Raw genomic sequence first — 56,852 nt, 5'->3', positions numbered from 1 at the left:
CATGGTGCCATCGATGGTCAGATCGCCGCCGACATTGAACAGGCCAGTCTGCTCAGGGGCGCCGAGCGCCACCTGGGTGACGCTGCCGCTTGCCAGGGTGAGATTGCCGTCCACGGTGAGGATCTGGCCGGAGCGGCCCAACAGCACGCCGCCTGTTCCGACATTGAGATCCTGCTTGATGGTGCCTGCACCGCCGATGCGACCGCCATCAACCACATCATTGACGGTTCCACCCAGAATGCCATCGACGAGCAGGGTGCCATTCTCGATATTGGTGATGCCGGTAAAGCTGCTGCTGTCGCCCGACAGGCGCAGGGTTCCCGATCCGCGTTGTTCAATCAGGCCACTTCCCGAGAAGCTTCCGGTGAAGTCGACCTGGTCGGCGCGATCAAAGGCTGTGGTTCCGTCATTGGCGACATCGCCGATGATCCAGCCCTGGCGCCCGCCATTGCCAATCTGCAGCGTGGCACCGGCATGGGTTTCGGAGCCGGCCTTATAGCTGTTATCGGCCGTGAGGATCGTGCGCCCGGCCACCACATTGACATGGGTCTGGTTGAGAATGGTCGGGTCAAACGCATAATCATTCTGCGTGTGGTTGAACACCAGATCAATCCGACCGCCCGGACCACCATCGGTATAGGTGCGGACAGATCCAGAGTCGCCACTGGCCAATGTCGTGTTGATAGCTGCGACATCCAGCGTCCCGGCAGCCTGCGCTGCATCACCTGCCGCAGCCCCGATATTGATGGTGGCGCCTGAGTTCAAACCGCCGCGTGCGCTACTTGTGGTCACAAATTCGCGGGCCGTGATGGTTCCGCCATTCGAGACCGTAATCGTGTTGTTTCTTGATGCAGCATCCGGAGCATCAAAGACAATTGAACCGGTCTTTGCGCCGCTCGGGTTCCAGTTGCTGTTGCGGATGTCGAGGATGGATCCTGGACCATCGACAGTAATGGTTGCATTTCCGACCAGAGTAAAATTACCGGCACCGATGTTGGGAAGAGAAGATGAGACGAGAGCCGTTCCATCGAGGTTGAGTGCGCCCCCATTGCTGATCGTGATGATCTGCGAGGCGGTTGTGTTGACGTTGCCGAGCGCGGCATAGCTGGCATTGTAGCTTGAGCCCGCGCCATCAATCGTCAAGCTGCCACTGGCCGTGCTGCCACGCGTCTCGCTCATCCCAAGAACGGTATCGTCTACCGTCGCGCCGCCATCAATCAGCAAGGATCCGGCGGTTCCATCATCGCCGCCCATGATCTCGGTAAATGGTGCAAAGGCATCATCGCCTGCCCATCGCACCCGAGTCTGAGCGCCGGTGACATGGATGTCGCCGCCTTCAATGTGAAACAGACTGGTGGGACGAAGGAATGCCTCGGCACCTTTGGTCTCCACCTGCGCACCATCGGCAATGGTAATGCTGCTGCCGCGAAATACTGACAGCGCTCCGAGCGTGGCCGTGGTCTGCGCGCCGGTGATGAGCGCAGTCGATCCATAATCTGCGCTGAGACCGCCATTGCGGAGCTTGGCGCCGTTCCTACCCGCAAAGGCTGAGGTGATATTGCCGCCATCGGAAACAGTGAGATCGGCATTATTGAGAATGACGCCAGTAAACTGCACGGTCGTGTTGATCGTGCCATCGAAATCTGTCTGAATGCTAGAGCCTGCACCGGAGACATCAATGCTCATGCGGCCCTCAGCTTTCGTACCGAGAATGTAGCGCGACGATTCATCGCCGTGGCCGCCAACATCTGTGACCAGGATAAGTTTTGACCCGTTATGGACCTCAACCGAGCCGGTGCCCGCTCCGGTGCCGATCGCTTGCGGGATAGCTCGGTCTCCATCATCAAATGCAACACGCAGCGTACTGCCATTGTCCAGCTTGATCTGGCCACTTGAACCGGCATTCTTGCCGAGCGTAAAATCCGACAGAACCCTGATATCCACAGTCTGGCCGTCGGTGCGCTGATAAATGCCGGCACCGGTATTGCCAATGGTGACCGTATCATAGTCGTCATCCACTGCCGTAAACGGCGAATTGACGACCGCTGGATCCACCACCAGATCATCGGCCCAGACCGGGGCCAGATTGACCAGCAGCGCAACAATCGAGGCGCCGCTCAACAAGGCGAATTTGCGCAGCTGTCCCTGTTTGGCTGTGCCAGCGCAATTGTGGCGTGAAAGACGTGACGCGAGGCGCGGCTCGAACATGAAATATCCGTTCTCTGAAATGCTTGGGACGATAGGCAAAGATAATATTTGTGGGGCTAAAGAATTCCGGTCTTATAGGCAGGCAAGAGGATGGTATCGCTCACACAATGCTAAGTGATTTGCCCGAATTTACCATGATCACACGATAATAAAATATAAAAACGCTGATTACTCTATATATGACAAGTATCTAATTTATAAAAATATGAAACAAACAAATTTATACTTGTTTCGATATTTTACAAGGAAAAACAAAGCACTTCGGCAATCGACGCTATAGTTGTCGTCGCATCGGTTTGAATTCTATCAGCAACTTCAGGTCAAGACGGCAGAAATGGCGATCGTATGTTGCAAAGAAACAACGCCATGCTGGCCGTGATCGCAAGGAGGCCGGCCCTTTCCAGGCGCCAATCGCTTGAGGGTGCCTCGCGTTTGATCAACGCGCGTGGACAGACAACAAAAGGCTCGGGACGCGTTGGTTGTGGACCCGGTGCATCAGTCCGTGTTAAAACAGGTCTCCATGCCTACATGCCTGATGCTCCCCGCTCCGGTGAACGGGGCAGAGTTGTTGTCTCTTGAAGCTGCAACACAGGCAGTCGAGGCCGCTGATACCTTAGCCGGAATGCCAATTGCCACAGGCGTCACTTGTGGCAATCTGGGCAATGAGAATGCTGCAAGAGTGGGCAGTCAGACTGCAGATGAAGCGATATGACTGGCCTCAGACGATCGCGACAGGCGATTGATGATCTTTAAGCCAGTGGACGATTTATGCTCTCTTGGCGTTGCCGATAATCAAGTGAAGTTTTTTCTGTTCTCAAGGAGAAGGCAGCATGTTTCGATTGGGTAAAAGCTATCAGCACTTTAGCCGCGCGGGCGGCTGCGCCTGCTCAAGCCCTGTGCTGCATAAAATCTCCAGCCGGCTGGATCGACTGTCGCGAAGGCATTTCCTTGCAGGCGCTGCAGCAACGGCCGCTGCAATTCTCACCGCGGACCAAGCCCTGGCCCAACCAGAGAAAATTCTCCTCACTCATGTGCGTCTTTTCGATGGGAAGTCTGATAGCCTGCGGCCAGGCATCCAGGTTCTGATCGAGGGAAATCGGATCGCGTCGGTTGATGCCGCCAACAATCCGCCCCCCGAGGGAGCGCGGGTTATCGATTGCGGCGATCGTGTTCTCATGCCCGGCTTGATCGACGCCCATTGGCATGCGGTCTACGCCGCCGTGCCACTGCCGGTTTTGATGGAGGGGGATCCCGGCATGATCTTTGCCGCCTCCACCGCAGAGGCCGAACGCACGCTTCTGCGCGGCTTTACCACGATCCGCGATCTCGGCGGTCCGACATTTTCCTTCAAGCGCGCTATCGATAACGGTCTCATACCAGGCCCGCGGATATTTCCCTCCGGCGCAATGATCACGACCACCGGTGGACATGGGGATTTGCGTCTACCCACCGAAATTCCCCGCGACGGCGGTCGATTGAGCACCTCCGAATTAATGGGTGCTGCGGCGATCGTCGACGATACGGGCGACCTTAAATTGCGGGTGCGCGAACAATTGCTGCAGGGAGCCTCACAAATCAAGGTCGTTGCCGGCGGTGGCGTCTCATCGCCGCGCAGCCCATTGGATATGTCGACATTCAGTGAGGACGAAATACGTGCCGCCGTCGAGGTGGCCAAAGACTGGAACACCTATGTCACCGTGCACGCCTATGGGTCCAACACCGTGCAAAGATCTTTGAGAGCGGGCGTTTCCTGCGTCGAGCACGGCCACCTTATGGACGAGCAGACCGCACGCATGATCGCTGAAAAGGATGTCTGGCTCAGTACCCAGCCTTTCCTCACCACCGCGGATGCTGCCCCGCAAACCGGACCGAGTGCTGCGCGGATAGAGCAGCTTTTCGCCGGAACCCCCACCCTTTATCAGCTCGCCCGCAAATATGCGATCAAGACAGCCTGGGGCTCCGATGTCCTGTTTTCACCCGAGATGACGCCACGCCAGAACTTCATGCTCACCCATCTAAGCCAGTGGTATTCAAATGCGCAGGTGCTTCAGGCGGCCACATCGGTCAATGCCGATCTGCTCGCACTCTCCAATCTGCGCAACCCCTATCCCGGCAGGTTGGGGGTCATCGAACAAGGTGCGTTTGCTGATCTGCTGTTGCTCGGCGAAAATCCTCTCGATGATATCCATGTGCTCGAAAGACCGGCGCAAACGCTGCTGCTGGTGATCAAGGACGGACAGATCTTCAAGAATACGCTGCCAAGCTAACTGGATTCAGACGATCGCGGCATGGAGGTCAAATGGCCAAGCTGAGCAATGCAGCGCTCAATCTGATCGCGGCCAGCATGCTGATCGCACTGCTCTATTATGGCCGAGCGGTATTCGCACCGGTGGCCTTTGCATTGTTTATCATCATGCTGGTCTGGCCGGTTCAGCGCGCTCTTGCTTCCGCCCTTAACCCTGCACTGACCCTGTTGATCAGTTTTGTCCTGGTACTTGGCGTTCTGCTGGGCTTTGGATGGCTGATGGCCTGGACCGTCGGCCAGGTTGGACGCCGTATCGCCAGTGATGCAACCAGCTATCAATTCCTTTATCAGCAGTTGCGAGACTGGCTCGATGCGCATGGCATTGCTGCCTCGCTTCTGTGGTCGGACAATTTTAACATCACCACAACTTTGCGAATGCTGCAAACAGTCTCACTGCAACTGCGCAATATATTCAGCTTCTGGCTGATCGCTCTGGTCTATGTGCTCCTGGGTCTTGCTGAAATTGACGAGTTTCGCGCCCGGATCAATATGTTGAACAATCAACAGGCCGTCGCTTCTTTCCTGCGCGCCAGCAAAGCTGCAGCCACCAAAATTCGCTTCTATATGCTGCTGAGAACGGCAATGAGCCTTGCAACCGGAGTCTTCGTCTGGCTGCTTACCCGTCTGCTTGGCTTGCCTTTTGCCGAGACCTGGGGCTTTGTTGCCTTCATCCTCAACTTCATTCCGTTTCTCGGTCCTCTGATCGCCACACTCCTCATCACAGCCTTCGCCTTTACTCAATGGGGCGACTGGCGCTGGGGCCTTTTCATCTTCGTTGGCTTGAACGCCATCCAGTCCATCATCGGCAGTGTGATCGAACCGCGCTTGACCGGACGAACGCTTGCCTTGTCGCCGCTTGCTACGCTGTTCTCGGTGTTCGCCTGGGCCGCAATCTGGGGGGTGTTCGGTGCCTTCATCGGGGTTCCCGTGACCATTGTCCTTCTCACCTTCTGCGCTCACCATCCCAAAACAAGCCCAATCGCTGAACTCTTCGGCTTCCCGCGCGCAGCCAGTGATGAGGAAAAAACTAACTGACACTGCAAATCGTTGCTTCTAACCCCAACGTGTCGTCATCGGGACGAAGCTCGACGATCTCTTTAGCTCCCTTGCACTTCCAGGCTCGCTTTCCGCGCGCTCCGTGCTCGATTAACCAACTGTCTGCGTTGGGGCGCAAAGTCCGCTCATGCGATCAGCAATCCCTGTGAGCAAGTTCGCTCGCTTTGCGGCGTGGTCGAACCGGCTTCGCTGGGTTGCCCGCATAAACCATCCAGGGCTCGAGATCGCGGAAGCTCACCGCTCGCGCCCCCAGGACTGCGCCTTCCTCGACACTCACCCCCGGACCGACAAATGCTTCCGCTGCGATCCACGCGTATGGCCCAAGACTGATCGGTGCGGCGGTCAGGGAAAAATCGTGACGGTCAATATTGTGACCGGCCGTGCACAGATGTGCGCCTTGAGACACAATCGCGTAGGGGGAAAATGTAATCGGGGCGACATTGTAACAGATCGCACCTGGACCCAGAGAAGAATGCGCATCCATGATCAGGTTGCCGGGCCACCATATACGGGCGCTCGCACGCACAATGGCTGTTTTGTGCATACGGGCCCCGAAAGCGCGCAGGATCATGCCGCGCCAACGCCACAGAAAAGACGGCGTCCAGGCGGCGAGCAGCAACCATGTCATTTGCCAGACGAGGCGGAAAAGCCGGTGTTGCAATGTGAAAGTTGCCTCACCCTGCATGGGGCTGGACGAAGCCATCCTTCCGGCGATCACAGGCGACGGGGAGCGCGTTGCAGAAGACATTCAGTTCAACCCTTCCAGAATTTTCGTTGCAGGCGCATGGCGATGCAACGGTGTCGGCAAGCGCACCGAACTGTTGCGGATTCGACAAAGTGACAGGACTGGGATCAGAAAAATCGCCATGTGAATCCACACCGGAATAACCCAGTCCGTCTGATGCGAGATTGCATGCATCGCGGGCACGATCGACAGCATGTAGACCAGTTGACCCAACATCTCGCCGGCCATCGCTGTTTCCCAAAGACGGCGCATGACCCATGCGAGAAGTAGGAACTTCAAGGCACCAAAATACCAAAATGATGCGAAGGCATCGACAAGTCCTGTTTCGGTCGTGCCGGTGAGAGGGTTGTAATCGCGGCTTGGCTTGGGGGTGTCAAACTGCAGAGCATCTTTCAGCTTTGACCCCACCAATTGCGCAGGCACGAAGGTGAAGACGACGCGGTTCCAGTGAAACTTGCCATAATCAAACTCCAACCGGCGATCAATTTCGTCGATACGCTGAACGGCATTGCGCATTTCCAGTCCGCCACGCTCGAGTGTTTCATTGAAGTTTTCGGCGTAATCGATTTCCATGATGTCGTTGAGGACAAAACCCGAAGCGGCGCGGGTGATCTGGCGATAATCGCCCATGCTGGTCATCAGGAAGGTGCCTGCGAGAATGCCCAGCGCCATCAGGACGCGCGGCACAACCCATCGGCGGTAAAACCACAAGGAAAGCAGGATCATCAGAAAAAGCTGGATCGCCTCCGCACGCTTTCCAGTCACCAGAATGCGATCAAGATAAAACACCAGATCAAAGCCGATTATCGCAAGCGCGGTCCAGGAAGGCCGCCGGACAAAGCACAACAGCGCTATCGCCAGGCCGTAAGGCATGAGCTGGGCAAAGAACAGGTAGACGACAGGCATGCCCGTCATCTGCATCCCAATGGAAACTTCGCCGGGCAAGCGGCTCAAAAGATAATAGAAAGCCGCGCCGAATGCCGACAATGCTGCCGCTGCCCACACAAGCCGCCTTTCACTGAAGCTCATGCTCAGTAAGGCGATTGGCCGCTTCGCCAGCCGCCATCCAAAAGCCAGCATAGCAAGGGACAAAATCCCCATGATCATCGTCTTGTCATAGGCGCCCGAGGGCAGGAACTGGTCATGGACCAGGGCAGGAACCTGGGGAAGCAGAAAGCCAAACGTCATGACGCCAGCGAGAAAAGGGAACTGATACATGCGCTCGGCGCACAGCAACCCACCGGCAATCAGGCTCATCACAAGTCCGACGAACATCCATGTCAAAGACAGGGTCATCCCTTGCTCCCTTGCAGCGCGCAGACGCTCGCTATCCCTGTCGCCCGATCCTTTGTGACAAGATTGGAGGGCAGGATACGACCAGATGCCAGATACCAGCCGAGCTTGGCATATTCCTTTGCAACCAATTCCAGCTCGGCAGATGTCGCCGGGAAACCCATCGCATTGCTGTCGACGGCAATAGGCGATGAACTGAAATGCATTTGCGGGCAGACCGAACGAAAGCTGGCGATGGCGCGGCGCGAATGATACCAGTTAGTCACAATGACCGCGTTCCGCGCCCTTATCCTCCGCATCACGGCTGCCGAATAATACGCATTTTGCCATGTGCTACCGGATTGACACTCGACCAGTATGGCTGAAGGATCGACGCCATCGCGTATCATGATCTGCTTGTTGAACAGGCAGTCACCATCCCCGGTAATCAGAATAAGCGGGGAGCGTCCTTGTTTCCAAAGCTTGGCTGCCTGGGCAGCGCGTGGCGGTCCGTCGCCGCCCGGAACGACGATCACGTCGGCCCTGCTGCCGTCATCTGGCAATGTGAGCACAGCGTCGCTGTAGAAAACCGCAGCAAGGCTGATCAGCAAAGCGCAAGGCAGTAGCACCAGAGCCATCATACCATACGCCGCTCAGCTTGTTTGTCACGCAACCCGGGACGAATGACGTCTTCTGAAACTTGCAGCTTGGTTTGCCGCCGTTCTTCCATCTTGACGACGATCATGAACTCATAGGCGGCAAGCAACCGGCAATAAAGATAGCCTGGCTTTCCATCAAGGAAGCCGCCACGCAAAACATACATGTAAACAAAGCGCAAGGAAGGTCTGAACGGCATATGATAGGACAGCGATTTCAACGCCCGCCTTCTCGGCTCAGGCTTCATCGAGAAAAAGCCGCGCCAATCGATCTTACGTTCCAATTGGCGATTACAGGAGAGATCCGCTTCCGCTGTCGAATAGCGGTTGTGTTTCTCGTACCAGGCCTCAAGACCCTTGTTGAAGCTGTAATGAATGAAATGCGCCTTCAAGGCACCTTCCGCGCCGCCGCTGGCGCGCGAATGAACAGAGCGCTCAAACCGAACCCGGTCGGGACGTACCAGACGCGTGATCCAGGTCGGATAAAGACTGGCATGCTTGATCCATCGCCCCATGAACATATTCTTGTAACGCGCCTTAAAAAAAACTTCCGACCGCGTCGGATCGGCCGCGATGGCCAGCATTTCGTCCCGCAGATCATCGGGCGTGATTTCATCTGCATCCGGCGTATAGACCCACGCATGCTTGAATTTTATCTCTGTCAGACCATACATGCGCTGACGGTCTTCGCTGTCATAGGCGCGCTGATAAACCCGGGCCCCTCTCGCCCTGGCGATCTCAACAGTGCGATCGTCGCTGAATGAATCCAGCACCACAATGTCATCACACCAGTCAAGGCAGTCCAGGCAGGCGCCGAGGTTGACTTCTTCATTGCGTGTCATGATGAGAACGGAAAGCGTCATGAAGTTGCCCCTGGCATGGTGATGTTGGTTTTGGCCGCTGGAACCGCGTCGGCGATTGTGCCACTTGCTGGCAGGATCGGGCTGAGCCCTTTGCGTGTGCGGAAAACAAGCAGGACATGCGCGCTGAGCGGCAGCACCATCGCAAAAAGCATCGTCCATGCATCCGCTTCCAGCGCGATCGCCGCATAGGCGATCGCACCTGAAACAAGGTTCAAGCCCCCGATCGCCAAAGCTGCTTGTCCAGCCGACAGCCCATGATCGAGTAACAGATGGTGCAAGTGGTGCCGGTCAGGCGAGAACGGGCTTCTGCGTGCCCAAAGGCGGCGAATGATCAGGCTCAACGTATCAGTGACCGGCACGATCACCACCCAAAGAAGAATCGGGAAGGCTGATACGCCATGCCGGTTCGCCAGCAGAAGAATGGTGCCCGCAAGGGCTGCGCCGAGCACAGTGCTGCCGCCGTCTCCCAAAAAAAGACTGGCTTTACGCCGCCAGGGATGGCGCATGTTGAAGATCAGAAAGCCCACACAGGCAGATGCCAGCATCAGAGACTGAATGCCAAGACGGTCCTCAGACAGTCTGAAGCTAATGATGGCCAGCCAGAAAAATGCCGCTGCACTGGCAAATCCAGCCAGCCCATCAATGCCATCGCTCATATTGACCGCGTTGAGCAGACCGATGATGAAGGCGAGAGCGATAAAGACGAATATCGGCCCGGTCAGCACGTCACCGAAGATTTCGCCAGACGCGTTCAGCAGGTTTTCGCCCACGCCCTGACCAAGTCCCAGATGGATCTGGGTTATGCCTGAGACACCGATGATCAGAAAGGCCGCCAGCAACTGCAGCGCAAGCCGTGGCGCGACAGGCAGATCAAAGCGATCGTCGACCACTCCGGTCATCAGGATCAGGAAAAGGCCGGGAAGCAGCGCGATCGCATTGGCTGCACCCGCCATCACCGGCGTGAAGGCAGCTGTGATCAGGAAGGCAAGGAAAATAGCAATCCCGCCACAGAGCGGAACATTGCCGTCATGCCTTTTGCGCGCGTTGGGGATGTCGACGAGATACCATTCCCGTGCCAATCCCCGCAAGCCGAGGCAAAAGACAACAGTCATGCCAAATGCCAAGGGCGTGGTCCAGAAAAGACTTGTCATTTCTCCTCCCATGCGCGTTCAAAAGAAATCTCCCTTCGTTCTAGCGGGTCGAGTTCGCCGCTGCGACTTGGCTTTAGAGCGTGTCCCTTACGCCTTTCAGATAAGGGCTTAACCCAAGGTCCAGATTTCCCCGGCACCGCAAGTCTTTATCCTTCTTCCAGAATGGGAGCGAAGTGACCGCATCCCGAATGTCCGGGGGAGCGGAAACCTTGCAGAATCCAACACCAACACCGTCGACAACAACACTGTCCGGCATCCACGCAGGCGCAGGATCATGAGCGGCGCACGCAGAGGTTTCCTCATGGCAGCGCTCGAGCAATATGCCGGTCTGATCTTCAATTTTCTGACCGTCATCGCGGTGTCGCGGTTTCTCGGTCCGGCCGAGACCGGTGCCGGCGTTGTGGGCCTGAGCATTGCTGCGATCGTGTTTTCTTTGCGCGAGTTCGCCAGCCCGGAATTTCTCATCCGTCTCGAGACGATAGAGGACCGCGATATTCGGACCTCGATGACATTCCTGATGCTGGTGACCCTCCTTTTGTCGAGCGGGTTGTATCTGGCGCGCGATTATTTCGCGCTCACCTATCACGATGCCTCATTGCTGCTGTTTCTCGACATCACCATCATAGCGGCAATCGTCGAAAGCCTGTCGTTGCCGGTCGTCGCCCTGTTACGGCGTGAAATGGCGTTCGGAATGCTGGCGCGGATCCGAACCGCTGGTTCCGGCTTTGGCGCCCTGATCACCATCGCCATGGCGTGGCTCGGATTCGGGCATATGTGCTTTGCCTTCGGATTGCTGGCCAGCGCGCTTATGACCACAGGCTTGGCAATGACAATCTATCCGCTTGGACGCCTGCTCAAACCGTCGCTGCACAGCATCAACATTGCCATGCGCTTTGGAATCTACCTCGGCGGAAATGCTGGATTGAACAAGATTTGCGAGACGTTTCCCCAATTGATGCTCGGTCGCTTCATGCCGATCGCATCGGTGGGTATCTACAACCGTGCCAATACAGTGAGCGGTCTGCCGGATCGTATTTTCCTGTCTGCGGTCTTCACCGTTGCCTTCCCCATGCTCTCCGCGCATGCCCGGGCCGGTGGCGATATCAGCCGGGCCTATATTCGCGCGCTTTCCTATATTTCCGTGGTCTACTGGCCGGCGCAGGTCCTGCTCGCCCTTCTGGCCTATCCGGCGGTCGAGATCATTCTCGGACCAGGCTGGTCAGAGGCAGCGCTCATCGTGGCCATAACAAGTCTGGCAAGCCTGTTCTGGTTTCCAGTCATTCTGACCTATCCGCTCCTGATGGCGCTCGGTGCCAATCGGGATGCCTTCATCTCCAATCTCATCGCCCGGTCCGTTGCCACCGCCATTCTTTGCCTGGCCGCATTCCATGGCCTGCTGGCCGTCGCACTCAGTCAGTTCATCAGCCTGCCATTCCAGATGATCATAGCGATTGTCTATGTGCGCAAACATGTTGCCTTTTCCTACCGGGTGCTGGCAACCGAACTGCTGCGGAGCGCATGTGTCACCCTATTTGCTCTTGCAGGACCTTTTGCAATGGTTGCGGCAGATGGGTTGGGTGTTCAGATGGCTTTCCCAAAAGCGCTGTTGATCGGCCTGCTCGCAGTCGCTGGATGGCTCGTGGCATTGCTGGTTACCCGTCACCCGTTCAGCTATGAACTGCGAGCGGTATTTCGCCCGGTTGCGATGCGGCTAAAAACACGATTTAGCCGCGTGGCGCCCAAATGGTCGAAGCTCTCAGAACCCGCCGAATGAGGCCCGACATGGTGAAAACACCCCATCACCTCCCAACCGTCGATATTGCGATACCCAATTATAACTATGGACACTATCTGCTGGAATGCGCCAACAGCGTCCTGTCGCAAACAGGCGTGGCGGTAAGACTGTTGATCATCGACAACGCGTCGACCGACAATAGCGCAGCCTTGGCCCGCACACTCGCCGCCAATGACCTGCGCGTTGAGCTGCTGCTGAGACCAGAAAATCTCGGACCGCATGCTTCCTTCAACCAGGCGATCGACTGGGCGCGTTCGGAGTTTTTTCTCATTTTATGCGCCGATGACCTTCTGTCGCCCGGCGCCTTGGCGCGCAGCGCCCAACTGCTTCAACAGTGTCCGGATGTTCATCTTGCATTCGGGGTCGCTCAATCCATTTCAGAGCAAGAGAGGCCACCGCAAAAACGTGCCTTCGTCCATGGTGGCGATTGGGACATCGTTGAAGGTAAACGATTCATCGAATGCGCATGCCGACACGCTTTCAATCCAGTGGCCGGTCCCACCGCTCTGGTGCGCACAGAAATACAAAAGCGGGTCGGCTATTATCGACCACAGCTTCCCCATACCGATGACCTCGAAATGTGGCTGCGGTTCGCAATATGGGGCAATGTCGCCTCAACCCGTGATGTGCAGGCCTTTGCACGCGTCCATACCGCCAATCAATCGGCCCAAGTCGCGGGTATCATGAACTGGAACCGCGAATTTGAGGCCGCATTTCGCTCGTTCTTTGAACAGGAAGGGCGCGAGATTGCAGGGGCATCGGGTTACCTTGAGGCGGCGCGCAACTGCCTTACAAAACGCGCCTATTGGTCGGCCTTCTCCAGTTTCTTGCGGGGAGAAAAAGGCGCGGCAAGGTTGATGGCCTTTGCTCTGAAACGACGCCCGCTGCTGGCATTATTGCCACCTCTTGACTATTTGCTGGAAAGGCGCCACCGACACAATTAAGTCCGGCGCCGGGGTTTCAAAGCAAGAGGGTTCGTAAAACCTCTTCCTGTTGCTCAAGGCGACGACGATAGATGTTCACACCGCGCTCCACGACCATCACCAGTTCCGCCCGACACGCGAATAACTGATCAATCTGCTCAAGCAGATGTTGGGGATCGAAAGTCTCAATCTGATGACAATAGGCACCCAACCCCGTGTCATTGAGCAGGGCATCATTTTTTTTTGCATAACCGATCGATATCGCCGGCCTTGTCATCGCCAGAGCACAGACGATGTTATGATAGCGGCTCGCGACCACAATATCCGTCAGGGCTATCTGTTGCATCAGTTCCTGGAGCGATGCGGGCGGTTCGAAGACCACATTGCCTTGATCGCGATGGCGAAGGCGAGATTGGAGATCGTTCACCGCCGCCAAGTCGCCCTGATCACCGATGAGAAGACGCACCTGCCTTCCCTGGTCAAGCAAACCCTCCACCAGCCGAGCCATTTTGTTGAGATAGGTGTCATAGATTGCCGCACCGTCCTCTGCGTTCTTGCGCCAACCCCTGTAATTCATCACGCCAACACCGATCCGTTGATCGGCGCCGTTTGTAAGCACATCATCGGCGACTGGGAGCGCAAATGCGATATCGGCACTCACCCCATCATAGCGCGCACTGACACCCAGTGAGCGCATGAAGTCATAGGAAACCTGGTCCCGATAGGAACGATGGGAGGCGAGGAGAGCGGCGCTGCGGATGAACGCTCGACTGAGCGGATGCGTAACCGGACCCGCGCCAATGGAAATAAATGCAAAACGGGCGCCTGCAAGCCTGGCGGCAATCGACCAGCGCAAAATCGCAAAGGGCCAGCCAAAAGGGTTCTCGTTGAAGTCATCAAGAATGCCCGTCCCTGGAACGATAATCAGATCGAGCCCCTGGGCGAGGGTCAAGGCGGCAATGAAGCCGGTCAGCCTGCGGGGGAAGTTGAAGAGCAACTTGTTGAGCAAACGCAGATAGCCTTGAGCGGGAGCGGCTTGCCCCACCGACACCGCCTGGATGCGAAATTTCGGGGTGATGATCTCGGGACTTGAGCAAATGCAGACCAGCTGCGCATCGGGTGAAATCCGGTTCAAGACATGCAACATTGCCTCCAGCGAGCCGTCATTGCCGGTATTGCCAGAACCGAACTGACCGAAAAGACCTATTTTCATAGACGTGTCTCCAACACCCTCTCAGAAACTAAGCTGCGAATAAAAATTGTGAAAACTGGCAGAAGGGTGAAGACCCTCCTCTTATGTAGGAGGGGATCTACCTCTGATAGCCAGAATGCGTGCCGGCGCAATTTCGCTACACTGCAATGCGGTATATCAAACGCCCCCCGATATACTGGAGTAAGGCTTCGAGGGATTCGTCCCTCGAAGTCCTGGTTCCATCTCAACCACCGGGGCATTGGGTTGCGCTCATGAAATGTGCTTACTTTGTCCGTCCGCATATTGGCGGCACTTACTCGGTATTTACGCGATTGAGTTCGTCTCTCAAGGAAAATGGGGTTGAACTGCGCTGGCTGGCTGCGGGCGCCGCGGGTGAAACGATCTCCTTGCCGCCTGAAGGGCATGGCCTGCATGAAACGCTGCGCAAAGGCGATGCCATCGATCAGATGGGTGTGTTGGACGAACAAACCCGCGCCCGCCGTATGATCGGCTTCCTACGCGAGAATGATTTCAAGGCCGTGTTCGTCAATGTGCTTTCAAGCCGGTTTGAAACCAATCTCGTCCGCTACCTTCCCGAGGATATCCTGCGCGTCATGATTGTTCACAACATCACGCCGGGAACCTATGCGGCCGCTCGCGAGATCCGCGACCATGTCCATGCAACCGTCGGCGTTTCCCAACGCTGTCGCGATGATCTGGTCAAGAGTTACGGTTTTGATCCGCAAAGAACGCTGGTTATCCCCCATGGTTTGAACCGCGCCCCAAACCCTCGGCCCGCCGTGCAACAGGCCGGGCAGCACGCCCCGCTGCGTCTCCTTTATCTGGGCCGGATCGAAGATAATTCCAAAGGTGTCTTCTGGCTGCCGCAGATCCTGCGCGAGCTTCGCTCCCCCTGCCAACTGACGGTGGCCGGAGACGGGCCGGACCTTGCTGAATTGCGCAGCCGCCTCTCAGAATTCGACGACAAAGTAACCTTTACCGGCTGGATCGCACCTGCGGATATTCCATGGCTCGTCAGCCAGCATGAGCTGATGATCATGCCCTCCAGATTTGAGGGCTTCGGCCTCACATTGATTGAAGCAATGAGCCAGGGCTGTCCCGCCGTCGTTTCGAAAATTGCAGGCGTGACTGACCTGATTGTGACCCATGGCGAAGACGGGTTGCTGTTTGCGGTGGGCGACGTCAAGCAGGCGGCGCGCCATATTGACCTGCTTGCTCAGGATCCCGGTTTGAGGGCCAGGATGTCCGAAGCCGCCATCCTGAAAGTGGCAATTGCCTTCGACAACGAACGCGTCGGAAAGTCCTATGCGTCCCTGTTGGAAAACCTTGCCGCAAGCCCGCCCGACATCGCTCCCGCCTTGCCGATGGCGCAATGGACAATGCCAAAGGCGCTTCATTCCAGCCTGCGCAGCCGGTTGCCAAAACCGGTCAAGAACTGGTTGCGCGAAATGAGAGAACGCCTGAACGCCGCCTTTACGCCTGTCTGATGGAATAACCAGCGAAGGACAAGGACATGAACCTTTTCACCTCAAGGTTTCACAATTCTCAATTGCTCAGAAGCAAAGCGCATGCGCTCATTCCAGGTGGCTGCCATACCTATGCGAAAGGGGATGATCAATATCCCGTGCTTTCACCCGGGTTTATCCAACGCGGCTCCGGTTCGCATGTCTTTGATGTCGATGGCAACCAATATATCGAATATGGCATGGGCAATCGTGCGGTGGGACTTGGCCACGCGTATCCCCCCGTGCTCCAAGCTGTTCGCGACGCGTTGCAGGATGGCTGCAACTTCACCCGTCCAAGCGCGATCGAGATTGAGTGCGCCGAGAGTTTCCTGGAATTGATCGATGGCGCGGAAATGGTCAAATTCTGCAAGGACGGATCGGATGCGACCTCGGCGGCCGTTCGTCTGGCGCGCGCCTATACAGGGCGTGACATGATCGCCTGTTGCGCGGACCATCCGTTTTTCTCCACCGATGACTGGTTCATTGGCACAACCAAGATGAATGCCGGAATCCCTGCTTCGGTCTCCGCCTTGACCACGTCATTCCGCTATAATGATCTTGCCTCGGTGCAAGCCCTTTTTGAAAACTATCCCGGAAGAATTGCCGCGCTTATTCTCGAACCTGCGCGCATGGACGAGCCGCAAGCGGATTTTCTGCATCAAGCCAAACGGATCGCCCATAAGCACGGTGCCCTTTTTATTCTTGACGAGATGATCACCGGGTTTCGCTTTCACATGCGCGGCGCGCAACGGCTTTATGATATCGAGCCGGATCTTTCCTGCTTTGGTAAGGCATTGGGCAATGGCTTTGCGATTTCCGCCCTGGCTGGCAAAGCGGACTATATGCAATTGGGTGGTCTCACGCAGACAGACTACGCCCGCGTTTTCCTGCTTTCCACCACCCATGGCGCGGAAACCCACGCGATGGCAGCGGCGATCGCAACCATGAAAGTCTATCGCGACGAGCCGGTCATTGAACGCCTTTACCAACAGGGCCAACACCTCGCTCAAGGCGTTGAGGCCGCGATTGCCAATCATGGGCTGGGCCAGCATGTGCTTTTGATGGGCCGGCCCTGCTGTCTTGCCTACGCAACTTTGGATCGTAACGGCGAAGCGTCACAGGCGTTCCGCAGCCTTTTCTTACAGGAAACCATCCGGCGCGGCATTCTCATGCCTTCCCTCGTCGTCAGTTATACCCATAGCGATACCGATATTGCCCGGACCGTTGAAGCCATCGATGGAGCGCTTGGCATCTATGCGAGAGCGCTCAATGACGGTGTCGAGACCTATCTCACCGGCCGCCCCTCGCAACTGGTCTATCGTCGCTTCAATAGCGTGCCGGCCAATCCGCTGACCCGATGAGGATCGCGCGCTCAGGCCTGATGGTTATTGTATTGCTGATTCTGACCGCAGCCCAGCCGCCGACCATCTTTCCTCTTGCTGTGAGCGGCGACCAACGGTTGTTGGAAAATGCTGAGGGCCGCCCGCTTCTGCTGCTGGGGGACGCCGCATGGTCATTGATCGCGGAACTCGATCGCCAAGGCGCAACCGCCTATCTCGATGACCGCAGCAGGCGGGGGTTCAACGCGATCCTGGTCAATCTTGTCGAACATCAGTTTTCCAGCCACCCCCCGGCCAATGCCTTTGGAGACCTGCCTTTTCCCCAGCAGCCCTTCGAAGCATTGGGAAAGACCTATTTCGATCATGCGGCATGGGTCATTGATCAGGCATTCAAAAGAGGCATGCTTGTGTTTCTCGTCCCGGCCTATCTTGGGGTCAATGGCGGTGATCAAGGATGGTATAGAGAGGCTGCGGCGGCAGGTCCGGCGCAAATGAAAGCCTATGGCGAAGCCGTCGCGCGGCGGTTCGCACAATACCCCAATATTGTCTGGGTGCTGGGCGGGGATTTTGATGCGCCTGACAAGTCACTTGTTTCCCAAATGGCCGAAGGCATTGCCGCCGCTTCACCCGGCGCGCTGCAGACCGTCCATGCGAGCCGCGATACGCCCGGCTTCGATCTGTGGGGCGGAGAGCGCTGGTTCTCGATGGATGCGGTCTACACTTATGACGACGTTCACAAGCAAATATTGCAGCGAAGCCGTGGCGGCAGACGACCGGTGATATTGCTGGAGGGCGCCTATGAATATGAGCGTGACACCACGGCACGGATGATCCGTCGCAACGCCTATGGCGCCATGTTGGGCGGTGCAGCCGGCCAGTTTTTTGGTAACAATCCCGTCTGGCACTTTTCCGGGCCGGGCGTGTTTTCTTCCGACCAGCACTGGCGCGATGCCCTCAATAGTCCTGGTGCCCGATCAATGACGGTGTTGAAGGCGATTTTCGAGAGAATTGACTGGTTTCGTTTGCAGCCCGATCGGGACCATTCCATCACCGATGTCGAGGGGAGCTACGCCGCCGCCTGGCCCAATCACCGGCTCATTGCGATTTACGGTGATGCTGATAAGTTTCAGGTCAAAGCCGATGTTGTGAAGGGCCCGACCTCCGCCTTATGGCTTGATCCCGCCTCCGGTCACGCGGTCGCTGCAAGCACGCCGCAACTGCAGCAAGGCGTGCAAATCTACCAGCCCCCGCCCGATCGCAACAATGTCCCCCACAGCGACTGGCTGTTGCTGATTGGCAGCCCGGAACAGATCGGGCTCCTCCAAAAGCGGTAGACCTTACGACCTTTCGTGTCTTTGTTAACCGCTTGTCCGAAGCAAGCAATCCTTCGGTCAACTCGTTCTTGCTGCGCATGCGCGCTAGCCTGCTGTCATCATCAAGATGAGGAGTCCGCCATGAAGGTACTTGTTACGGGACATCAAGGTTACATCGGATCCGTCATGGTGCCGATGCTGATCAGCGCAGGCCATGAGGTTTCAGGATATGATTCAGGTCTGTATCAACACTGCCTGTTTGAAGAAGGGGGCTCGGTCATCGATGTGCCAACAATCCGCAAGGATGTGCGCGATGTCACCGCTCATGATCTGCAAGGCTTTGATGCTGTCATTCATCTTGCCGCTCTGTCGAATGATCCGTTGGGCAATCTCAATGAGGATCTCACCTATGAAATCAATCATCACGCAAGCGTTGCCATGGCCAAGGCGGCCAAGGCAGCCGGCGTCGGACGATTTCTCTTTGCCTCCTCCTGCAGCAATTACGGCATCAGTGATGCGGAGCTGATTGACGAGACCGGAGAGCTCAAGCCGGTCACCGCTTATGGCCGCTCCAAAGTCAGGGCCGAGCGCGATATCAGCGCACTCGCGGATGGCAGCTTCTGTCCCGTCTATATGCGACCGGCAACCGCCTACGGCGTGTCGCCATTTCTGCGCTTCGATATCGTCTTAAACAATCTTGTCGCCTGGGCGGTCACAAAAGGATTGATCTATCTCAAATCCGATGGCTCACCATGGCGGCCGATCGTCCATATTCGGGATATTGCACGGGCCTTCATAGCCGCGATGCAAGCCGATCGGGACACGGTGTTTAACCAGGCGTTCAATGTCGGTTCAACCGACCATAATTACCGCATCCGGGACATCGCAGCCATCGTTGCAGACACTGTTCCGGATTGCCGCATTGACTATGCCGAGGATGCCGGCCCTGACACACGCTCGTATCGCGTCAGTTTCGAGAAACTTGCCCGCCTGCTGCCGCAGGCACGCCCGCAATGGGATGCGGTGGCCGGCGCCCAGGAGCTGCTTGCGGCCTATAGTCGTTCATCGCTGACACTTGAAGAATTTGAAGGCCCGCGTTTCCAGCGGATTGCCCATATCAAAAAGCTGCTTGCGCAAGGCGAGATCGATGGCAATTTGCGCCGCATCGTGGATGATGTCGCCCTTTTCAGGGCAAGTGCGTGATGGATAGCGGGCATGGCCGAGGGTCTCGGGCCGGCGGGCCGCGAGAAACCACAATTGGACAGGAGATTCACGCGCTTGCCGCACGGCTCTTTCCGATCTGCCGCAGCCTGACCGGAAAGGGGGTGCGGCAGACATTGGCGATTATCCGCGAGCGCTTGCCGCTTGATCTTCATAGGATTCGCAGTGGTGACCAAATTTTTGATTGGCAGGTACCGAGGGAATGGCTGATCCGCGACGCCTATATAGAAGATGATGCGGGCCGGCGGATTGTCGATTTCAACCACAGCAATCTGCATGTGGTTAACTTCAGCGTGCCGGTCCGCGCCCGAATGCGTTTGGCAGCACTGCGCGCCCATATCCACACACTGCCAGACCAACCCGACTGCATCCCTTACCGAACCTGCTATCACACCGCTGACTGGGGCTTCTGCATGGCCCATAACGCGTTTCTGAAGATGCAGGATGATCACTATCAGGTGGTGATCGACGCCGAACATCGCGAGGGCTGGCTCGACTATGGAGAGTTCATTCACAAAGGCTCCAGCGAGGATGTCTTTCTGATTTCGACCCATCTATGCCATCCGTCGCTCGCCAATGATAATTGCTCGGGGATTGCCCTTCTCAGCTTTTTGGGCGCAGCATTACGAAGCCGGCAAACCCGCTTCACCTATCGCCTGCTATTTGGTCCTGCTACCTTCGGAGCACTGGCCTGGCTCAGGCAGAACGAAGCGCAGCTCACCCGGGTTAAACACGGCCTCGTTTTATCCTGTGTGGGGGATGGCGGCGGACCAAATTACAAGCGCAGCCGGCGTGGCAATGCCGAAATTGATCAGATCATGGCCTATCTACTGCCCCGGGCCGATCTTCCTGATGCCAAGCTCCATGACTTCTGGCCCTACGGCTACGACGAACGCCAATTTTGCTCACCCGGCTTCAATTTGCCGGTCGGGTCATTCCAGCGCAGCCTCTATGGCAGTTTTCCCGAGTATCACACCTCGAAAGACAATCTCGACTTCATAAAGGCGGACAACCTGGAACAATCCTATCATCTCGTCATGCAGGCCATTGATCTGGCTGAACGCAACTGGACACCCGTCAATATGGCGCCGAAAGGTGAACCGCAACTGGGACGCAGAGGGCTGTATGATCATGAGGATGGCAAACAGGCGCAAGCGGACTATGCGATGGCTCTTCTGTGGGTGTTGAACCTTTCAGACGGGACCCAAACCCTTCTCGACATGGCCGCGCGCTCTCAAATCGATTTTGAAACACTCGATTACGCGGCGCAAAGGCTGCGCGCGGTCGGGCTGCTGGATACTGCCTCAATCAGAGATGCGGCCAGCTCCTGTCTTTCTCTGACATAATGCTCGGCTTGTCGGGCCAGGGAATCCCCAAAACCGGATCATCATAGCGAACACCGCTTGCAAAATCGGCTGCATAGGGCTGGGATATCATATAGCGCAGCAACACATCATCGGTCAGCGTTTGAAATCCGTGCGCGCAGCCCTCAGGAATGTAGAGCTCCACGCCATTTCCCGCTGACAGTTCAAGCCCCGTCCAATGGCGGTAGGTGGGAGAATCGGGTCGCAAATCCACCAGCACATCCCAGATTATTCCCTGCAAGCAGGTGACAAGCTTGGTTTCGGAATGGGGCTCATTTTGATAGTGCAAGCCGCGCAGGGTGCCTTTTTCACGCGAGAACGAGAGACTATGCTGTGGGAAGCTGGTTTCCATGCCGCGTTGTTTAAATTCCGCCTCGCAGTAGACACGTGCAAACCAGCCGCGTTCATCCTCGATCCGTTCAGGCTCGATCGACCAGGCGCCCTCAATGTTCAACGGTAGAAAACGCATTTTTGCCTCGCAAGCCTCACGCGGACATTCTGACAGTTTTCCCGCAGCGCGATAGGGTTGTTTTGGGCTCACAGGCCGCCACCAAAGCCCATCCTCCCCCTCTCCGGAAGAGGTAGCGCACCCTGCGCCTTTTGACCGAGACGAGGGTTCAAGGGAGCGTTGCCCATAGCCCGACAGCGGATAGGACCGGCCGATGGTATAGAGGATGCGCTCCTCTTTGTAGTCTCGGAAATATTCGGCGCAATCAGTAGCTTTGCTTATCCGAAAAAAGATCGGCACTAGGACCCAAATATCAACGGGACCGGGCAGGGCGAGGTATTTTTATGACCATCCAGACGCCGGGCATATCGCGGAGTGCAAGCATGGCCCAACAACAAGTCGGTTGCCGCTTGTGCGGAACGCTCCTCAGGCACACTTTCGTTGACCTGGGAATGTCCCCACCATGTGAGAGCTTCATCACGGCCGAACAATGCGATCAAATGGAGCCCTATTATCCGCTCTATGCCTTCGTCTGTGACCACTGTTATCTCGTGCAGCTGAAGGAATATTTCAGCCCTGCCGATATTTTCACCGAATATGCCTATTTCTCATCCTTTGCGACCAGTTGGGTCAATCATGCCAGACTCTATTGTGACGAAATCACCGAAAAGCTTGATCTCAACGGGAATAGTTTCGTCGTTGAGATTGCCAGCAATGATGGATATCTGCTGCAACACTTTATCCCCAAAGCCATCCCGATACTGGGCATTGAACCTGCGGCAAATGTCGCTGAAGCGGCACGGGCAAAAGGCGTTCCCACATTGGTCGAATTCTTCGGCGCGCGCCTTGCCGCGCAGTTGAGTGCCGATGGTCGAAAGGCTGATCTGATCATCGGAAACAACGTTCTTGCCCAGGTTCCAGACCTCAATGACTTCGTGCGCGGAATGCAATTGCTGCTCAAGCCGGAAGGGGTGATCACGCTTGAGTTCCCGCATCTCGCCAATCTGATTGAACACAATCAGTTCGATACGATCTATCACGAACACTTCTCCTACTTCTCCTTGCTGACCATCCGTTACATGGCGCACCGACACCACCTCAAGGTGATTGATGTGGAGGAACTCCCCACGCATGGCGGTTCTCTTCGAGTTTACTTGGCCCATAATTCCAGCAAGCGAAAGGCCGGCCCCCGCGTTGCAGCATTGCTCAAAAGAGAACAGGCCTTTGGTCTCAATGAAATTGCCACCTATGAACAGTTTTCGGAAAAAACCCGTCGGACCAAACGCGACCTGCTGTCATTTCTGATCGCAGCGAAAAACGCCGGCAAGCGTATCTGCGGCTACGGCGCGCCGGGCAAGGGCAACACCCTGCTCAATTACTGCGGCATCGGTACCGACTTTCTCGATTTCACGGTTGATCGCAATCCTTACAAGCACGGGCGCTTTACACCCGGGATGCATATTCCGATCTTTGACCCCTCGGTGATCGATAGCTTCAAACCCGACTATATCCTGATCCTGCCTTGGAATTTCAAGGAGGAAATCATCCGGCAGATGCAGCATGTGGTGGAATGGGGGGGCAAGTTCATCATACCCATCCCGCACGTGACGCTGATTGATCCTGCCTTACTCACAGAGGAGCGCTAAGTCATGAAAGTCGTTCTTTTCTGCGGTGGTCTTGGTACCAGAATACGCGAATATTCGGAAAATCTGCCCAAGCCGATGATACCGCTTGGACATCAACCCATTCTGCATCATGTCATGGAATATTATTCCGACTACGGACATAATGATTTCGTCCTTTGCCTGGGTTACAAGGCCAATGTTGTCAAAGACTTCTTTTTGAACATCCGCCCCCAGACCTTCGCCGATTGCGTCGTCTCCGACGGTGGTCGCAATGTGCGCTTGCTGGAAGACGTCGACCGCGACTGGAGCGTCACCCTGCTCGATACCGGCATATGGCGCAATATCGGTGAACGATTGTGGAGTGCACGTGCCCATGTCGAAGGAGAGGATATGTTTCTTGCCAACTATAGTGATGGCTTGAGCGATGTCGATCTCGATGACATGAAGCAGCGGTTTGAGAAAAGTGGAAAGCTCGCCTGTTTCCTGGCGGTCCGCCCACCGCTGACCTATCACCTTGCCGATATTGCTGAAGATGGTGCGGTTCATGCATTCAGGACGTCCAATACGTCCGATATCTGGATTAATGGCGGCTATTTCCTGTTTCGCAAGGAAATATTCAACTATATGCGCGAGGGCGAAGAACTGGTGCTCGAACCGTTCGGCCGCCTGATCGCCGACAATCAGCTGATGGCCTATAAATACGAGGGCTTCTGGCGGTCCATGGACACACTGCGTGACTGGCAGACATTGGAGGACATGGTCGAAAAAGGCGATATGCCCTGGAAAAAGCATCGGACGCAAATGCAGGCTGCCAATATCGCGCTTGCGTTATGATCGATCTTACCCGTCTCTCCGAGCGACAAACACCGCTCAAGCTGCTCTGTTTGGGCGCCCATTCAGACGATATCGAAATCGGCTGTGGCGGGACGGTTCTGAGCCTGATTGCAAGTGGGGCGCCGCTTCATATCGAATGGTGTGTGCTCTCGGGTGACGAACTGAGACAGGCGGAAGCAATGGCTTGTGCGCAAGCCTTTACAAGCGGAGCGCATCGCTGCTCCATTCAGTTCGGTGGTTTTGAGGACAGCTATTTTCCTGCGCAGACAAGGCAGATCAAAGCCTGGTTGATGGCGCTGCGCGACCGCTTCACACCGGACCTCGTCTTCACGCATGGCGGCTTCGATGCACATCAGGACCATCGGACGGTTCAGGAACTGACCTGGAACGTGTTTCGCGATCAGCTTGTGTTGGAATATGAAATTCCCAAGTGGGATGGCGATATCTCACAGCCAAACACCTATGTCGCGCTCGCTGCGCAAATCCTTGATAAAAAAATCGACCTGCTCATGCAGCATTTCAGCACTCAGCGTTGCAAGGACTGGTTTGATCGTGAGACATTTCGCGCGATTGCCCGACTTCGTGGCATGGAATGCCGCGCGCCCGATCGTTTCGCAGAGGGCTTTCATGCGCGCAAACTGCGACTTCTGTAACGCATCGTTGCTTTCGCTATCAGCTTTTGATCGGCGCGCCGGGACGGTCAGGTGGATTGCGAGAAATGGCATGGCGGGATCAGGCGCGGGATTGATCATGCGCTCGATGAGCCTGCTCAGTTGCGGGCGCAGCGCATAATATTCACTGCGCCAGCCGGTCGGCCTGCAGGCTGGCACAGGCAATCGCATAGCGGCTTTCCAAAACGCCCTGATCGCGATGGATACCAATAAAATCACCGCGCTCCTCAAGCGATGTGCCATGAATGCCCAACTTGATTGCGCCACCGCGTTGTTCGATCAGCGCGCCCATCGTTGTTGCGATCGCCTGATAATCGACAATACCACTCTATTCAACAAACAGCGCCGTGAGGCTGGTGATTGACGGCTCCATTTCAGAAAGCTGATGCCGTTCCGACCATTTGACATTAGATGGCATTGGCTGCGGCATTTGTTTTCAACGCTTATAGACGGTACAGTTCCAGTGGACTGGTCGCCACCACCATTTTCCCAACTGCGCGGTAAACCACTGCGTGTTCGTCGCAAAAATCCTTCGTGGCCCGCTCCCCCGCCCGCCACAGTTGCGCCTTCGGGCTGCCTGGCTGGTATTGAACGCCCGTGTGAATGACGCCGCTATGATGGCCGGTCTGAGGTCCGGCAAGGCGCTCTTGCTTCCTGAGCATCAGAACACGCATCCGGCTCACCGCGGGATATTGCCAACGCTGTTGCCAGCCTGACGATCCCGCCTCCCACAAGGCAGTTGTCGAGTATGGTCTCGCTCAATGCTTTATCATGCTTAGCCAATGCTCGTCGCATGCGCGATTTTCGGGATTAATCAGCCTTGGGGAGACAGCGACGCGCCTATGGTTGATAAAGATCACTTGCCACAAAACAACAGTCCCGCTTTGGCGATCGGCGCTGTTAAAAGGCGGTTGCTTCCCAGATGCCACGCAAGACGCGTGCGTCCGCATCATTTTGCGTTCCTCCGCAGCAGCTCTGCAGCCGCTCAAGGCGTTCAGGCCCATGCCGCCGCTGATCTGACAAGCACAAAGCATCTCATCATCGTATGAAGCCGATGCGCTGCCGCCTGACCACGCAAAATGCGGCTTGCTTTCATTGCCGTGACCGGTGCAGGAAAGGGGTGGTCCTTGGCTTTATCCGCCAATCATCAATATCCGTATCGATCGGGAGGGGCGGGCTTTGGTCACCAATAAAAATCAGCTTTCGGATCTCGCTGTCTTCCTGATGATCGTTCGCCACCGTAGTTTTCGCAAGGCGGCTGATCAGCTTGATGTCTCTGTCTCCGCGCTCAGTCACCGCATGAAGACGCTGGAAAGCCATCTTGGGGTGCGCCTGCTCAATCGGACCAGCCGGAGTGTGGCGCCGACAGCGGCCGGGGCAGTACTCGCCGAAAAAGTCGGCACTGGGCTTGATATCATCAATAGCGGTCTCGAAGAATTGCAGGGGCAGTTCAGTGGGATTGCTGCAAGCGTGCGCATCAATGTGCTCAAGGACGCCGTGCCGTTGCTGCTGCAGTCGGTCCTGCCCGTATTCTGCGAACGCTATCCCAATATTGAACTGGAAATTGCCGCCGAGGATAACTTCCTGGATGTGACGGCCGAGGGTTTCGATGCCGGATTGCGCTATGCCGGATCAATCCCGGAAGACATGATCGCAGTGCCTGTCAGCACGACACTCAACTGGGTGGCTGTGGCATCGCCCGGCTATCTTGCCCGTGCAGGCCATCCCGAACACCCGCGGGATCTGATGAATCACGCATGCATCCGGATCAGAACCGGGCGCGGACAGATTTACCATTGGGAGTTTGATCGTGGCGACGCGCATTGCAAGATCGATGTGCCTGGCTCGCTGATATCCGGATCCACCGATATTTCCATCGCAGCAGCCCTGGCTGGTACCGGCATTGCCTATTGCCTCGAAAAACTCGCCGAACCCTATGTGCAGGCGGGGCGCTTGAAAATCCTTATGCCGGAATGGGCCTCTCCGGGACCACCGCTGAGCTTCTATTATTCAAGTCGTCGGCAATTGCCTTACGGATTGCAGATGCTGATCAAGACGATACGGGAACTGCGACCCCTCCATCGTTGAGCTGAATGAAACGATCCATTGAATTTGCGATGATTGATTCAACTATCGGCAGCGGGTATTTCTGGAAGGTGACAGGGCAGTCAGCCCGCAAGAATAAAATGGAGAGCACATGTATATCCCTGATGCGCAGCGCTATGAAGCTGTCGACTATCGCGCAACCGGACGTTGGGGTTTAAAACTGCCACCGATTTCACTGGGTCTGTGGCAGAATTTTGGTGGCGCAGATGTGTTTGAGACCGGTCGCGCGATCATCCGGCACGCTTTTGATCGCGGCGTGACCCATTTCGATCTCGCCAATAATTACGGCCCCCCCTACGGCTCGGCCGAAGAGAATTTCGGAACGGTGCTCAAGAAAGATTTTCGCCATCATCGCGATGAGTTGGTGATTTCGACAAAGGCGGGCTGGGATATGTGGTCCGGACCCTATGGTCGCGGCGGCTCGCGCAAGCACGTGCTGGCATCCCTTGACCAGAGCCTTGCGCGCATGGGACTGGATTACGTCGATATTTTCTACTCGCACCGTCCAACCAACGATGTCCCGCTCGAAGAGACCGTGTCTGCGCTGGTTCAGATGGTTCGCCAGGGCAAGGCACTTTATATCGGTGTGTCCTCCTACAATCCTGAGCGGACCCGCGAAATAGAGGCATTGTTACGCGCAGATGGCGTGCCGCTGTTGATCCATCAGCCGTCTTACTCGATGCTCAACCGCTGGGTCGAAGCTGAACTCCTTACAACACTCAATGATTTGGGAACCGGTTGCATTGCATTCTCGCCCTTGGCACAGGGGCTCCTGACATCAAAATATCTTGGTGGTGTTCCGACGGATGCGCGCGTATCGAAGGGCGGCTCGTTTAACGAACGACTGCTGAGCGAAGACAATCTCGGGCGGGTGCGTGAACTCGACAAGATCGCCCAAAAAAGGGGGCAATCGCTGGCCCAGATGGCCATTGCCTGGGTGCTGCGGGATCCGCGTGTCACCTCTGCTCTGATCGGAGCGCGGACTGTCGCGCAGCTTGATGACTCGCTCGATGCGCTCAACAACTTGGCGTTCTCCGACGAGGAACTCACGGCGATCGACCGTCATGCCAGTGAGGGAAGCATTGATCTGTGGCGTGATGTGATGCAGCAGAATTAAGGGAAAAAGCCCTCTTGTTCGCGGTGGCAAGAGGGCTTCCTATCTCGGTCAAGAGGCGGAGCCCACCTAATCCCCGCTGCGAAAATCGCGGTAGATATCCTCGCGTGTTTGCGGGACCGCTGAGATGCCACGTTTCCGCTTCGAGGCAAGGGTCTGGTTAATCTGGACGGTGCCCCGTTCAAAAGCCAGGGCGCAACCCGCCAGATACAGAACCCACAGGCGCGCCTTCGCATAGCCGACTTCCGAGACGGCCCGTTCAAAATTGCCGCTGAGCCGCTCACACCATAATCGACAGGTGCGGCCATAATGTTCACGCAGATTTTCCGCGTCGTGAACTTCGAAGCCATGTCCTTCAAGATTCTCAATCGTCATGCCCAGATGATCCAGTTCGCCGCCGGGGAAAATATATTTTACCAAGGCGAGATGCTCGGCGCTCTTACGATTGAAGGCTTTCTTATTCCGCTTCATGCGGCGGGTAATGGCGTGATGCAGGTAAAGGCCACCCGGTCGCAAAAGCCTGTTCACGGCGGTGAAATAGATATCGTAGTTATCAATGCCGACATGCTCGAACATGCCCACTGACGCAATCTTGTCAAACTGATCATCAAGTTCAGCATAGGACTTGACGTGTATGGTGATCCTGTCTTCGAGCCCAGCGGACCGAATGCGCTCCCGCGCCAATTCCGTTTGCGCTTCCGACAGAGAAACACCCGTTCCCACAACGCCATAATTCTGCGCAGCATAGATAAGCAAAGCGCCCCAGCCGCAACCAATATCGAGCAGACGATCTCCGGGCTGAAGCCGCAGCTTGCGGCAGATCAACTCGAGCTTGTCCTTTTGCGCCTGGTCAATGTCGTTGCTCCAATCGGTGAAGTAACCGCAGGTGTAAACCATGCGCTGATCGAGAAACAACTGGTAGAAGCCATTGGACACGTCGTAATGATGGGTGATCGCCTCTTTGTTCGAACCGCTGACAAAAGGCGATTTGCCGTCGATTGTCGTTTTGGCGGCCGATTTACCTGCAAAAACCAGCGCAGGCAGATCCTTCAAGAGCTGCCATTTCGGCAGTTCCTTGATGCGTTGCTTGAGTTTTCCGTCAATCTTCGCATTGGCCAGATCAAAAATGCTGCCATTCTTGACGTCGACACGACCTGAAACCCAGATATCGATTAAGGAATCGTAATTCGGCTTGAGGAGAAGTTGTCGAACGATGGTCGGATCATTGATAACCAAGGCTGCCCCATCGAAATTGCCGATGCGTGTCCCGTCCCAAAGTTCAATATTGAACTGTGGGCGGATGGTTTCGATCACGGTTTTGATGATCCGCACTGACCTCGATTGAACAGCCATTCAACGCCTCTTTCATCTTTGCAGCCAAAGGCTCTAAAAATATATCGATCCACAATGCTTAGAAGATTTTTTCACAACTTCAACGCGTTGATGGATGCTTTCGATGAATAATCGCCGCCGCTTAATCACACCCGGCTCAATTCTTCGCGAGCCTGCGCGGCCATAACATTACGACACACACAATTTCAACGCATCATCCTGCGCATAAAAAGCGGTGTGCTCAACGAAGTGCGCGCTCTGCTGCGGCGACGATTGTCTTGGTCAGCAGCGACAGTCGATCTGCCGCGAGCCGGTTGATCTGCCAGAACAACGGCGTATCCAGCGTTTGAGCGGGCAAAAGTTCCACGAGCCGTCCCGATGCCAGATGATCCTTGACTAGGTGAATCGGATTCATGCCCCACCCCATTCCCATCAGGCATGCCTCGACAAAGCCGTGGCTCGAGGGGAGCCAGTGCACCGGCCCCTGTACCTCTTGCAGGAACAGCTGTCTGATCCAATTCGATTGCAGACGGTCCTTCTGATTGAACGTCAAGGAAGGCGCCGCCGCAAGCGTCTTGGGCGTGACGCCCGCAGAAAAATAACGCGCCACAAATTCCGGACTGGCTGTCGCATGGTATCGCAGTTTGCCAAGGGCAAGGCGCTTGCAGCCCGGTATCGGCTTCTCTGCACTTGTAACGGCAGCAATCACCTGGCCGCGTGCCAGCCAATCTGCGGTAAACTCCTGATCATCCGTTGAAATCTTTAATAGATAATCCGATGCCTTGGTGAATGTGGCAGCGGCTGCGAGAAACCAGGTCGCCACACTATCCGCATTGGCGGCAATGTGCAGCGTGACCTGCCGGGAGGGCTCGATGTCACGGGCAAGAGAAGGGAGGTTCTTGAAAAGCTCGGTTTCAAGAATGCCGACATTTTCCATGTGTCTACACAGCCAATCACCCTTTTCTGTGGCAACACAGGGGGACGCGCGGATCACAAGCGTCGTTCCTACCCGGTCTTCAAGCTGCCTGATGCGCTGCGAGACCGCCGATGGCGTCACATTCAACAGCTGAGCCGCGCGTTCGAAGCTGCCGCATTGAACAATGGTTTGCAAAACCCGCAACGCGGCATAGTCAATCATAGGTTAGCTGTCCTTAACTTCGGTTAGGATATTTAATTAGGCTAAAGCCCTGCTTGCGTCTACTGCATTCTCGGCACTGTTTTCGAAAGAGACGCACCGATGGACCCAGCAATCTACCTCACCGGCCTGTCAATTGGGCTCAGTCTGATTATCGCCATTGGAGCCCAGAATGCCTTTGTGCTGCGCCAAGGCATCCGCCGCCACCATGTCTTCGCCGTCAGTGTGACCTGCGCGCTTTCCGATGCTGTGTTGATTGTCATCGGTGTCACCAGTTTTCAAAAAGTGGTGACGCTCCTGCCGTGGATTGATCCGCTCATGCGCTACGGCGGTGCGGCGTTTTTGATCTGGTACGGTCTTAAGAGCTTATATACGGCCCTCCGATCGTCAGGCGCATTGGCAGTCGAACAGGCAACGACCACCAGTTTCACCAAAACCATCGCAATGTGTCTGGCGCTGACATGGCTCAACCCGCACGTCTATCTGGATACTGTCGTCTTGCTGGGAACAATCTCGACACGGTTCCCGGGGCACCAGTTCGAATTTGCGGCGGGCGCTGTCACCGGCTCGTTTCTGTTCTTTTTCATGCTTGGCTATGGGGCGTCCTGGCTGCGTCCGATCTTTGCCCGCCCGCAGGCCTGGCGCATCCTTGAAGCGATCATCGCTTGTGTGATGTGGGCCATTGCCTTCAAACTCCTGCGCGGTCTTTGACAGAGATTGACAAATTCGCCATCCGGGTTTGGCAAAACTATCGATGAGGTCACGGGGGGGAACCTCATCGGCGAGGTCATCAGCTGGGACATTTGGACAGGGCCGCACGCGTGAAGGGTTGTGCTTTTTTTCTTGCGCGAACCGGTCTTGCTTGGGAGTAGCGAAAAACAGGTTTTGATGTAGATATAGGTTCAACGAGTGTTCGGAAAAGGGGCGTAAAATCAATGGGATGCAACGATTTGCGTGGAATTATGTACCCCGCGATGATCAAATGGCGGCGGTAAATACGCCAAACAGAAAGTCAATTTGATCGGTATTCGCTTGCTGCCAACCGGTTTGGGATTGCTTTTTGGTGGGATTAGATTGTCATTTCGTGGGAAGCGATTGCGTTTAAGTGGGAATCTGTTGCTGTTATCTGAAACCTTTTTTCCGTTTGGCGAGATCGCAGGGTCGTTGAATGAAATGGCCTTGCCAGGTTATGGAGATCGTTTGCCAATAAGCGGGAAGTGTTTTGCGCACGAAATTATTATGGAAAGAGAACATAATACCGTCATGACGCGATGATGTTGCTGCGGTTATTCTGGCTCGAAGAGGTGCCTATGAAAGGCAGACTGCTTGCCGCAATGTTCACTGGGGCATCTTAGGGAACGGACAGGCAGGAAGCACCTTGATAATAGTTGATAAATGTGGGAGCCTGAACGCCATTCATTCAATGGAGGCGTCGCTATGATCAGCGCTGACTTAGGAAAACAACTTGAAACCTATATCAAGCAACTCGTTGATACGGGGCGCTATGGTTCAAAAAGTGAAGTGCTGCGAGAAGGTGTGCGGCTGATCCAGGATCGTGAGACGCGACTTACAGCGCTTGATGCGTCGATCATGCGAGGCATTGGCGATGCCGATGCGGGCCAAACCAAGCCTGTTGGCGAAGTTTTCGACCGGCTTGAAGCGAAATACCGCGTTGCTGTTGAACAGTCTGAAAACTCAGATGATCGTTGAGTTTTCGCAGGAGGCCGAAAGCGATATCGAACGGATCGCAGATTACATCGCAAGGGATAATCCCAATCGTGCGCTTAGCTTTATCCGGGAATTACGTGTTAAATGTGAGACATTGGCTGCGATGCCGACTGGTTTCCCTCTGGTCCCGCGATATGAGCAATACGGGATCCGCCGTCGGGTTCATGGTGCCTACCTCATTTTCTATCGCGTATATGAGGGGCGTGTGGTTATTGTGCATATATTGCAGGGGGCGATGGACTATACTGCCATATTGTCGGTGGATTGACCCATAGAACAGTGTTCAGATAGCCAATAGCTTTTTTCCAGCACCGATAAGCGTTTTGCGCGATGGGCTCACAGGCAAGGCAGGTATCGGGACGTACCTGACGCAATAAGGACGCAGTCATTGGCCATCACCATGGGGACGTTTGAAAGGTGTCGGCATGGCAGATTTGATTGCGGATACAGAAGACCTTGCGCTTGAAAAGCGATTGCGGATTTCAGTCTTGTGGGATTCCATCAAGGTGTTTTCCCACCTTCCGAAGGAGACCTTTGCGCAACTGCAGATTGGCGCATTTTTAGGTGACGCAGCACTATTCTCCGATGTTGTTTATGGTAATCCTGTGGAGAGAAAACGCAAAGAGCTCCGACCGGGTTACTTTCGTGGATATGATACGGATTGCGAGTTTCTAACGGAATTGAAGAGGCTTGTTGAAAGCGGCGGACGTCTGGACTTTGAGGATGTTACCGAACCACTGTTTCGTTTGATCATCGCGCCCGATGCTTTTAACCCCGACATGCAGGAAACGCCCGAAGTTGACTGGTATGAGGTGCTTGCCACCTTCCAGTGGGGCGGTGCCAGGCATGGGTCCGCTTTGGGCAGCGAAGGACCATCTGTCCGGTTCAAGACTGGGCGTGCTGCTGTACGGCAGTTCGGGTGCTATCTTGTCGCTGAGGTGATGGAATCGGGCACAACGGAATCGGCGGCTCGCTCGATTCTGGAAAAGCGCTTCCCTGAAAGCCTGTGATTCGGTCCATTTCCCACCCAGATTTAATTAGTAGCGCGTCATATGTAGAATATTATTCTACCGATAAATGCAGGTATCTGGCTTTGAAGGAATCCCATATTTTTGAAGGGTCTTGAAGAATCCCTTGATGGTGGCTTCCAAAAACGGGAAACAGTTTTGCTATTTGCGTTTGACGGGTTGCAAACTGTCCGTTTGCGCCGCTATGGTTTGTGCAGCTCGAGCGTCCAAACAATACTAAAAACCCATATATTTCCCGCATGTTGCGGGCCAATGGCGATTGCATATGCATTCATCAAGTGATGAGCTGTACCCTGTTCATTTATTAATTCCGTATTCAAACAACGCCCGAACGCATTCCAAAAGTCAGATCAGGCAAATCGCCGAGAGTATAAAGCGCTTCGGGTTTTGCAATCTGGTTCTGATCTCAGATGACAACATGATTGTTGCCGGACATGGCCGCGTTGAGGCTGCAAAGCAGATCGGCATGACGGAAGTGCCGGTCCGGAAACTCGCACATCTGTCTAGCGACGAGATCAGAGCCTATATTCTGGCAGACAACCGGCTCGCGGAAAATGCTGGTTGGGACAAAAATATTCTTGCCATCGAATTGCAGGGCCTCATTGATCTCGATTTCGATATTGATGCCCTGGGGTTTCTCGATGGCTGAGGTCGATCTGATCATTGACGGTCAGGTATCGGAGAATGGAGAGGCTGTTGCGGCGCTTGATGCAGCTGACCCGCTCCCATGCTGGACCTGCTGTGACGAGAGCCGGCAACATCTGGAAACTTGGACCTCATCGGCTTTTGTGTGCTGACTCTCGCTCGCCTGAAGCGGTTGCAAAGCTTATGAATGGTGTACAGGCGACGATGATGTTAACCGATCCGCCCTATAATGTGCCGATTGATGGTCACGTCAGTGGACTTGGACGCTTTAAACATCGTGAGTTCGAAGTGGCGGCTGGCGAAATGACTGAAGCAGCCTTCACAGAGTCTTTACGTCAGACGCCTGCGGCTGCAGCGACACAACTCAAAGACGGTGCGATCGCATTTGTATGCATGGACTGGCGTCATATGCGTGAGGTGCTTTGTGCAGGGCATGACGTGTTTGATGAACTGAAGAACCTTTGTGTGTGGAACAAGACCAATGGCGGCATGGGTACGTTTTATCGTTCCAAGCATGAGCTGGTATTTGTGTTCAAAAAAGGCAAAGCAGCGCTTATCAATAATTTTGGATTAGGCGATACAGGCCGTTATCGCACGAATGTCTGGGACTATCCGGGGATCAGTTCGCTTGGTGCTTCGCGCAACGAAGAACTTTCGATGCATCCGACCGTCGAGCCTGTTGCCATGGCCCGCGGATGCAATCCGTGATTGTTCGCGTCGTGGTGACACGGTCCTTGATGTGTTTGGTGGTTCTGAGTCGACCCTGATTGCAGCTGAGCAATGTGGACGGTACGCGCGGTTAATTGAACTTGATCCGCTTTATTGTGACACAATCATTCGAAGGTTCCAGCGGGTGACGGGCGAACAAGTGATTTTGGCGGAGACAGGCAAACGTTTCTCGGAGGTTGACAAGCAAAGACGGTGCGAACCTGCCGAGCCATCGCAGCTTGGTGCAGATGAATTGTGTACCCCAGCCAGCATGTACGAGGGCTCACTGTGACGGAAATCAGCAAGAAAGCAAAAAGCAGCGCTGATCTCATCCGTAACCGTTTGATGCCACTTCAGCAAACTTTGCTGGAGGAGGCAGAGCGAGAGATATCGATTGTCAGCGAAGGACGAGACAGGACACGACCGTTGGCAATGTGGTTTTGCGCAAAATGCTGCAAACGGCTGCCAGTGGATCGCCGCACGCGCTCGGTCATGCGATGAGGGCAATCATCGCAGCCCAACAGTTACAGAGCTTGGAGGTTGACGAAGACATAAAGTTTGCCCAGCGCTATAAAAAGTTTCAGGAGGAGCTTTTGGCAATGGCCATCAGGGAAGGGCGCAGCATCGAAGACGTTCTTCCGCACCCCGATGATATTGTGATCACAGAAGGCGAGGGATATCGCATTCTCGGGCCGAGCTGTCGCGAGGAACTTGCTTTCATCAAGCGCAGTGGTGCGTATCGCGATATTCTACTTTTGCAGGTAGCGCTCTAAGATCGTATCCTTCCGGTCAAGGAGAGACATCAGAAGCCGGAGCGGAAGAGCAGGATCCTGGTCAATCAGCGCTAATACTGGCGCAGTTCTTCAACAAGGGTCTGCCGGAACGCTATCGCCAGTCCCCTTCGATGTCACAGCTAGTTACCCAGCCTCTCGCGTCCGTATTACGCTTATTCCGGCAGGAATGCGAGAAGTTGCATGGCATAGGGTGCCGGAGCCTGTTCTGAAAGTAAGACTTGATGGTTCTGTTGAGTACGAGACTAGAGATGGCGAAGCACGTCTCGTTTTGGCTGGCAGCTTCGTACTGGTTGAGGACACACACGGGAAGGGCCATCTCTCGCGACACTCGCCGAGGCTCAGACAGTAATATGGATTTCGTTGCCGAAAGGTCTTAAATTCCCGACTGATCAATGACCGCTACGGTCGCGACGCCGCCATCACAGCTATACCGACCCAAATGTCCGCATTCAGTGAAACGACAACGCGGTGGTTTCGTCCGCAATGGGATACCCGTAACCACCGCACCGATGACCGCAACGGGGTCGTTTAGAGACGGTAAATGAGGCGGCAATCATATGAGATCGAATGGTGCGAAATTGCTGCTCATTGTTTTGCATTTCGCAGCTAAACCATTGATTCATAAGGGGCGCAAAATGCATCATTTTGCAAAATAAAGATTATATATCAATAGATCGACTGGACTCTTACTCCGTTGGTCCTGGTTCGAATCCAGGTTTCCCCAGCCATTTGATTTCATTACATAATCTTCGATTTTTGGGATTCCATTTTGGGAGTTTTAGTTTGTAAACTACGCAAACTACTATTTTTTCGACTGATAAAACCCTGTTTTTGCTGTCATTTAATTTTAGAACAACGGTACATTTTCCAAACCTCTTCGAATAAGCTATATGCTAAGACACCTTTATAGCGCATAAGTTCATCGACCTTCCTGTGATAGGGCGAAGGATAAAAGTCCACATTCCAAGAGGAACTTTCGAAAGCAGCTCGACAACTGAAAGGTGATTTGGGCGAGCTTTATCCATGCACATAAACAAAGCTCGACCGGTGGATTATCGCCTTTCACTGCAGCTTTGCTAAAGCTATGCGCAATGTAATGAGCAAAGATCAACTTACTACAATATTAACGAAACTATTGAGTTTTCACTGGAAGACTCTATTTGCTTGATGCTAACCTGTTGCAGCGATGACTAATATGGGGACTAAGCATGGCACCACCATTCATAAATTCGACCGGTTTAATAGGAAAGATTTTTGAAAAGATACAGCAGGCAAAAGTTCCGCCACGTTACACACAAGACTTCCAAGCAACGATCCTAGGTTATGGCTCTGGCAGCGCTAAGCCATTCATCCCATTCTTGAAGCGTCTTGGCTTTATAAATAGCGATGGAACACCAACAGAAATTTACACACGTTTTCGTAACGCTGATAGCAGTGGAGCTGCAATGGCCGAAGCTATGCGACATGGTTTTTCAGATATATTTCAGAAAAACGAGTTCGCACATGCACTAACGGACGAAAAATTAAAAAACCTCGTCGTTGAAGTTACTGGGAAAGAACCCAGCGATGGAACAGTCAGCGCAATTGTAGGAAGCTTTAAAGCATGTAAACAGCTTGCAGATTTTGAAGCTATAGACGACCATACGAAAGAAGAGATGGCGCCCATTGAAGTGTCCCGATCATTAGTAAGGCATAAAGCAGAATCAACTGCTCCTACGGATTTACGTCTTGCATATACTATTAATGTCAATTTGCCCGAGACCACCGATGTAAACGTCTATAATGCCATCTTTTCAGCTATCAGAGCGAACCTTCTTACCAATGAATAATCAATCTGACCGAATCCGACTCTTCGCCCTGAATAACTTAGCAATTGAGGCCGCGATTCAACGCGTTGAGCGTGACTTTGAGTTGGATTTGGGGCATGTGCCGCCGTTAGAAGAAAAGATCGACGAAGCATACTATCCGCAATTTGAAGAAAAGATTCGTCGAGAAGCAGCTGACATGAGTGCGCACTATCGAGTGTTCTACTGCTTGGAAAACTCGATCCGCTCACTAGTTATAGATGTTTTGTTCGAAAAACACGGTGAACGATGGTGGAGTTTGAAGGTCCCTGAAAATGTGAAAAATCACGTCACTTCAACACGGAAAAAGGAGAAAGAATTCGGCGTTTCTGTCCGATCTCAAGAGGCAATTGACTACACCACCTTTGGCGAACTGTCGGAGATAATAAAATCAAACTGGAGTGACTTCAGCGACATTTTTCAGGATGTTAAAGCACTTGAAAGAGTGACCGCAACGTTAAACGTGCTACGCGGTCCGATTGCACATTGCAAACCACTCGCTGAAGACGAGGTCGTCCGTTTACATCTCTCGATACGTGATTGGTTTCGCTCGATGGGATGAATGCCGTTTGCTACGGACTGGAGATAGCATTCAGGCTCTAGCCCATCGCCTGTCAGTGGCGCGAAAACATACTTAACGGTCTGAAGCGAGACGCTTACAATGCCTCCAATAAGCAATTGTATGCGAAATGCCAGTGCAAAATAGCTACTATATGGTTTACACATCCTTGATAACCCATTGATTCACAACGAGCATCAATCGTATTATTTTGCAAAAAAAGTTTTATATATTAATATATTGGCGGGGACTTTGACTCCGTTAGTCTTGGTTCGAATCCAGGTTCCACAGCCAATTGATTTCATAGAGTTTTTTCTGATTTTAGAGTGCGTTATAGAATTTTTCATTTTGCAAAAATTGCAGAATATAGGTTCTCTTGCTCTTGCAACCCCCTGTTATTATGGACTTTCTATTAAGAACAGCGGTACGAATATTAATGGGAAATTAGGCATTTTTTGCTTCGACATCCAAGTCAGCCATCGTGAAATTGGTTACCATTGTCTGAAATGGGGTGGGAAGCGGAAAGTCCGCTTTTAGATTGCCGACAAGAGAACCAGACATTAGCCAATTGGCGATTTTGCGACCTTTAGCGGTTACGCTGCTTAGCTTTGAGGCGCGACTATCATCGCATATCTGCGTAGCCGTAGGACAGTTCGCGGCGCCAACGCCAGTAGATTGAGAGTGTACATGCCAACTACAGTTGTCATAGGAGACGCGCGAGGAAGTGAGGTCACCGATCCTTTGTTACTTCAGGATGACGTGAGTCCTCGGCGTTCCCGGTTGCAAAAAAGCGGTGCCTCACAGATTTTTTGCAAGCCTCAATTCAACGCTCTGACCGCGCCGGCGAGACGATTTTGAAGTTCTGTGAGGTTGCGGAAGCGTCCTGCCTGCTTGAATTTGGAGATACTGAGGATGCCGGCTTCGATCGAGACTTTAAGCGCGGTCCTTTGTTCAGGGGAAAGCGTGTGACGATGCCTGTCGACGATTTCGGCGTAAATGCGCATAACTGAAAGCGGATGGTAGAGGTCATCATTCTTCCTAGCCAAAACTGCACGAAGAAGAGAGCTAGCATCACGCTCCGCGGTTCCGTCAATACTGACCCCGTTCTCTCGGGCTTGGGTTAGTAGAACGCGTGCCTTATGATTGTCGATCTGGTAGGTATCGAATCCTCCCTTTCTTGCTTTTGCCAAGCCATAGGCATTGTCGATGAACCTGAATGAGATATCGAACTGCTTGTCATTCATAGTGCAAATTGAGCGTTGTACCCAAAATAGTGGGTCCCGCGCGGCGAATGACAGTAGGCGGCAATCGTCGTAAAACTTCTCAATGATCGCGTTTTCGCGGTCGTCACGAATTATGCGTCCATATACGGAGAACTTGAGCAGCCCCTTTGCCATCCTGATCAGGTCGTCTTCGTCGCGGAGGTATTTATCCACGTAGAAGAGGCCGCGTTTCACAACATCGAGGATAGTCTGAAGGTTGAAGACGCGCTTGAGGATAAATTCAGCCAGCGCGGGAGACCGAATGCTCAGATCTCCATCATCGATCTTCACCAGGCCACTCAGTTCATGTCCAGCCAACGAGGTGCGGAGATCCTCGAAGGCTCCAGAGTAATCGAGGATGTTGGTAAGAAGCCAAACATCCGAGAGTTCCTGATAACCGGCTTGCGTCAAAACCGCACTGAAAATTATCAGATCCTGCGCACCTTTATCCAACGCTTGCAAATTCACTAGAAGCTGCTCGACTTTATCGTGCAGCGCACCGGTTTCGTAGAGGCTCAGGACGATATCGCGAAGTTGCCCTCCGCACTTTCTCTCGACAAAATCCAGTTTCTCTGGGTCGGTTAAGTCAGCGTATTTTCCGAGCAAACCGTTCACGGTTAGGTATGCGACGATCCGTGAAGCTTCTTCCCGCATCTGCACGTCTAGGTCAATGTCGATCGTCGTGATATTGCCCAGCCGCGACTTCACTGCCGATAGCGACGTCGCTAGAAAACTTGATCGTACCGTAGCCAAAATGATCAAATTGCTTTTTCTAAGCTCCAGTATTGCCGTTGGCAGTTTGGGGAAGCGCATGACATCGTCGAAGATCAGGAGGGCAGAATCATCAATGGCCTGAAGATATGCAAGAACGTGTCCAATGTTCTCCGGCTCCCGCTGGAACTTGAAAACGCGATAGTTTTTCTGCGCGTACAGATAGCCAATTTGGTCCGCGAATATTGTCTTGCCGTTACCAGCGTCACTGTTGACCAAGATTGGCATGGCCCCCGATGCATTATTGCCCGCGCGTGCGTATGCGTTTCGGCTTCGCGAAATTGTATATGACCCCGGCTCAGTCGAGATATCCGCTTGAGAGAACTTCTCTAGGTTGGGTGCCCCTGAGATAAACAGTCTCTCGATATCAGTGGCGGACACCGAAGCCGACATTCTTGGTGTAAAAAAAACTTCATGCATTGAAACTGGTAAAGTCGCGTACGAGGTGACGGGTGCACCTGGCCGCTGGACGCCAAGGTGGGCTGCCAGCGAAGAAAGCCCGATTGCGTGAGCCGTGCCAAACCTACCCATTCGCGTAAGTACTGGTCGCTTTGTGTCGGGCCTGACAATGAAATGAATCTTGTGGAGAACCTCGCGCGGCAAAAGGCCGAGCAGCCTACGGATGTCGATGTCACTTAAGGAAAAGCCTACGAAGATGACGCTTGAAGCAGCGAGCATGTCATTCTGGAAAGCTCTCATCCATGGCGAATTCAAAAATGGCGAGTTATCTCTCTGACGTTCTGAAAGCAGGAATGCCTTCGCGAACTCCTGCGCCGATGCCTTGCCAACATCACCATAGATATGTAGGAGCTGCGTAGTACCAGGCATTGGTTGGCTAACTGGATCGCTGACACTATGTTTCGTCAGCGGCTTACGACTATCTGAGCAAATGGTCTCGACTACGTCGTCATAATTTGTAGTGTAAATTCGTCTCCACGGCTGCGTTACCACCATCGCCTGATCCGCCGAATAAGCCTTAGTCCGGAAGTTTTTATGCAGGGCGACCATGGTAGCTTCGTCGCCGTAGACTTTCTGGAATTCCTCTGCCGCAGTATCGAGATCGTAATCGTCCGCAGACGGAATACCGACTTTCCCAAGTAAGTAAGTGATTAGCGCCGTCACGTCCTTGATTTCTTCGTCGCCGGTGTTGGTCGCTTCAGCCGAAAAGCCAGCACCCAAGAACAGTATGGATGTACCAGCTTCGATCTGGGAAGTTGCAGGAAGTTTCATTTTGCCCCCATGACAATTTTATCTTTTCCTATACAGAACATGTTTAATCTGTCAGGGCAACATTATCGTAGAGGCGAGGCGAGGCGAATGATTTGCGCTACCTTCTCTTAGTCTGCTTTTCCCCTTAACCGCCCGTATGAAGCAGCGGATTAACTTCAGCTTTTAGGATATCGCAGAGCGACTCTGAATGGTCGGAATGGGGGCGCTAGTGGTCGCACCACTTTATCGCGCTCGTGCGTTATTCCTATGGCCAATAGCGACCGTAGGAGAACTCAGATGGGTATTGCACAATATGATCCTGCTGCACTTTGTCGTCCAGCGTGGAACGCTGGACAGAAGGTCGGCGTCAAAAAGCCCCTGAAACAACCACAGATTTGGGAAATTCGGTTCTCTCTCGATGTAGAGGGGCGCATGCGAGATCGGGCTCTGTTCGATCTTGCGATCGACACCAAGCTAAGAGGCTGCGATCTGGTGAAGATAAGATTGGAACCATGGTCAGCGGCCAAGAAATTCGGAAACGCGCTATGGTCATTCAGCAAAAAACTGGACGTCCAGTTCAATTTGAAATCACATCAGACGTCAGGGCGAGCTTACTTGCGTGGCTTGAACGAAGAGGTGGCACTATTGATGACTTCGCTTTTCCCAGTAGGATTGATCACACCGATCATCTTAGCACTCGCCAATATGCCAGGTTGGTCGATGAATGGGTGACTGCGATTGGCTTGCGACGTGAAGAGTATGGCACCCACTCGCTCCGGCGAACGAAGGCAGCTATGATCTAAAAGGCGACAGGCAACCTTCGCGCAATCCAAATCCTGCTCGGACATACCAAGACTGAGAATACGGTCAGATATCTTGGTGTGGACATAGAGGATGCTTTGGAATTGGCAGAGCATACTAAGATTTGAATCTACATGGCCCTACTAGAGTGGGGCCATATATTCCCCCACATAGGTGAAGTCACGCTTACAAGGCGGCTAAGCGCTCTCCTTTCGGTCATTCAAATCTCAACTCGGAATTTCCAAAAACAGACGCACGTCATACAGTTATCTCAATGGTCAGGAGAAAGATCGAATCCCGTCCGGTGCGCCAAATTCCGCCGATTGCCCTCTATAATACGCTATAGCCACCAAGCGCACGCCCTCGCATCTGTCAGAGGCCGGACCGCGTGTAGAAAGGCGTAGAAATGGCGGCGTTCGGCGGCGGAGAAGTTCGAATCGCTTTCGCTCAATTTGTCGAAGTGCAGTAGGAAACCAAACCGACGCAGAAAGCCTGCGGTATTCGCCGAAGCCCCCGATTTGAGCCCCGGCGTGACTAAGTAGCGACCAGTTCGGCGATTTTGGCCGCGACTTCCGCCATCGACTCCTCGGCGGTGCTCAGCCCAGCTCGGGAGGCTAGCAGGAGGCTGACCTGCTCAAGATCTTCATAGGTCGTTCCGTGAACAACCGGGACGAGCCGCTCACGTCGGAGGAGCGCTGAAAGCTCTTTGTCTGCGATGCCTTCTGCCGGGAGGCATCGCAACATAGCTGGGGTCACCAACACGATACCGACGCGCGAATTCACCAAGCCCTTGTCGATCGCCCGCATCATCGGCACTCCGAGGCCAAGATCTTTCTCGCTGAACCACACGCGGACACCACGCGCTTCGAGCAGATCATGCAGTTCTTTGGCGGAGCCCTGCCTGTCATCCCATGCGTGACAGAGAAACACGTCTCGAAGGTCAGGCTGCGAGGCCGCTAGGTTCTCCACGTTTTCTCGAACCGGCGTGAGCGCCTGCACTTGTTCAGGGGTGTACCACACAGCCGAACCTGCTCCCGACCAGCGCGGCTTTGCGGTGCGGCGCCCCGATCCGCCGCTGCTCCGACCGCTGCTGCTACCTGAGGAGGAGTATGAAGGCGACGAGTATAATTCGCGGCTACCATGGCCGCCGCCATACCCGCCGTAACCACCACCGCGGCTATAGCGACTCCCGCATGCAGGACAGTCGGCTGCGGCCGCCGATGAGCGATGGCCCCTTGCTGGTGCAGTGCATCTAGCCATGCTTTTCATCTCCTTCATCATTCCGCCAGCTCGCGAACCCCATTGATGCGCTTGTGGCCCATTCAAATTGACTGATAAATTGCATCGCGTACGTCGAAGACGAGCAGTGCCTCGCGCCTTACGCCTTCAATAGCTCGGACGTACGGATGGCAGAGATGATCTTTGAAACCACATCCAATCCTGTAATCGCGACCAATCTTGGAAACGCTGACCACTGCCTCAGTTCCATCGGACGTTTTTCCTCGTAGATCACCAATTCGCTTCTCTTTCGAACGAGCCAAGTAATTTCTCCTATACGAGGTCGCTAGACGCGCGGTGTGATGCGCGCTGCCGTCCGAATGTCAGCGATCTGTGTGCCAATCGCCTGAAGGCTTTGGCGCATGTCGTTGAAGACCGGCCTTTCTGCCTCTGGATCGCTGATCGTTAGAATGGCTGTGAAGGGGACGCCACCCTCGGGCATCACTTCGCCAGCGCGGGTCAGATACTCGACAAATAGCCGCCAGTTCGACGAAGGCCCAACTCCCTGCGGGAATGTCTTGGCGTGGACCTTTACCGGACTCCATTTCAGGTCATGTTCGATTAGTTCCGCCTCGACCGCCGGCGATTCTCGCGAAGACGGGAGGTAAAGCGGATCAAGTCGGCCTTTCCATTTGCCTTCATCTTGCTCCTGTTGCAGGACAGCATTCACGTTTACCCGGACGAACTCGGAACCAAACCGGGCGTCCAGCGGCGGCGTAGATACGAGCGTGAGCTTTGCCCGCCCTCGACATTTGCCGCCAGATCCGACCAAGGATGCCGGCCATGGGAACCGGAAATTGATCTGTTGGCCGTGCTGGATACGTGAGGCGAAGACTAAGGTAATTGAATGATCGCCTGTCTCCAGAATCCGTTCACAAGATGGGGGCATTCCAAAGCCGACAAGGTGCCGTGCCACCGGTGCCAGCATTTTCGGGCCCAACGGTTCTGGAATCTCAGCGTGGTGGACTAGCAAACCGATGAGGGTTTCACGAGAGACCTCGCCCTCGATGGCATGATCGAGGACAGCTGCCGTCTTGGCGACCAAAGGCGATGCGTAGCTGGTGCCGCAACCGTCGACTACTGTTCCATCCGGAAGGATAGAGAAAAGGCCGTGCCCCAGCGTCGCATGCTGCGTACCTGCTCCTCCGATATGGGCAAGATCGGGTTTCCCCCCGGACCTAAGCCCAGGCCCTCGACGGCTGAAACGGGCTGGGGCGAAAGGCACGCAACCGCTGTGCCCTGGTGGATTCAATGCCGCAACAGCAACATTTCTTGCGCTCTCCGCTGGCGTCAGGAGCCCGTCGTTTCGCGCAAGTGCAAGGTTGGAAAGGGCCGTTGCCGCATCCACCGGCCACTCCGGGCGAAGGTCTTGGGGCTGGATGTTACCGGCAGAAATGAACACGACGGCATTGTTTTCTTCGGCAATCTGGTCAAGCCGAACCGCATGTGGGCTGTAGCGATCGGGTGCTGCGGGCTGAAGGATGTTCAGACTCATATTAAAGACACGCACGCCATGCCGTGCTCGCGCATCTGCGACAGCCGCATCCATTTCATCGAAGAACTGAGGGAGGCCGCCCGAATAGTAAGAGGCGAAGGCACCAGCCTTCTGCTCATTTGGGAAGACAGCTACGTCAACCAGTTCCGCTCCGTCGGGTTCGGGGCAAGTCCCCGCACCATTGATACCGGCTCCAGCGACGGCGAGCCCGCCAATGAACGTGCCATGGGATAAATCCATGTCTTCGTCAGCCAGCACGTCCCATCGATCGATGACCCAGTCAGACAAAGCCGGGCTTATACCGCCATCGATGATGCCCAGCCTCGGATGGGTCCTGCGGCTATCGCGAACCGGCATAACCGCGTGATCTGGTCGAGCGCGGCTCGGCGTGGCCGGGCGAGCAGAACGCACTACGATGCCGGGCAACTCGATCCGCCGGACCAAGGGATGCTTGTCTAAGAAAGCCAGCAAGCGGCTGTGATGCTGAACATTCGGGTCGAACGGCGCAAGCTCACGGCGTTCCTTCGATGATACGCTCGTCAGCCGTAGGACGGCTCCATCTCCGGCTCGGTCCAGACGCACGGAAAGCATCGGGAGCCCCTGTCGCCAGTTAGGCAGACGCTCCACTGACAGACTTTGTTCAAGGGCGTTGAAGCCGGCAACGAAGGACTCGACCAAACTTCTGTGCGCGGAGTCGAGGCGATCCCACTCGGCACGCGGTGGCAGGACATCGAACAACTCGACCTGATATCCACTCCCCGTCGTCGGATTGGCCAGCCAGACAACAGCCTCGTCGACCGAAAAGTTGCGCTTGTCGGAAACGCCATAGAGTTCAAGACGGTCGATTGCTCCCGTCTCGCTCCTTTGTGCCGAAGGGTTCGGCACCTCTTTCGCCTTTTTCTGGTCGTAACGCATTCTGGTCTGTGTTTCGGCTTTGGCGATTTCGGCTTTCACCTGTGCCAAAGCCGATGGGCGGCCTTCGACAATCATCACGCCGAGATCTCCACCCCCGATTACGGGCACCCGATCACTGCGAAAAAGTGCTCCAACGGGTCGATGGCTCTTCGCCCAGGCATCCCGTTTAAGAATGACCTTGATGTAGCCGATCGGTCCCTGAGCTTGCGCGGAAAGAACCCCGGAAATGGTGTCGATCTGGTCGATCAGGGCTGCCTTGTGCGCGTCAAATTCTCGATCCCGGTGAGCGAAGAAATCTTTACGTCCGCCGCCGCCGCCTGCCTCTCGGGCTTCCTCATAATTGTCCGGATTGAGGACGATCTGGATCGGACTAGCCATTATTCACACCCCAATCGGCTTTACTCGCCTGTCGACCAAGCTGGCGACTTACGGTCGACTTGTCCCGCCCCGCGATTTCACCGATGTCGGCCATTGAAAATTCAAGATTGGGGTCGTCACGCATGGCTCGGAACAGGTTTGCGGGATCGTCGAACAATAACGTCCGACGTTCACTCTGAATGCGGGCCGCGTTGAGCGTCGCAAATTGGCGGAGTGTATCCAGCAATCCCCGTCGATCATCCTCGCGAACCGTGGTGGCCTTTTTGTATGTGCGCACCAACGACTCGATCTCCGCTCCGGTGGAACCTTCGGTAAACCAAGCAATGAGACGTAGATGGCTGTCGGGCGCCGTCACCGGGGGCATAAACATGGTGGCGATCGCCTTGCGCACCTCAAAATCGGGCTTGGGGATCTCAAGCTGAACCTCGAAACGGCGCCAGACCGCCGGATCAAGCAGCTTCGAGTGATTGGTGATGCCGATTGTCAATCCTATGTTTTGTCTAACATCCAGATTTTGGAGAAGGGCATTCACAACGCGCTTGATCTCGCCCACCTCCTGGGGATCGTCGCGGACTTTTGCAATCGCGTCGAATTCATCAAGCAGAAGCACGCAGCGATAGCGATTGGCGAATGCGAAGAGATTTCCAATATTGCGTGCCGTCGTCCCAAGAAATGAGGAAACAAGGCCATCTAGTTTTACGAGAACAACGGGCAAGTCCAGCTTGCGAGCAATCCAGAGGGCCAGTCGAGTTTTGCCTGTGCCCGGCGCTCCGTAGATCAAACACGTCTTTGACGGCACGATATCGATCGTCGCAAGCGCCTCGAAATCGGTCCATTCATCGACGATTGTCTCAACTGCCTGCGTCACAGTCGAATTGAAAAGCGGGGCCGCTCCTTCGACTTCAGACGGGAAGATGATCTCCGCCAAGGCGGCGGCCGTTTCACGATCGACAGGAACCGGCGTGTTGCGGCCGAGTGTCTCGCCGGACAGGTTCGCTCGCGAGCGTTCGATTCGGCTCGGGGCCATCTCCATTAGGCGCTCCGCCGTGGCAAGAATCCCCGCGAGCGATGCTGCTTGCTTTTCCTCACCATCTTTGGCGAGGGCATCCTTTAGCCGCTCGACTTGTTTGCGCAGCGCTGGCGTTGGTGCGCCCATCGCCGTTCGGCAGAGAGCCTGAATGATTGAAAAGTGCTCCATGCGCTAAACCTACGATCTGATGCAAGATTGATAATTTATGATGCATATAAAACTGCATCTTGTTGCATGTCAACAACAATTGTTGCGCTAAGACCCGGGCTCGATGCGTTTCTGGCAGCGAAGATGCGGGATGAGTTCTGTTTGTTGCAACCAAGCCCCATTGCTGCTCTGGACGCTGGGTCTGGAGGCGCAGCCAGGTTGGTTAGGCATTGAGCAAGGACGAGATTTCCATTGAGGCCAAGTTCAAACCCATGCTCGTTAGGCCGCTCCAAGGGGCATGAGTTTTGCCCCTCACAAAAAGAGGGCCTTAGAGGGTTATAGAGTAAATATAGTTCTAATCATCGCCCGGTTCGGCGCGCCTATCTTCTGCGGGAGAACTGTCTGCGTGGCGAAACGAACTATTATTAAGTGGATCAATAGTCGCATTGTGACACGCCGCCACTCCGGTGCGGCGGTTCCAAGCATTGTCACTGCTGCAAACCGTCTGACGAAGGTTCGATGATCGGTCCACCGCCGCCCCGAAGTAGCGGTTGACTTTGCGTGAGTGGTCAAAGCCGGAGACCGAACATTTCAAATCGCACTTCCTGCAGCCGCGTGCGCGGATATCGAGGACGGTAACAGGTCCGACTTTGCTCGAGAAATGCTGGACGGCCCGGTCAAGGCAGCTTTCAAAGCTCCGACGGAGCTCCATCCTGAACTCGGGTGATCTTTACCTAGCGCGTTGCTCCGTGCCGAATTGCATCGGCAATCGTCCATTTGCAGGTGTGCCTCTGCATCAGTGCGCATCTTCGTCCACCTCGCCCTCGTCAACGGCCTATGCGACCGCTGTCAACGCTTATCCGCTGAAAGCCGTCTGTCTGCTGTCGGCCCCGTTGCTGCCGTTTCAGATAAAGGCATGTTTTTTATCTGCTATCATGCGGCAATGCCGGCGATTAGTTGTGATCGTTTCGCATTCTAACTCCGCTGCCTGGTTGAGCTGGTTTGTTCGCCGGAATACTCCGGACGGCTTTTTCAAGTGGATTTCTCGTACTTGCAAAACAATAGTCTCAGTTGACCATTGGTGAAAAATGGCGAAAGTATGATTGGTATTAGCTGAGGTATTTTATGACTCAATCTTATTTGTCCATTTTGAAATATTGGCGTTCATCGGTTGCTGACAGTGTTATTGGAAATGCCTGCCTGACGGCCAAGGAAATTGAAGAATTTCATGCCCTCTCCCGTGAAGAGGCGGAAACGGGAATATTGGGACAAACAGCACTCGATGCTCTGTTTGATAAGATACCGGGGCATGTAGAGCGGATAGGGGTCAGCTATCGACCACTCCATATCAGAAGGCGGTCTCAGCACACTCATAATCGCGGTGACGATCTTCCGATTAATATCACACCAATCATTACAGTTGCCGAGGTGACGCGCCAAGGTCGGATCATTCCCAAATACAGCGTCGTTGCCCGTGATATTCTCGAACCTCTCGCCCAAAATGGTTTCTCGATCGGCAATGTCAAGGATCTCGATAGTGCACTGACCGATCACCCGTTCACTGCGAAGGAGGAGACGCCGAACCTCTGGGAAAATTATCAGAGCCATTGGCAGACGGTGATGGAGGCAGTGTGTGGAGATTGGCCTACGGCTGATCCTGAATATCAGGCCGTTGGCTATGGATTGTTGCAGTCCGCTACGACAGCACCAGAGACCGTACGCCAGATACTGGCTTTGAGTGACACTTTGATCCGCGAAATGCCCGATACACCGCTACTCACCAATTTCGCGCGACAGGCACCGCGAGAGACGGATTCTGTGCGTCAAGCACCGTTTCCATTGGCGGAACGGCTGGGTCATTCGAACGACAAGCACCCAGTCGCGGATCGTCAGCGCGATGCACTTGCTCATCTGGTCACAAGCGAGGAAGGAGACATTCTTGCTGTGAATGGGCCACCCGGCACCGGTAAGACCACTATGCTCCTGTCGGCCATTGCGGGGGAATGGGTGCGTGCTGCTTTAATGCGAACGACGCCTCCACTCGTTGTAGCAGCTTCTAGCAACAATCAGGCTGTGACCAATATCATAGACGCCTTTGGTAAGGACTTTGCGCAAGGTGAGGGTCCGTTTGCAGGACGCTGGCTGCCTGGTATCAAAAGCTTCGGGGTGTATCTGCCTGCCGATAGCAAGGAGAAGGAGGCTTCGACAAAATACCAGACGGCCAGCGTCTTCCAAAAGCTCGAAACAGCGGAATATCTGAGTGAAGCGCGGGAAGCTTATTTGGCGGCTGGACGTAACGCGTTCCCAAATCTTACGCAAGCGACTGTGACCTCCGTAGTTGAAGCCTTGCACAAGTGCTTACTGGAAGAAAGTGCAATCCTTTCTCGTGTTGACGACGCCTATGCAAGATGCCGTGCCGCCGAAGAGTCAGTCCGCGAAGTTTTTGGCGAAAGTCCGCAAGCTGCGATTGCCGCTCTCCGCGATGCTTGGCACTATAGCAATGCGCAGAAGGTTGAGGCCGTTGAACTGTTGCACAAATGGGAAAGCTGGCTTGCAGACGAACCAGTGCTGCTTTCACTGTTCAGTTTCCTGCCGCCAATTGAGAAAAAGCGCGCCTTACGCGCTCGTCTCTTTCTTCGCCAAGCAGCAGCGCCTGAAAATCTCTTATCAGGTAGCCGTATAGACACGATTGATACGGCGCTAAAAGATCAAGTGAGCGACCTTGTCGTAAAGGCAGAAAGGGCCGCTAAAGCCTATGATAATGCCGACAGAATCTTTGGAGATCTGCTGATCCAGCAAGAACAATGGCGTAATTTGGCCAAAGTATACGTTCCAAACGCCACTGATGACGTCAGTTTGTTGAACGTCGACTGTGCGATTGATAAGTCCGTTCGATTCCGGCTTTTTTTGCTGGCTACCCATTACTGGGAAGGCCGCTGGATTCTGGAGATGGACAAGGCTCTTCCGGATCTACAGCGCTTACAACGGAATTGGAAGGGACGTGACGATCGTAACGTGGTTGAAGCCATGTGGACCCGTCGGATGATGCTGACGCCGTGCGCTGTATCGACATTTGCAACCCTTCCGAAGAGAATGATCTGCAGGAACAACTCATCTGGTAGCTGGCGTCAGGAATATTTATTCAATTACATTGACCTTCTCATCGTGGATGAAGCGGGTCAAGTTTTGCCAGAGGTTGCTGGCCCATCCTTTTCTCTTGCCAAGCGAGCGCTGGTGATCGGTGATACCCAGCAGATTGAGCCGATTTCTACGCTAACTGCTGCGGTTGATACCGGTAATCTTATTGAAGCAGGACTCTTGCCCCCGGGTGGTGGGCGAGAAGCTTTGCAGGCACTCCAGGAAGTCGGTTTGACATCACGCAGTGGCAGCACAATGCGCCTTGCACAATCTGCCTGTCGATTTCAACCCTATCCCGAACTGGACCGGGGACTGTACTTGTTCGAGCATCGACGTTGCTTTGATGACATCATCAGCTTCTGCAACGCGTTATGTTATAAGGGTATGCTAGAGCCCATGCGAGCTTCGGAAATAGCTCCGCTCCGGTCGATGAACTATCTCCATATTGACGGGATGGCGATGAAGGCCGGCGGTAGTCGCTACAATCCACTGGAAGCGCAAACCGTTGCTGCATGGCTCAAAGCAAATGCCGAAATGCTGACAAAGCATTACGGTGGGCGTTTGGAAGACATCGTAGGAGTCGTCACGCCCTTCGGTCGTCAAGTTCAGGAAATCAAAGAGGCTTGTTCTGCTGCGGGCATTGATGTCAGCAAAACAGGAATGACAATCGGGACGGTACATGCCTTGCAAGGTGCAGAACGTCCAATCGTTATTTTTTCACAAGTCTATTCGAAACACGCAGATGGTGGCTTCATCGATCTCTCGCCTAGTATGCTCAATGTGGCGGTCTCGCGCGCGAAGGACAGTTTTATCCTATTCGGCGATATGGACACCCTGGCTTCTGCGGCACCTGACAGTCCTCGAAGCGTTCTCGCCAGGTTTCTCTGCAGGGATGAAGAGAACAGATTGAATTTCGCTGTGCCGGTTCGCGCTGATTTGGCACGAAAGCAGTCAGAAGCCGTTTTCCTGCACAATGCACCCGAGCATGATCCCTTTCTCCTGAAAGAGCTGGCCAATGCGCAGCGCCGACTGTGCATTGTTTCTCCTTGGGTCAGTGCAACCACAATGCAACAGACCGGTTTCATCGCAGCGATAAAAGCTGCGCGGGCGCGAGGTGTCGAAATAGAGATTTATGCGGATCCCGATGCAACGGCCCGCAGAAATAAGCCTGGCGAGAATAGATTTGCCGAGGTACGCAATGCGTTGGCAGGAGTAGGGGTGCCGGTCCAGGCCGTTAAACAGCTTCACAGCAAGTTGGTTTGGTCGGATAACGCTCTTCTGATCGTCGGCTCATTCAATTGGCTCAGTGCTTGTAGAGACGGCAATTTTGCGCTTCATGAGACTTCGGCGGTCTACCAAGGCAAACATGTTGGCTCTGAGATACAAACGCTCGAAAATAGCCTCAAGGCGCGTATCAATCGGGAAAGTTACCAGTGTGATTTCGCTAAAGTCCAACGGCTGCAATGATCAACTCTAACGCTAGCCTGGTTAGATATAAGCCTGTATTTGAGTCTTTCTACTCATTCTAGCTGCCCAGCGGAAAGGAGTGGAGTTCAAATAGTTGTAGATTGAATCTACTAACTTCGATTAGTGATAAGAATATAAACTGATTTTTCGATATACGAAGTGTCTATATGGTCCAATTCTTTTGTGCTGTACAGCAGCCTACTATGAACGCTTCAGGTATTAAGGGAGCAAACCATGCATGAACTGTTGAGCAATCTTTGATAACAATTATCAGTCCCAATTAACCCTCGATTTAATGAACTGGTTTTCGCCTTGGCAATTTCCTTTGAACTTAGAGACGACAGCGACGGAGCAATTCGCGATAGACTACTGCATCTTCTCATTGACGAAAATACGCGGCGCGTGGGCGAGGCCCACATTGACCGATCAATAATTTGCATCAAGGACGATGACAGCGAAGAGATTCAAGGTGGCATCTGGACAGAACTGCTTTTTGATTGGACATATATCGAAATACTCTTCGTTTCGGAGCGTCTGCGAGGCCAAGGCTTGGCTTCCCAGCTTCTCAAGCAAGCGGAAGCAATTGCCGTTTCAAAAGGATCTGTGGGAATGTGGTTGGAAACCTTCGATTTCCAAGCCCCCGATTTCTACCTAAAAAACGGCTATGAGATGTTTGCTACGCTTGCCGATTATCCGAAAGGCTCTAACCGGCGTTTTCTTTTCAAGCAGTTTCCAAGGAAACACAGCGCCGTCGACTGATTTCCTAGCCAATTCTTTATGCGCTCCCAGGCGGGGTTCATCCTCTTAAGGTCTTCCTGTGTCGTCGCACCAGAGAAATAGTGCAACTTGGAATCCTCTTTCGAAACGTGATCCGGTTAGCCAGAACATCCGGACTAAGCAGTTCGCGACTGGACGGAACCGCCGATGCGATCTTCACATTGTTGGTCAAGGCTGCACCCGCTTCCTTCGACAGAAAATAATTTATGAACCGCTCGGCATTGGCCCGATCTGGAGCATCGGCTGGTATTACAATCCTGACATCCAGATTAGGCCGCCCTCACGGGGAATGATGTACTCAATGCTATCTTTTGATCCTGTTTTTTGTGCTGCAACATTGGCGAGATAGATAGCTTCAGACCATCCTACGGCCGCACAAATATCGCCTTGGGCTAGCGCTTGCTTATAGCCAGCATTAGTGAACTTTCTGATATGAGGGCGCACTCCATCGAAAAGTTTGACTACACGATTGAGCGCTTCGTTAGAGAGATCATTGGGGTCTGCACCAAGATACAGTAGGGCAGAGGGATCATGTCGGTTGCACTATCAAGGACTGACGTGCCCCGCAACCTATCCAACCAAACGCAGAGCAAAGTGCTGTGCCATCCGAGGCCCGGCAGTCGACAAAGGTGAGCCGGGTTGCCTTCTTCCGAAAGCACATAGAAACGGACGGGATATAGCAGTATCGTTTTGATCGACTTAAGGCCGTGATCGTCAAACGGTCAGGGCTTGATTGGCAAACAGAGACTTCGCGTCAAAGGGCCGCTGGATCACAAAGCATCCACAGTCTCTGCGCGATTCAAGGCCTTGCAAGCCATTGAAAAATCAACGATATTAGTTTGAAAATCGCTTCTGTCCCGAGAGACTAGAAGAATTGGCTGTCCTGACTTTCACCCGAAGGTGGATGCGACCGGGCGTTGCACCAGCCCGGGCACGACAGCCGGCAGATTAGACCCTCCCATTGCCGCGTCAAAGTCGCTTTTCTTTCCAAAACCTGTCGGAACGGGGAGGCCGCATGCTTTACGCTGCAGCATCAAAGTTGAGATCTGACAGGATCATGTCTCGGGGTTGACTGGGCCAGAGCCGTCGACAGCTTCGCAGCCAGCGCCACGTCATTGATCGGTTTGCGCACAAACTCGATATGTTGAAAGCGCTCAGGAATGGAGGATTGATCGCTATAACCGGTCATGAAAATGAACGGTATCCCCAACGCCGTGAGCTGCTCTGCGATTGCTTCCGAGGTGATCGCACCTAGGTTGAAATCAAGAATTGCCACTTGTGGCCGGAACGTCAGCAGCGTGTGCAGCGCCTCTTCTGGGTCACCGGCAAGCCGGACATCCTCAGCGCCCATTGACCGTAATGTGTCCTCGACATCCATGGCAATAAGGCTTTGGTCTTCGACAACCAGAACGGATGTGTGATCAAGCGAAAAGAGCGCGCGCGCATGCGCCCCATCCACAACGACCGCTTCGATATCAGCAACACCGACGTAAGCGGCTGGGAGCACAAAGGTTGCAAACAACCCTGTTGATCGATGTTCGATATGGACTTTACCGCGCAGATCGTATTCGAGCGAACTCCTGATAAGTTTTGTGCCAAATCCCGTGCGTGTCGGTTGCACGACCATGGGTCCACCGGTTTCGAGCCAGCTTATTGCACATTCCCCCGACGACAAGAGTTTCCAGTCAATGCGCAATTGACCAAGCGGAGTGGAAAGCGCGCCATATTTGGCGGCATTGGTCATCATCTCGTGTATCACCAGCGAAAGGACGCTATAGGCGCGATGGTCGAGACCAAGGCGCGGGCCTGATAGGATCACCCTGTCGGGCGCCCGGTCATCGCGATAAAGATCAGCTTCCGTCTCCATCAAAGCCCCGATCAGCCCGCTTTTTGAGCCATCAAGAGATTGATCATGCGCCGATGCCAGCGCGCGAAGCCGTCCCTCCAAGGTCTGCGCATAATCTTCAACATTCTTCGCGCCCATGCCCGTCTGTCGGGCAATGGATTTGACGAGCGCCAGGATATTCTTCACTCGGTGATTGAGCTCGGCGTTCAGGATGCGGCGACGCTGATCAGTACGAATGCGTTCCTTTTCCGAAATCTCACTCTGCCGAAGGATGACATCGCGCAAATAGGTGGCAATGGCGCGCGCCACCGACAGATCGATCTCGGTCCAAGGGGTGGATTGTCCGCGCACGTCTTCGCGCCAGGTCTCAAAACTGCCGCGCGGTGTCAGGCGCTCTCCGAACGGTGTGCGTACAACGGTTTTGGCCGGCTCTCCGGCCCATTCAAGCTGATGCGCCTCCTCGTTGCGAAACAGAACAAGATATTCGCCAAAAGTGACTGACAGAGGAATGGCGATCATTCCGGCGACGTTTGCAACAGGGTGGTCAAGATGGCGCCCGAGATGCGCCGTCGACCAGACATCGCCGGGCGCCTGCTGTTTGGCAATCTCTAACAGCGCGCGTGTGGTCTGCTCGTTGAGTGCATCCCCGGTTTGAAACCAGTGATCATTCATCCAGAGTGCTGCGCCATGGCTGGAAACAAGTTTGGCGAATTCCGGTAATTGCGCGATCAGATCGTCACGCATTGAATTGTTTGTGCTCAACCGCGACACAAGTTCATCAAGCTTGGTGCGCACCTCCGCCGCAGCTCGCAGCGTCGCTCTGCGCTCACATGCGGCGATATGCAAGGAAAAATACTGCCCGAACAGCTCAGACCCGATGCGCAAGGGCAGCGCTGTAACTTTGGGCGTATCATGATGACAGGCAATCAGGCCCCAGAGCGCCCCATCAACGATAATCGATATCGAAAGCGAGGCCGCCACACCCATATTGTTGAGATACTGGCAATGAATAGGTGAAACGCTGCGCAATTGCGCGAAAGACATGTCAACCGGATCCGCACCCACCTCCAGCGCAGGCATGAGCTCCACAGGACGCGATGCTGTATCCGAGATCATTCTTATCGTGTTGCTGATATAGAGTTTTCTCGCCTGAACTGGAATGTCGCTCGCGGGAAAATGCTGGCCAAGGAAGCTGCCCAGTGCAGATGACTTTGCTTCAGCAATCACCCGCCCGGCGCCATTGTGCAAAAACCGATAGACCATCACCCGGTCATAGCCGAGCATGGCCCGCATAAGTTTTGCCCCAATCGAAGCGGCCCGTTCGACGCTGTCCTCACGGCCCAGGCGATGGATGACGGAGCGGGTCAAATCAAGCGCTTGCCTTGCTGTCTGTCCATGATCCGGGCAAGGCTCGAACTCGACAAAGGTCTTGCCCTGATGCGTGTGAACGATCGCATCGAAAAGACCAGCAAGGCGCGGGAACCGGAAGCCGATTATGATCGAAGACAGACCTGGCTCGCGCGCCTTGGCGGCTGCATTGCGAAAATCATGGGCATTTTTTTCCCCCACAATCAAAGAAATGTCCGTGCCAGGGATCAAATCACCCTGATAACCCGTTAGGGAAGGAACGTTGGATGACGCGTACATCAAACGCTGACTGACGGGATCAATCACCAGCATTGCACCATGTGACTGAATTGAGCCCGGAATATGAATAGGTTCTCGATCACAATTGGTTAGATTGACAGGCTCGGATATGGACATTTCAGACGGCACACTTTCTCACAGAGACGATGAAGAACAATGCTTATTGGCGGGGAAGAGCGTGGGAATGGCGGTTTTCAGCCGCAGCGATTTTGTCGGCAAGCCTGCTTCTCTTCGTCTTGCCCTATTCCAGGGATCAGCAAATTCCGTTTATCCAATCAGTCATCCTTGTTATGTCTAAAAGTAACATAGGCTGACATGATCGTCTGTCCACTACTGGACGCTCCGCATGAAATAGGGATGGATTTCAATGAATATTCAGGCATTGCAGGATTTCTCCGACAATCTTCTTTTGATGATGCTGAGCGAAAGTGATCGTCAAAAGTTGGTCCCTCACACCATGATATTCGAGTTGGACGCATTAACCGTCCTGCATAAAGCAGGCGATGACGTGATTCACACCTGGTTTCCGAGTGGTGCCGCGATGGCGAGTTTCCAACGCTGGGTTGATGATGACAATCCGGCGGTCGAAATCGCGCTGATCGGTCGGGAAGGAGCGGTCGGTGGCATTGTCTCCAACGGCAGTCTACCGGCTTATGCAACGGCATTGGTGCGAAATCCGGGCCGGTTCTATCGCATCAAGACCGCAGCGCTTGAGCAGGTCAAGACGGATTCCCTTGCTCTGCGGCACTGGTTTGCCCGCTATTCCGACTGTCTGATGGCTCAGGTGTTCCAGACAGCGGCCTGCAATGCGACCCATACAATCACACAGCGCACCGCCAAATGGTTGCTGGCAGCGGCCGCGCGGACAAATTCGGATCATTTCGAGCTGACTCATGATCAACTCTCAGAAATGCTCGGTGTCGGCCGGACATTTGTAACACGCACCATCGGCCAGTTGCGCGCAGAAGGCATCATTGCGACCGGTCGAGGCGTCGTCACAATTCAAGACGAGACGGCATTGCGAAAGAAATCCTGTCATTGCACCGCGGCGATTGAAGAGCATTACGACGCGGTCATGCACGGAATTTATTGAAAAATTAAAACGGCCTCAGATTTCAAAGCGTAGGTTTTCACAATGGATCAAAAGATGACGCGTGCGCTTAACGCTGTCCCACGGGACTCGGACAATT

Annotated in this window: 47 protein-coding genes and 2 pseudogenes; 31 read left to right on the top strand and 18 right to left on the bottom strand. The window is 54.3% G+C overall.

Annotated elements, in window-relative coordinates; genetic code table 11:
- The coding region (locus QBD00_RS21200; RefSeq protein ID WP_318580464.1) for a beta strand repeat-containing protein at positions 1 to 2,208 on the bottom strand (2,208 nt) is incomplete at its 3' end.
- Between the two features lie 520 nt (positions 2,209 to 2,728).
- Between QBD00_RS21200 and QBD00_RS21195 the strand changes: the two genes are divergently transcribed.
- From QBD00_RS21195 to QBD00_RS21185, 3 genes are all read left to right on the top strand, one after another.
- A complete protein-coding gene (locus QBD00_RS21195) occupies positions 2,729 to 2,920 on the top strand; it encodes a hypothetical protein (protein ID WP_318580463.1) in 192 nt (63 codons plus the stop codon).
- Between the two features lie 118 nt (positions 2,921 to 3,038).
- Positions 3,039 to 4,475: an amidohydrolase family protein gene (locus QBD00_RS21190; protein WP_318580462.1), complete on the top strand. Its 1,437-nt coding sequence runs from the start codon at positions 3,039 to 3,041 to the stop codon at positions 4,473 to 4,475.
- A gap of 32 nt (positions 4,476 to 4,507) precedes the next feature.
- Positions 4,508 to 5,548 (top strand): AI-2E family transporter, encoded by a 1,041-nt coding sequence (locus QBD00_RS21185; RefSeq protein ID WP_318580461.1) that lies wholly within the window; start codon positions 4,508 to 4,510, stop codon positions 5,546 to 5,548.
- Between the two features lie 154 nt (positions 5,549 to 5,702).
- On the opposite strand, the gene QBD00_RS21180 is transcribed toward QBD00_RS21185, so the two are convergent.
- The 5 genes from QBD00_RS21180 to QBD00_RS21160 are packed head-to-tail and all read right to left on the bottom strand — an operon-like array spanning position 5,703 to position 10,256.
- Entirely contained in the window at positions 5,703 to 6,317 is a 615-nt protein-coding gene (locus tag QBD00_RS21180) for a putative colanic acid biosynthesis acetyltransferase (protein ID WP_191793628.1), read from the bottom strand.
- On the bottom strand, positions 6,318 to 7,610 hold the full coding sequence (locus QBD00_RS21175; RefSeq protein ID WP_191793627.1) for a hypothetical protein: 1,293 nt from the start codon (positions 7,608 to 7,610) through the stop codon (positions 6,318 to 6,320). It abuts the gene before it with no gap.
- Positions 7,607 to 8,224 (bottom strand): YdcF family protein, encoded by a 618-nt coding sequence (locus QBD00_RS21170; RefSeq protein WP_191793638.1) that lies wholly within the window; start codon positions 8,222 to 8,224, stop codon positions 7,607 to 7,609. Before QBD00_RS21170 ends, QBD00_RS21175 begins: the two co-directional genes overlap by 4 nt.
- On the bottom strand, positions 8,224 to 9,105 hold the full coding sequence (locus tag QBD00_RS21165) for a glycosyltransferase family 2 protein (RefSeq protein WP_191793626.1): 882 nt from the start codon (positions 9,103 to 9,105) through the stop codon (positions 8,224 to 8,226). The genes QBD00_RS21170 and QBD00_RS21165 overlap by 1 nt, the downstream gene beginning before the upstream one ends.
- Positions 9,102 to 10,256 carry an MraY family glycosyltransferase gene (locus QBD00_RS21160; protein WP_151094066.1) on the bottom strand — a complete coding sequence of 385 codons (1,155 nt, stop codon included), beginning with the start codon at positions 10,254 to 10,256 and terminating at the stop codon, positions 9,102 to 9,104. The genes QBD00_RS21165 and QBD00_RS21160 overlap by 4 nt, the downstream gene beginning before the upstream one ends.
- A 274-nt stretch (positions 10,257 to 10,530) precedes the next feature.
- Between QBD00_RS21160 and QBD00_RS21155 the strand changes: the two genes are divergently transcribed.
- Both QBD00_RS21155 and QBD00_RS21150 read left to right on the top strand, forming a co-directional pair.
- Positions 10,531 to 12,030, top strand: coding sequence for an oligosaccharide flippase family protein (locus QBD00_RS21155; protein WP_191793624.1), 1,500 nt, complete (start codon positions 10,531 to 10,533; stop codon positions 12,028 to 12,030).
- An 8-nt stretch (positions 12,031 to 12,038) separates the two neighbouring features.
- Positions 12,039 to 12,995, top strand: a complete 957-nt coding sequence (locus tag QBD00_RS21150) for a glycosyltransferase (RefSeq protein ID WP_318580460.1) — start codon at positions 12,039 to 12,041, stop codon at positions 12,993 to 12,995.
- A 16-nt stretch (positions 12,996 to 13,011) separates the two neighbouring features.
- Here the strand turns inward: QBD00_RS21150 and QBD00_RS21145 are convergent, their stop codons facing one another.
- Complete coding sequence (locus tag QBD00_RS21145) at positions 13,012 to 14,187, bottom strand: polysaccharide pyruvyl transferase family protein (protein ID WP_318580459.1); 1,176 nt, start codon at positions 14,185 to 14,187, stop codon at positions 13,012 to 13,014.
- A 251-nt stretch (positions 14,188 to 14,438) separates the two neighbouring features.
- On the opposite strand from QBD00_RS21145, the gene QBD00_RS21140 reads away from it, so the two are divergent.
- The 5 genes from QBD00_RS21140 to QBD00_RS21120 all read left to right on the top strand — a co-directional run bounded on the left by QBD00_RS21140 (position 14,439) and on the right by QBD00_RS21120 (position 20,912).
- Complete coding sequence (locus tag QBD00_RS21140) at positions 14,439 to 15,674, top strand: glycosyltransferase family 4 protein (protein WP_151094074.1); 1,236 nt, start codon at positions 14,439 to 14,441, stop codon at positions 15,672 to 15,674.
- Positions 15,675 to 15,700: 26 nt separating this feature from the next.
- Positions 15,701 to 17,053 (top strand): glutamate-1-semialdehyde 2,1-aminomutase, encoded by a 1,353-nt coding sequence (locus tag QBD00_RS21135; protein WP_151094076.1) that lies wholly within the window; start codon positions 15,701 to 15,703, stop codon positions 17,051 to 17,053.
- A gap of 20 nt (positions 17,054 to 17,073) precedes the next feature.
- Complete coding sequence (locus tag QBD00_RS21130) at positions 17,074 to 18,366, top strand: DUF4038 domain-containing protein (protein ID WP_151094078.1); 1,293 nt, start codon at positions 17,074 to 17,076, stop codon at positions 18,364 to 18,366.
- Positions 18,367 to 18,486: 120 nt separating this feature from the next.
- On the top strand, positions 18,487 to 19,548 hold the full coding sequence (locus QBD00_RS21125) for an NAD-dependent epimerase/dehydratase family protein (RefSeq protein WP_151094080.1): 1,062 nt from the start codon (positions 18,487 to 18,489) through the stop codon (positions 19,546 to 19,548).
- Positions 19,548 to 20,912 (top strand): DUF4910 domain-containing protein, encoded by a 1,365-nt coding sequence (locus tag QBD00_RS21120; RefSeq protein WP_151094268.1) that lies wholly within the window; start codon positions 19,548 to 19,550, stop codon positions 20,910 to 20,912. Before QBD00_RS21125 ends, QBD00_RS21120 begins: the two co-directional genes overlap by 1 nt.
- Here the strand turns inward: QBD00_RS21120 and rfbC are convergent.
- On the bottom strand, positions 20,875 to 21,399 hold the full coding sequence (gene rfbC, locus QBD00_RS21115) for a dTDP-4-dehydrorhamnose 3,5-epimerase (RefSeq protein ID WP_151094270.1): 525 nt from the start codon (positions 21,397 to 21,399) through the stop codon (positions 20,875 to 20,877). The two genes, QBD00_RS21120 and rfbC, sit on opposite strands and share 38 nt — an antisense overlap.
- Before the next feature lie 323 nt (positions 21,400 to 21,722).
- On the opposite strand from rfbC, the gene QBD00_RS21110 reads away from it, so the two are divergent.
- Genes QBD00_RS21110 through QBD00_RS21100 form a run of 3 tightly spaced genes read left to right on the top strand, consistent with a single transcriptional unit; the run spans position 21,723 to position 24,490 of the window.
- Positions 21,723 to 23,024: a class I SAM-dependent methyltransferase gene (locus QBD00_RS21110; protein ID WP_151094082.1), complete on the top strand. Its 1,302-nt coding sequence runs from the start codon at positions 21,723 to 21,725 to the stop codon at positions 23,022 to 23,024.
- Between the two features lie 3 nt (positions 23,025 to 23,027).
- Complete coding sequence (locus tag QBD00_RS21105) at positions 23,028 to 23,837, top strand: sugar phosphate nucleotidyltransferase (protein ID WP_151094084.1); 810 nt, start codon at positions 23,028 to 23,030, stop codon at positions 23,835 to 23,837.
- Positions 23,834 to 24,490 carry a PIG-L deacetylase family protein gene (locus QBD00_RS21100; RefSeq protein WP_318580458.1) on the top strand — a complete coding sequence of 219 codons (657 nt, stop codon included), beginning with the start codon at positions 23,834 to 23,836 and terminating at the stop codon, positions 24,488 to 24,490. Before QBD00_RS21105 ends, QBD00_RS21100 begins: the two co-directional genes overlap by 4 nt.
- A 142-nt stretch (positions 24,491 to 24,632) precedes the next feature.
- Here the strand turns inward: QBD00_RS21100 and QBD00_RS21095 are convergent, their stop codons facing one another.
- Complete coding sequence (locus QBD00_RS21095) at positions 24,633 to 24,800, bottom strand: hypothetical protein (RefSeq protein WP_191793617.1); 168 nt, start codon at positions 24,798 to 24,800, stop codon at positions 24,633 to 24,635.
- Positions 24,801 to 25,687: 887 nt separating this feature from the next.
- On the opposite strand from QBD00_RS21095, the gene QBD00_RS21090 reads away from it, so the two are divergent.
- Both QBD00_RS21090 and mgrA read left to right on the top strand, forming a co-directional pair.
- Positions 25,688 to 26,596: a LysR family transcriptional regulator gene (locus QBD00_RS21090; protein WP_151094090.1), complete on the top strand. Its 909-nt coding sequence runs from the start codon at positions 25,688 to 25,690 to the stop codon at positions 26,594 to 26,596.
- Positions 26,597 to 26,705: 109 nt separating this feature from the next.
- Positions 26,706 to 27,731, top strand: coding sequence for an L-glyceraldehyde 3-phosphate reductase (gene mgrA / locus QBD00_RS21085; RefSeq protein WP_318580457.1), 1,026 nt, complete (start codon positions 26,706 to 26,708; stop codon positions 27,729 to 27,731).
- 66 nt (positions 27,732 to 27,797) lie between these two features.
- On the opposite strand, the gene QBD00_RS21080 is transcribed toward mgrA, so the two are convergent.
- Positions 27,798 to 29,081: a cyclopropane-fatty-acyl-phospholipid synthase family protein gene (locus tag QBD00_RS21080; protein ID WP_318580456.1), complete on the bottom strand. Its 1,284-nt coding sequence runs from the start codon at positions 29,079 to 29,081 to the stop codon at positions 27,798 to 27,800.
- A 220-nt stretch (positions 29,082 to 29,301) separates the two neighbouring features.
- Entirely contained in the window at positions 29,302 to 30,198 is an 897-nt protein-coding gene (locus QBD00_RS21075) for a LysR family transcriptional regulator ArgP (RefSeq protein WP_151094096.1), read from the bottom strand.
- A gap of 99 nt (positions 30,199 to 30,297) precedes the next feature.
- On the opposite strand from QBD00_RS21075, the gene QBD00_RS21070 reads away from it, so the two are divergent.
- From QBD00_RS21070 to QBD00_RS21015, 12 genes and pseudogenes are all read left to right on the top strand, one after another.
- Positions 30,298 to 30,906 (top strand): LysE/ArgO family amino acid transporter, encoded by a 609-nt coding sequence (locus QBD00_RS21070; protein ID WP_151094098.1) that lies wholly within the window; start codon positions 30,298 to 30,300, stop codon positions 30,904 to 30,906.
- 306 nt (positions 30,907 to 31,212) lie between these two features.
- Positions 31,213 to 31,470 carry a hypothetical protein gene (locus QBD00_RS21065; protein ID WP_318580455.1) on the top strand — a complete coding sequence of 86 codons (258 nt, stop codon included), beginning with the start codon at positions 31,213 to 31,215 and terminating at the stop codon, positions 31,468 to 31,470.
- Between the two features lie 162 nt (positions 31,471 to 31,632).
- Positions 31,633 to 31,905 carry a type II toxin-antitoxin system ParD family antitoxin gene (locus QBD00_RS21060; protein WP_151094100.1) on the top strand — a complete coding sequence of 91 codons (273 nt, stop codon included), beginning with the start codon at positions 31,633 to 31,635 and terminating at the stop codon, positions 31,903 to 31,905.
- Positions 31,895 to 32,191: a type II toxin-antitoxin system RelE/ParE family toxin gene (locus QBD00_RS21055; protein ID WP_318580454.1), complete on the top strand. Its 297-nt coding sequence runs from the start codon at positions 31,895 to 31,897 to the stop codon at positions 32,189 to 32,191. Before QBD00_RS21060 ends, QBD00_RS21055 begins: the two co-directional genes overlap by 11 nt.
- A 157-nt stretch (positions 32,192 to 32,348) precedes the next feature.
- Complete coding sequence (locus tag QBD00_RS21050; RefSeq protein WP_318580453.1) at positions 32,349 to 32,933, top strand: hypothetical protein; 585 nt, start codon at positions 32,349 to 32,351, stop codon at positions 32,931 to 32,933.
- 283 nt (positions 32,934 to 33,216) lie between these two features.
- On the top strand, positions 33,217 to 33,600 hold the full coding sequence (locus QBD00_RS21045; protein WP_318580452.1) for a ParB/Srx family N-terminal domain-containing protein: 384 nt from the start codon (positions 33,217 to 33,219) through the stop codon (positions 33,598 to 33,600).
- A gap of 47 nt (positions 33,601 to 33,647) precedes the next feature.
- Complete coding sequence (locus QBD00_RS21040) at positions 33,648 to 34,304, top strand: DNA-methyltransferase (protein WP_318580451.1); 657 nt, start codon at positions 33,648 to 33,650, stop codon at positions 34,302 to 34,304.
- Entirely contained in the window at positions 34,195 to 34,596 is a 402-nt protein-coding gene (locus tag QBD00_RS21035) for a DNA methyltransferase (protein WP_318580450.1), read from the top strand. Before QBD00_RS21040 ends, QBD00_RS21035 begins: the two co-directional genes overlap by 110 nt.
- Positions 34,597 to 34,903: 307 nt before the next feature.
- Positions 34,904 to 35,077: a hypothetical protein gene (locus tag QBD00_RS21030; RefSeq protein WP_318580449.1), complete on the top strand. Its 174-nt coding sequence runs from the start codon at positions 34,904 to 34,906 to the stop codon at positions 35,075 to 35,077.
- Between the two features lie 64 nt (positions 35,078 to 35,141).
- A pseudogene (locus tag QBD00_RS21025) lies at positions 35,142 to 35,494 on the top strand (hypothetical protein).
- 812 nt (positions 35,495 to 36,306) lie between these two features.
- Positions 36,307 to 36,927, top strand: a complete 621-nt coding sequence (locus QBD00_RS21020) for a DUF5343 domain-containing protein (RefSeq protein WP_318580448.1) — start codon at positions 36,307 to 36,309, stop codon at positions 36,925 to 36,927.
- Entirely contained in the window at positions 36,920 to 37,504 is a 585-nt protein-coding gene (locus QBD00_RS21015; RefSeq protein WP_318580447.1) for a Swt1 family HEPN domain-containing protein, read from the top strand. The genes QBD00_RS21020 and QBD00_RS21015 overlap by 8 nt, the downstream gene beginning before the upstream one ends.
- An 815-nt stretch (positions 37,505 to 38,319) precedes the next feature.
- Here the strand turns inward: QBD00_RS21015 and QBD00_RS21010 are convergent.
- The gene (locus QBD00_RS21010; RefSeq protein ID WP_318580446.1) at positions 38,320 to 40,764 is read right to left on the bottom strand and encodes an SIR2 family protein; all 2,445 of its coding nucleotides are present in this window, start codon (positions 40,762 to 40,764) and stop codon (positions 38,320 to 38,322) included.
- Between the two features lie 276 nt (positions 40,765 to 41,040).
- Here QBD00_RS21010 and QBD00_RS21005 point away from each other — a divergent pair.
- Positions 41,041 to 41,672: pseudogene (locus QBD00_RS21005) on the top strand (tyrosine-type recombinase/integrase).
- A gap of 406 nt (positions 41,673 to 42,078) precedes the next feature.
- Here the strand turns inward: QBD00_RS21005 and QBD00_RS21000 are convergent.
- From QBD00_RS21000 to QBD00_RS20985, 4 genes are all read right to left on the bottom strand, one after another.
- The gene (locus QBD00_RS21000; RefSeq protein ID WP_318580445.1) at positions 42,079 to 42,804 is read right to left on the bottom strand and encodes a toll/interleukin-1 receptor domain-containing protein; all 726 of its coding nucleotides are present in this window, start codon (positions 42,802 to 42,804) and stop codon (positions 42,079 to 42,081) included.
- A 62-nt stretch (positions 42,805 to 42,866) separates the two neighbouring features.
- Positions 42,867 to 43,085: a hypothetical protein gene (locus QBD00_RS20995; RefSeq protein ID WP_318580444.1), complete on the bottom strand. Its 219-nt coding sequence runs from the start codon at positions 43,083 to 43,085 to the stop codon at positions 42,867 to 42,869.
- Between the two features lie 23 nt (positions 43,086 to 43,108).
- Complete coding sequence (locus QBD00_RS20990) at positions 43,109 to 45,610, bottom strand: S8 family peptidase (protein ID WP_318580443.1); 2,502 nt, start codon at positions 45,608 to 45,610, stop codon at positions 43,109 to 43,111.
- Positions 45,603 to 46,808, bottom strand: coding sequence for an AAA family ATPase (locus QBD00_RS20985; RefSeq protein WP_318580442.1), 1,206 nt, complete (start codon positions 46,806 to 46,808; stop codon positions 45,603 to 45,605). The genes QBD00_RS20990 and QBD00_RS20985 overlap by 8 nt, the downstream gene beginning before the upstream one ends.
- 1,104 nt (positions 46,809 to 47,912) lie before the next feature.
- On the opposite strand from QBD00_RS20985, the gene QBD00_RS20980 reads away from it, so the two are divergent.
- Complete coding sequence (locus QBD00_RS20980) at positions 47,913 to 51,392, top strand: AAA domain-containing protein (protein ID WP_318580441.1); 3,480 nt, start codon at positions 47,913 to 47,915, stop codon at positions 51,390 to 51,392.
- A gap of 312 nt (positions 51,393 to 51,704) precedes the next feature.
- Entirely contained in the window at positions 51,705 to 52,151 is a 447-nt protein-coding gene (locus tag QBD00_RS20975) for a GNAT family N-acetyltransferase (protein ID WP_191793613.1), read from the top strand.
- A 267-nt stretch (positions 52,152 to 52,418) separates the two neighbouring features.
- On the opposite strand, the gene QBD00_RS23655 is transcribed toward QBD00_RS20975, so the two are convergent.
- Both QBD00_RS23655 and QBD00_RS20970 read right to left on the bottom strand, forming a co-directional pair.
- Positions 52,419 to 52,685, bottom strand: a complete 267-nt coding sequence (locus QBD00_RS23655) for a hypothetical protein (RefSeq protein ID WP_412535052.1) — start codon at positions 52,683 to 52,685, stop codon at positions 52,419 to 52,421.
- A gap of 517 nt (positions 52,686 to 53,202) precedes the next feature.
- Entirely contained in the window at positions 53,203 to 55,779 is a 2,577-nt protein-coding gene (locus tag QBD00_RS20970) for an HWE histidine kinase domain-containing protein (RefSeq protein WP_151094107.1), read from the bottom strand.
- 250 nt (positions 55,780 to 56,029) lie between these two features.
- Between QBD00_RS20970 and QBD00_RS20965 the strand changes: the two genes are divergently transcribed.
- Positions 56,030 to 56,755 (top strand): Crp/Fnr family transcriptional regulator, encoded by a 726-nt coding sequence (locus QBD00_RS20965; protein ID WP_151094109.1) that lies wholly within the window; start codon positions 56,030 to 56,032, stop codon positions 56,753 to 56,755.
- Positions 56,756 to 56,852 lie beyond the last annotated feature (97 nt).

Origin of the sequence: Ochrobactrum sp. AN78, from assembly GCF_029909885.1 — a bacterium.
Taxonomy (GTDB): Bacteria; Pseudomonadota; Alphaproteobacteria; order Rhizobiales; family Rhizobiaceae; genus Brucella; species Brucella quorumnocens.
This window is presented reverse-complemented; position numbering and strand designations above follow the sequence as displayed.

What these genes read in the sequence shown, in the direction of transcription:
- QBD00_RS21195 (WP_318580463.1), top strand. Translation starts at nt 2,729, where the DNA reads ATGCCTACATGCCTGATGCTCCCCGCTCCGGTGAACGGGGCAGAGTTG.
- QBD00_RS21190 (WP_318580462.1), top strand. Translation starts at nt 3,039, where the DNA reads ATGTTTCGATTGGGTAAAAGCTATCAGCACTTTAGCCGCGCGGGCGGC.
- QBD00_RS21185 (WP_318580461.1), top strand. Translation starts at nt 4,508, where the DNA reads ATGGCCAAGCTGAGCAATGCAGCGCTCAATCTGATCGCGGCCAGCATG.
- QBD00_RS21180 (WP_191793628.1), bottom strand. Translation starts at nt 6,317, where the DNA reads ATGTCTTCTGCAACGCGCTCCCCGTCGCCTGTGATCGCCGGAAGGATG.
- QBD00_RS21175 (WP_191793627.1), bottom strand. Translation starts at nt 7,610, where the DNA reads ATGACCCTGTCTTTGACATGGATGTTCGTCGGACTTGTGATGAGCCTG.
- QBD00_RS21170 (WP_191793638.1), bottom strand. Translation starts at nt 8,224, where the DNA reads ATGGCTCTGGTGCTACTGCCTTGCGCTTTGCTGATCAGCCTTGCTGCG.
- QBD00_RS21165 (WP_191793626.1), bottom strand. Translation starts at nt 9,105, where the DNA reads ATGACGCTTTCCGTTCTCATCATGACACGCAATGAAGAAGTCAACCTC.
- QBD00_RS21160 (WP_151094066.1), bottom strand. Translation starts at nt 10,256, where the DNA reads ATGACAAGTCTTTTCTGGACCACGCCCTTGGCATTTGGCATGACTGTT.
- QBD00_RS21155 (WP_191793624.1), top strand. Translation starts at nt 10,531, where the DNA reads ATGAGCGGCGCACGCAGAGGTTTCCTCATGGCAGCGCTCGAGCAATAT.
- QBD00_RS21150 (WP_318580460.1), top strand. Translation starts at nt 12,039, where the DNA reads ATGGTGAAAACACCCCATCACCTCCCAACCGTCGATATTGCGATACCC.
- QBD00_RS21145 (WP_318580459.1), bottom strand. Translation starts at nt 14,187, where the DNA reads ATGAAAATAGGTCTTTTCGGTCAGTTCGGTTCTGGCAATACCGGCAAT.
- QBD00_RS21140 (WP_151094074.1), top strand. Translation starts at nt 14,439, where the DNA reads ATGAAATGTGCTTACTTTGTCCGTCCGCATATTGGCGGCACTTACTCG.
- QBD00_RS21135 (WP_151094076.1), top strand. Translation starts at nt 15,701, where the DNA reads ATGAACCTTTTCACCTCAAGGTTTCACAATTCTCAATTGCTCAGAAGC.
- QBD00_RS21130 (WP_151094078.1), top strand. Translation starts at nt 17,074, where the DNA reads ATGGTTATTGTATTGCTGATTCTGACCGCAGCCCAGCCGCCGACCATC.
- QBD00_RS21125 (WP_151094080.1), top strand. Translation starts at nt 18,487, where the DNA reads ATGAAGGTACTTGTTACGGGACATCAAGGTTACATCGGATCCGTCATG.
- QBD00_RS21120 (WP_151094268.1), top strand. Translation starts at nt 19,548, where the DNA reads ATGGATAGCGGGCATGGCCGAGGGTCTCGGGCCGGCGGGCCGCGAGAA.
- rfbC (WP_151094270.1), bottom strand. Translation starts at nt 21,399, where the DNA reads ATGCGTTTTCTACCGTTGAACATTGAGGGCGCCTGGTCGATCGAGCCT.
- QBD00_RS21110 (WP_151094082.1), top strand. Translation starts at nt 21,723, where the DNA reads ATGACCATCCAGACGCCGGGCATATCGCGGAGTGCAAGCATGGCCCAA.
- QBD00_RS21105 (WP_151094084.1), top strand. Translation starts at nt 23,028, where the DNA reads ATGAAAGTCGTTCTTTTCTGCGGTGGTCTTGGTACCAGAATACGCGAA.
- QBD00_RS21100 (WP_318580458.1), top strand. Translation starts at nt 23,834, where the DNA reads ATGATCGATCTTACCCGTCTCTCCGAGCGACAAACACCGCTCAAGCTG.
- QBD00_RS21095 (WP_191793617.1), bottom strand. Translation starts at nt 24,800, where the DNA reads ATGGGCGCGCTGATCGAACAACGCGGTGGCGCAATCAAGTTGGGCATT.
- mgrA (WP_318580457.1), top strand. Translation starts at nt 26,706, where the DNA reads ATGTATATCCCTGATGCGCAGCGCTATGAAGCTGTCGACTATCGCGCA.
- QBD00_RS21080 (WP_318580456.1), bottom strand. Translation starts at nt 29,081, where the DNA reads ATGGCTGTTCAATCGAGGTCAGTGCGGATCATCAAAACCGTGATCGAA.
- QBD00_RS21075 (WP_151094096.1), bottom strand. Translation starts at nt 30,198, where the DNA reads ATGATTGACTATGCCGCGTTGCGGGTTTTGCAAACCATTGTTCAATGC.
- QBD00_RS21070 (WP_151094098.1), top strand. Translation starts at nt 30,298, where the DNA reads ATGGACCCAGCAATCTACCTCACCGGCCTGTCAATTGGGCTCAGTCTG.
- QBD00_RS21060 (WP_151094100.1), top strand. Translation starts at nt 31,633, where the DNA reads ATGATCAGCGCTGACTTAGGAAAACAACTTGAAACCTATATCAAGCAA.
- QBD00_RS21055 (WP_318580454.1), top strand. Translation starts at nt 31,895, where the DNA reads ATGATCGTTGAGTTTTCGCAGGAGGCCGAAAGCGATATCGAACGGATC.
- QBD00_RS21050 (WP_318580453.1), top strand. Translation starts at nt 32,349, where the DNA reads ATGGCAGATTTGATTGCGGATACAGAAGACCTTGCGCTTGAAAAGCGA.
- QBD00_RS21045 (WP_318580452.1), top strand. Translation starts at nt 33,217, where the DNA reads ATGCATTCATCAAGTGATGAGCTGTACCCTGTTCATTTATTAATTCCG.
- QBD00_RS21035 (WP_318580450.1), top strand. Translation starts at nt 34,195, where the DNA reads ATGTCTGGGACTATCCGGGGATCAGTTCGCTTGGTGCTTCGCGCAACG.
- QBD00_RS21030 (WP_318580449.1), top strand. Translation starts at nt 34,904, where the DNA reads ATGGCCATCAGGGAAGGGCGCAGCATCGAAGACGTTCTTCCGCACCCC.
- QBD00_RS21020 (WP_318580448.1), top strand. Translation starts at nt 36,307, where the DNA reads ATGGCACCACCATTCATAAATTCGACCGGTTTAATAGGAAAGATTTTT.
- QBD00_RS21015 (WP_318580447.1), top strand. Translation starts at nt 36,920, where the DNA reads ATGAATAATCAATCTGACCGAATCCGACTCTTCGCCCTGAATAACTTA.
- QBD00_RS21010 (WP_318580446.1), bottom strand. Translation starts at nt 40,764, where the DNA reads ATGAAACTTCCTGCAACTTCCCAGATCGAAGCTGGTACATCCATACTG.
- QBD00_RS21000 (WP_318580445.1), bottom strand. Translation starts at nt 42,804, where the DNA reads ATGGCTAGATGCACTGCACCAGCAAGGGGCCATCGCTCATCGGCGGCC.
- QBD00_RS20990 (WP_318580443.1), bottom strand. Translation starts at nt 45,610, where the DNA reads ATGGCTAGTCCGATCCAGATCGTCCTCAATCCGGACAATTATGAGGAA.
- QBD00_RS20985 (WP_318580442.1), bottom strand. Translation starts at nt 46,808, where the DNA reads ATGGAGCACTTTTCAATCATTCAGGCTCTCTGCCGAACGGCGATGGGC.
- QBD00_RS20980 (WP_318580441.1), top strand. Translation starts at nt 47,913, where the DNA reads ATGACTCAATCTTATTTGTCCATTTTGAAATATTGGCGTTCATCGGTT.
- QBD00_RS20970 (WP_151094107.1), bottom strand. Translation starts at nt 55,779, where the DNA reads ATGTCCATATCCGAGCCTGTCAATCTAACCAATTGTGATCGAGAACCT.
- QBD00_RS20965 (WP_151094109.1), top strand. Translation starts at nt 56,030, where the DNA reads ATGAATATTCAGGCATTGCAGGATTTCTCCGACAATCTTCTTTTGATG.